General features: G+C 70.2%; 51 protein-coding genes and 1 riboswitch. Of the genes, 35 read left to right on the top strand and 16 right to left on the bottom strand.

The genetic code is table 11. The features are described 5' to 3' along the window. Positions 1-301 precede the first annotated feature (301 nt). Entirely contained in the window at positions 302-574 is a 273-nt protein-coding gene (locus Amac_RS33335; RefSeq protein WP_155351181.1) for a DUF3040 domain-containing protein, read from the top strand. A 262-nt stretch (positions 575-836) separates the two neighbouring features. On the opposite strand, the gene Amac_RS33330 is transcribed toward Amac_RS33335, so the two are convergent. After that, a complete protein-coding gene (locus tag Amac_RS33330; protein ID WP_155358399.1) occupies positions 837-2,447 on the bottom strand; it encodes a penicillin-binding transpeptidase domain-containing protein in 1,611 nt (536 codons plus the stop codon). Between the two features lie 562 nt (positions 2,448-3,009). After that, positions 3,010-3,672, bottom strand: a complete 663-nt coding sequence (locus Amac_RS33325; RefSeq protein WP_155358398.1) for a lysophospholipid acyltransferase family protein — start codon at positions 3,670-3,672, stop codon at positions 3,010-3,012. Positions 3,673-4,193: 521 nt separating this feature from the next. On the opposite strand from Amac_RS33325, the gene Amac_RS33320 reads away from it, so the two are divergent. Both Amac_RS33320 and Amac_RS33315 read left to right on the top strand, forming a co-directional pair. Beyond that, positions 4,194-4,475 (top strand): hypothetical protein, encoded by a 282-nt coding sequence (locus Amac_RS33320; protein ID WP_155358397.1) that lies wholly within the window; start codon positions 4,194-4,196, stop codon positions 4,473-4,475. A 106-nt stretch (positions 4,476-4,581) separates the two neighbouring features. After that, on the top strand, positions 4,582-5,109 hold the full coding sequence (locus tag Amac_RS33315) for a GNAT family N-acetyltransferase (protein WP_155358396.1): 528 nt from the start codon (positions 4,582-4,584) through the stop codon (positions 5,107-5,109). Positions 5,110-5,277: 168 nt separating this feature from the next. Here Amac_RS33315 and Amac_RS33310 read toward each other — a convergent pair whose 3' ends face one another. After that, positions 5,278-6,375 carry a winged helix DNA-binding domain-containing protein gene (locus Amac_RS33310; protein ID WP_155358395.1) on the bottom strand — a complete coding sequence of 366 codons (1,098 nt, stop codon included), beginning with the start codon at positions 6,373-6,375 and terminating at the stop codon, positions 5,278-5,280. 149 nt (positions 6,376-6,524) lie between these two features. Here Amac_RS33310 and Amac_RS33305 point away from each other — a divergent pair, with 149 nt between their 5' ends. Then, a complete protein-coding gene (locus Amac_RS33305) occupies positions 6,525-7,649 on the top strand; it encodes a winged helix DNA-binding domain-containing protein (protein ID WP_155358394.1) in 1,125 nt (374 codons plus the stop codon). A gap of 102 nt (positions 7,650-7,751) precedes the next feature. Here the strand turns inward: Amac_RS33305 and Amac_RS33300 are convergent, their stop codons facing one another. Both Amac_RS33300 and Amac_RS33295 read right to left on the bottom strand, forming a co-directional pair. After that, entirely contained in the window at positions 7,752-8,501 is a 750-nt protein-coding gene (locus tag Amac_RS33300; RefSeq protein ID WP_155358393.1) for an ABC transporter permease, read from the bottom strand. 320 nt (positions 8,502-8,821) lie between these two features. After that, on the bottom strand, positions 8,822-9,844 hold the full coding sequence (locus Amac_RS33295; protein ID WP_155358392.1) for an ATP-binding cassette domain-containing protein: 1,023 nt from the start codon (positions 9,842-9,844) through the stop codon (positions 8,822-8,824). Between the two features lie 425 nt (positions 9,845-10,269). Between Amac_RS33295 and Amac_RS33290 the strand changes: the two genes are divergently transcribed. Next, positions 10,270-11,061: an MBL fold metallo-hydrolase gene (locus Amac_RS33290; RefSeq protein ID WP_155358391.1), complete on the top strand. Its 792-nt coding sequence runs from the start codon at positions 10,270-10,272 to the stop codon at positions 11,059-11,061. Here Amac_RS33290 and Amac_RS33285 read toward each other — a convergent pair. Then, positions 11,019-12,104 (bottom strand): TetR/AcrR family transcriptional regulator, encoded by a 1,086-nt coding sequence (locus Amac_RS33285; RefSeq protein WP_155358390.1) that lies wholly within the window; start codon positions 12,102-12,104, stop codon positions 11,019-11,021. The genes Amac_RS33290 and Amac_RS33285 overlap by 43 nt on opposite strands. 104 nt (positions 12,105-12,208) lie before the next feature. Here Amac_RS33285 and clpX point away from each other — a divergent pair, with 104 nt between their 5' ends. The 5 genes from clpX to Amac_RS33260 all read left to right on the top strand — a co-directional run bounded on the left by clpX (position 12,209) and on the right by Amac_RS33260 (position 16,882). After that, the gene (gene clpX, locus Amac_RS33280; RefSeq protein WP_155358389.1) at positions 12,209-13,468 is read left to right on the top strand and encodes an ATP-dependent Clp protease ATP-binding subunit ClpX; all 1,260 of its coding nucleotides are present in this window, start codon (positions 12,209-12,211) and stop codon (positions 13,466-13,468) included. A gap of 9 nt (positions 13,469-13,477) precedes the next feature. Beyond that, positions 13,478-14,716, top strand: a complete 1,239-nt coding sequence (locus Amac_RS33275; protein WP_218041440.1) for an RNA polymerase sigma factor — start codon at positions 13,478-13,480, stop codon at positions 14,714-14,716. Between the two features lie 56 nt (positions 14,717-14,772). After that, positions 14,773-14,859, top strand: a riboswitch (ZMP/ZTP riboswitch). A gap of 30 nt (positions 14,860-14,889) precedes the next feature. Next, positions 14,890-15,750: a bifunctional 5,10-methylenetetrahydrofolate dehydrogenase/5,10-methenyltetrahydrofolate cyclohydrolase gene (locus Amac_RS33270; protein WP_281356373.1), complete on the top strand. Its 861-nt coding sequence runs from the start codon at positions 14,890-14,892 to the stop codon at positions 15,748-15,750. Positions 15,751-15,796: 46 nt separating this feature from the next. Next, positions 15,797-15,940 (top strand): hypothetical protein, encoded by a 144-nt coding sequence (locus Amac_RS33265; RefSeq protein ID WP_155358387.1) that lies wholly within the window; start codon positions 15,797-15,799, stop codon positions 15,938-15,940. A gap of 33 nt (positions 15,941-15,973) precedes the next feature. Further along, complete coding sequence (locus Amac_RS33260) at positions 15,974-16,882, top strand: helix-turn-helix domain-containing protein (RefSeq protein WP_155358386.1); 909 nt, start codon at positions 15,974-15,976, stop codon at positions 16,880-16,882. A 7-nt stretch (positions 16,883-16,889) separates the two neighbouring features. On the opposite strand, the gene Amac_RS33255 is transcribed toward Amac_RS33260, so the two are convergent. Next, entirely contained in the window at positions 16,890-17,513 is a 624-nt protein-coding gene (locus tag Amac_RS33255) for a mycothiol-dependent nitroreductase Rv2466c family protein (protein ID WP_170322787.1), read from the bottom strand. A gap of 85 nt (positions 17,514-17,598) precedes the next feature. Here Amac_RS33255 and pdxR point away from each other — a divergent pair, with 85 nt between their 5' ends. After that, positions 17,599-19,062 (top strand): MocR-like pyridoxine biosynthesis transcription factor PdxR, encoded by a 1,464-nt coding sequence (pdxR, locus tag Amac_RS33250; protein WP_246268873.1) that lies wholly within the window; start codon positions 17,599-17,601, stop codon positions 19,060-19,062. Here the strand turns inward: pdxR and Amac_RS33245 are convergent. Then, entirely contained in the window at positions 19,059-19,685 is a 627-nt protein-coding gene (locus Amac_RS33245; RefSeq protein ID WP_246268872.1) for a TetR/AcrR family transcriptional regulator, read from the bottom strand. The two genes, pdxR and Amac_RS33245, sit on opposite strands and share 4 nt — an antisense overlap. A gap of 49 nt (positions 19,686-19,734) precedes the next feature. On the opposite strand from Amac_RS33245, the gene Amac_RS33240 reads away from it, so the two are divergent. After that, on the top strand, positions 19,735-20,685 hold the full coding sequence (locus Amac_RS33240; RefSeq protein ID WP_155358384.1) for an NADP-dependent oxidoreductase: 951 nt from the start codon (positions 19,735-19,737) through the stop codon (positions 20,683-20,685). A 52-nt stretch (positions 20,686-20,737) separates the two neighbouring features. Here Amac_RS33240 and Amac_RS33235 read toward each other — a convergent pair whose 3' ends face one another. Beyond that, entirely contained in the window at positions 20,738-21,463 is a 726-nt protein-coding gene (locus Amac_RS33235; RefSeq protein ID WP_155358383.1) for an alpha/beta fold hydrolase, read from the bottom strand. 130 nt (positions 21,464-21,593) lie between these two features. On the opposite strand from Amac_RS33235, the gene Amac_RS33230 reads away from it, so the two are divergent. Together Amac_RS33230 and Amac_RS33225 are read left to right on the top strand one after the other, a co-directional pair. Beyond that, a complete protein-coding gene (locus Amac_RS33230) occupies positions 21,594-22,472 on the top strand; it encodes a helix-turn-helix domain-containing protein (protein WP_155358382.1) in 879 nt (292 codons plus the stop codon). A 10-nt stretch (positions 22,473-22,482) separates the two neighbouring features. Next, entirely contained in the window at positions 22,483-23,448 is a 966-nt protein-coding gene (locus tag Amac_RS33225) for a tyrosine-type recombinase/integrase (protein WP_170322786.1), read from the top strand. Positions 23,449-23,551: 103 nt separating this feature from the next. On the opposite strand, the gene Amac_RS33220 is transcribed toward Amac_RS33225, so the two are convergent. Continuing rightward, positions 23,552-24,559 carry an ArsR/SmtB family transcription factor gene (locus Amac_RS33220; protein ID WP_155358380.1) on the bottom strand — a complete coding sequence of 336 codons (1,008 nt, stop codon included), beginning with the start codon at positions 24,557-24,559 and terminating at the stop codon, positions 23,552-23,554. A 60-nt stretch (positions 24,560-24,619) separates the two neighbouring features. Here Amac_RS33220 and Amac_RS33215 point away from each other — a divergent pair, with 60 nt between their 5' ends. Further along, a complete protein-coding gene (locus Amac_RS33215) occupies positions 24,620-25,807 on the top strand; it encodes an MFS transporter (RefSeq protein WP_155358379.1) in 1,188 nt (395 codons plus the stop codon). Here Amac_RS33215 and Amac_RS33210 read toward each other — a convergent pair. Next, entirely contained in the window at positions 25,791-27,422 is a 1,632-nt protein-coding gene (locus tag Amac_RS33210) for a peroxidase family protein (RefSeq protein ID WP_155358378.1), read from the bottom strand. The two genes, Amac_RS33215 and Amac_RS33210, sit on opposite strands and share 17 nt — an antisense overlap. A 132-nt stretch (positions 27,423-27,554) precedes the next feature. Continuing rightward, the gene (locus tag Amac_RS33205; RefSeq protein WP_155358377.1) at positions 27,555-30,203 is read right to left on the bottom strand and encodes a CHAT domain-containing protein; all 2,649 of its coding nucleotides are present in this window, start codon (positions 30,201-30,203) and stop codon (positions 27,555-27,557) included. Between the two features lie 102 nt (positions 30,204-30,305). Here Amac_RS33205 and Amac_RS33200 point away from each other — a divergent pair, with 102 nt between their 5' ends. The 18 genes from Amac_RS33200 (at position 30,306) to Amac_RS33115 (ending at position 51,758) form a co-directional block, all read left to right on the top strand. Further along, entirely contained in the window at positions 30,306-31,601 is a 1,296-nt protein-coding gene (locus Amac_RS33200; protein ID WP_170322785.1) for a S8 family serine peptidase, read from the top strand. A gap of 29 nt (positions 31,602-31,630) precedes the next feature. Next, complete coding sequence (locus Amac_RS33195; protein ID WP_155358375.1) at positions 31,631-32,227, top strand: RNA polymerase sigma factor; 597 nt, start codon at positions 31,631-31,633, stop codon at positions 32,225-32,227. Next, a complete protein-coding gene (locus Amac_RS33190) occupies positions 32,220-32,672 on the top strand; it encodes a hypothetical protein (protein ID WP_155358374.1) in 453 nt (150 codons plus the stop codon). The genes Amac_RS33195 and Amac_RS33190 overlap by 8 nt, the downstream gene beginning before the upstream one ends. A 286-nt stretch (positions 32,673-32,958) precedes the next feature. Further along, entirely contained in the window at positions 32,959-34,425 is a 1,467-nt protein-coding gene (locus Amac_RS33185; RefSeq protein ID WP_155358373.1) for an MmgE/PrpD family protein, read from the top strand. Between the two features lie 76 nt (positions 34,426-34,501). Beyond that, positions 34,502-35,647 (top strand): Bug family tripartite tricarboxylate transporter substrate binding protein, encoded by a 1,146-nt coding sequence (locus Amac_RS33180; protein ID WP_155358372.1) that lies wholly within the window; start codon positions 34,502-34,504, stop codon positions 35,645-35,647. Positions 35,648-35,711: 64 nt separating this feature from the next. Continuing rightward, positions 35,712-37,211 carry a tripartite tricarboxylate transporter permease gene (locus Amac_RS33175; RefSeq protein ID WP_155358371.1) on the top strand — a complete coding sequence of 500 codons (1,500 nt, stop codon included), beginning with the start codon at positions 35,712-35,714 and terminating at the stop codon, positions 37,209-37,211. Beyond that, positions 37,208-37,666 carry a hypothetical protein gene (locus Amac_RS33170; protein WP_155358370.1) on the top strand — a complete coding sequence of 153 codons (459 nt, stop codon included), beginning with the start codon at positions 37,208-37,210 and terminating at the stop codon, positions 37,664-37,666. Before Amac_RS33175 ends, Amac_RS33170 begins: the two co-directional genes overlap by 4 nt. A gap of 14 nt (positions 37,667-37,680) precedes the next feature. Continuing rightward, a complete protein-coding gene (locus Amac_RS33165) occupies positions 37,681-39,093 on the top strand; it encodes an MmgE/PrpD family protein (RefSeq protein ID WP_155358369.1) in 1,413 nt (470 codons plus the stop codon). Next, positions 39,080-40,450, top strand: coding sequence for an MmgE/PrpD family protein (locus Amac_RS33160; RefSeq protein ID WP_155358368.1), 1,371 nt, complete (start codon positions 39,080-39,082; stop codon positions 40,448-40,450). Before Amac_RS33165 ends, Amac_RS33160 begins: the two co-directional genes overlap by 14 nt. A gap of 92 nt (positions 40,451-40,542) precedes the next feature. Then, on the top strand, positions 40,543-41,814 hold the full coding sequence (locus Amac_RS33155) for an MmgE/PrpD family protein (RefSeq protein ID WP_170322784.1): 1,272 nt from the start codon (positions 40,543-40,545) through the stop codon (positions 41,812-41,814). A gap of 39 nt (positions 41,815-41,853) precedes the next feature. Further along, entirely contained in the window at positions 41,854-42,630 is a 777-nt protein-coding gene (locus Amac_RS33150) for an enoyl-CoA hydratase/isomerase family protein (RefSeq protein WP_155358366.1), read from the top strand. Positions 42,631-42,642: 12 nt separating this feature from the next. After that, complete coding sequence (locus Amac_RS33145) at positions 42,643-43,776, top strand: thiolase family protein (protein ID WP_155358365.1); 1,134 nt, start codon at positions 42,643-42,645, stop codon at positions 43,774-43,776. 1 nt (position 43,777) lies between these two features. After that, the gene (locus tag Amac_RS33140; protein ID WP_155358364.1) at positions 43,778-44,185 is read left to right on the top strand and encodes a Zn-ribbon domain-containing OB-fold protein; all 408 of its coding nucleotides are present in this window, start codon (positions 43,778-43,780) and stop codon (positions 44,183-44,185) included. Then, positions 44,182-46,476, top strand: a complete 2,295-nt coding sequence (locus Amac_RS33135; protein ID WP_155358363.1) for a CaiB/BaiF CoA transferase family protein — start codon at positions 44,182-44,184, stop codon at positions 46,474-46,476. The genes Amac_RS33140 and Amac_RS33135 overlap by 4 nt, the downstream gene beginning before the upstream one ends. A gap of 24 nt (positions 46,477-46,500) precedes the next feature. After that, on the top strand, positions 46,501-47,988 hold the full coding sequence (tcuA, locus tag Amac_RS33130; protein ID WP_155358362.1) for an FAD-dependent tricarballylate dehydrogenase TcuA: 1,488 nt from the start codon (positions 46,501-46,503) through the stop codon (positions 47,986-47,988). Next, positions 47,988-49,316 carry an MmgE/PrpD family protein gene (locus Amac_RS33125; RefSeq protein WP_155358361.1) on the top strand — a complete coding sequence of 443 codons (1,329 nt, stop codon included), beginning with the start codon at positions 47,988-47,990 and terminating at the stop codon, positions 49,314-49,316. The genes tcuA and Amac_RS33125 overlap by 1 nt, the downstream gene beginning before the upstream one ends. Beyond that, positions 49,313-50,464 carry an MFS transporter gene (locus tag Amac_RS33120; RefSeq protein WP_155358360.1) on the top strand — a complete coding sequence of 384 codons (1,152 nt, stop codon included), beginning with the start codon at positions 49,313-49,315 and terminating at the stop codon, positions 50,462-50,464. The genes Amac_RS33125 and Amac_RS33120 overlap by 4 nt, the downstream gene beginning before the upstream one ends. Positions 50,465-50,522: 58 nt before the next feature. After that, positions 50,523-51,758: a citrate synthase gene (locus tag Amac_RS33115; protein WP_155358359.1), complete on the top strand. Its 1,236-nt coding sequence runs from the start codon at positions 50,523-50,525 to the stop codon at positions 51,756-51,758. Positions 51,759-51,763: 5 nt separating this feature from the next. On the opposite strand, the gene Amac_RS33110 is transcribed toward Amac_RS33115, so the two are convergent. Continuing rightward, positions 51,764-52,081, bottom strand: a complete 318-nt coding sequence (locus Amac_RS33110) for a hypothetical protein (protein ID WP_155358358.1) — start codon at positions 52,079-52,081, stop codon at positions 51,764-51,766. Positions 52,082-52,245: 164 nt separating this feature from the next. Next, positions 52,246-53,586: a glutamate decarboxylase gene (gene gad / locus Amac_RS33105; protein ID WP_155358357.1), complete on the bottom strand. Its 1,341-nt coding sequence runs from the start codon at positions 53,584-53,586 to the stop codon at positions 52,246-52,248. Between the two features lie 169 nt (positions 53,587-53,755). On the opposite strand from gad, the gene Amac_RS33100 reads away from it, so the two are divergent. Continuing rightward, positions 53,756-54,907: an MFS transporter gene (locus Amac_RS33100; RefSeq protein WP_170322783.1), complete on the top strand. Its 1,152-nt coding sequence runs from the start codon at positions 53,756-53,758 to the stop codon at positions 54,905-54,907. 45 nt (positions 54,908-54,952) lie between these two features. Then, positions 54,953-55,447: an FBP domain-containing protein gene (locus Amac_RS33095; protein WP_155358355.1), complete on the top strand. Its 495-nt coding sequence runs from the start codon at positions 54,953-54,955 to the stop codon at positions 55,445-55,447. Here Amac_RS33095 and Amac_RS33090 read toward each other — a convergent pair. Both Amac_RS33090 and Amac_RS33085 read right to left on the bottom strand, forming a co-directional pair. Further along, complete coding sequence (locus tag Amac_RS33090; protein WP_155358354.1) at positions 55,440-56,210, bottom strand: putative protein N(5)-glutamine methyltransferase; 771 nt, start codon at positions 56,208-56,210, stop codon at positions 55,440-55,442. The genes Amac_RS33095 and Amac_RS33090 overlap by 8 nt on opposite strands. A 374-nt stretch (positions 56,211-56,584) precedes the next feature. Beyond that, the gene (locus Amac_RS33085) at positions 56,585-57,313 is read right to left on the bottom strand and encodes a polysaccharide lyase family 8 super-sandwich domain-containing protein (protein ID WP_246268875.1); all 729 of its coding nucleotides are present in this window, start codon (positions 57,311-57,313) and stop codon (positions 56,585-56,587) included. Between the last annotated feature and the right edge of the window lie 60 nt (positions 57,314-57,373).

The following is a 57,373-nucleotide window of genomic DNA, read 5'->3' as shown; positions in this document are numbered from 1 at the left end:
CGTAATGCCCCCGAGATCGACAACTGTTTCCCCCAGTCGTGTGCGGACCCTTCTTCCCTAGGACGGCGGGACCGCCCCAGTTGTTGATGTGATGTGGGTCACATTGATCCCCTGATCAGCGGATTTATCGGCCTGTCGAGTGGTTCGCGGGGAATATTGGCTGTTCAAGGCTTCAGCGGGGGTTCGTGGGGAGTTGCCGGTGCTGGCCAACGGCTGGTAAATACCCGGCCAGCAAACGGCTAACGATCTTCATGGTTGGGCAGAACGTCGGCACACACCTTGCATCCCGGGGAGGTGCGCCATGGCCTGGTCGCAGGACGAGGAGCGGATGCTGGCGATGATCGAGCGGCACCTCAGCGATGAGGATCCGCGGCTCGCCGCCCGCCTGGAGTCGTTCAATGAGCGCGTGGAGCGCGGGGAACACGGTCGGCGCCGGGGTGATCGTCGAAGGCGCAGGCGGCCGCGGCGTTCGACGGTGGTGATCGCGGTGAGCTGGCTGCTGATCGCGACGTTGATCGCCACATTGCTGGTCATGGCGTTCCGGCATGACGCGGCGGCGGCGCTGGTCTTCTAACCGGCCGCTATTCGCTGGAGGCGGCCGAGCAGGCGCGGTATTCGCCGGTAGGCGAGGTGTGCTGGGCGCCGTTCGCTCTGATGGTACGGGTGAGGGTCTGGACCTGCGATGGCTATGGAAACGCGCATGTTGTGCGTCTTCGCCCTTCCGGGGAGTGCTTGAATTCCGTTCCACTTTGGGGAATTAACGGCAGAATTCTGGCGCGCTATAGCCGAATGATTGAAATCGCGCGTGCTGATTGGTATCAGCCCGCGCCGCTGGGTCAGAGGGCGTTGAGGAAGCGGGCCGCCACGGGTGCGGCGATCTTGCCGCCGCCTCCGCCGCCTTCGACGACGACCGCGAAGGCGAGGTCGCCGAGGTAGCCGTGGAACCAGGCGTGGGATTCGAGTACGGGTCCGCTGCCGAATTCGGCGGTGCCGGTCTTGCCGTACGTGCCGGAGGGGAGGCCCGCGGCCTGGGCGGTGCCCTTGGTGACGACGGCGCGCATCATGGGGCGGATCTGGTCCGCGACGCCGTCGGGGAGCGGCTGTTCCGTGGCCTTCTGTTTGAGGTTGGGGATCAGGGTGGGCGGGCGCCAGGAGCCGTCGGCGATGGCGGCGGCGACGGAGGCCATGACGAGCGGGCTGGCGGTGATCTTGGCCTGGCCGAAGGATTCGGCGGCGAGTTCGGCGTCGCTGGTGGCGCGGGGGAAGCTGGCTTTGGTGGCGGGGACGCCGATGTTGAGGGGCTGGTTGAAGCCGAGCGCGGTGGCGGTGTCGTACAGGGCTTTGGCGCTGAGGTGTTGCTTGGTGAGGGGCGCGAACGTGGTGTTGCAGGAGTGGGCGTAGGCGTCGAGGAAGCTGAGGGTCCCGTAGGCGGCATGGTCGCTGTTGCGGATCTTGAGGCCGCCGACGTTGACGTTCTTGGGGCAGGTGACCTGGTCGGCCGTGGTCACCCCGGCGGTGAGGAGTCCCACGGCGGTGACGGTTTTGAAGGTCGAGCCGGGGGCGTAGCGGCCGTCGAGGGCGCGGTTGAAGCCGCCCTGGTTGTTGACGACGGCGAGGATCTCGCCGGTGGAGGGTCGGATGGCCACCATGGAGGTGGGCTTTTCCATGTCGCGTACGGCGTTGGCGGCGGCTTGCTGGATCCTCATGTCGAGCGTGGTGGCCAGGGGTTTGCCGTCGGTGCCCTCGATGGTGGTCAGGCTGTCGTCGCCGGCCATGACCTCGGTGGTAGGCGTTCCGGCGAGACGTTTCTGGAAGGTCTCCTGGAGCCCGCCACGGCCGACGGCCTGCCCCGCGCGGTAGGCCGGGCCGAGCTTCTTGACGTCCTTGTCGGTGGCCTTGTCGAGGAAGCCGACGAGTTGCTGGACGGATCCGCCGACGTCGGTGCCGTCGATGCGAGCGCCCGCGGCGTCGGTGACGGCGGCTCGGCTGGGCCAGGTGGTTTTGAGCTTGAGGTGGTTGGTGCCGTTAAGGGAGGGATGTACGGCGGCTGGGCTCCAGTCGACCTTCCATTGGCGGTCGGCGACGGTGAGGTCGAGGCTGCCGGTGTAGGTCCAGTCGCCGATGTTCTTGAGAGCGGCGGTGGCCGTGTAGGCGGCGGTCGCCTTGTCGTCACCCGTCTCGGTGACCTGGCCGAGCTTGACCGTGACCCCTGTGGCGTTCAGGTTCTTGGTCAGTTCGGCATAGGCGGCGTCGAACTCGCCGGTCGCCGGTGCGGCGAGTTCGGCCTTCAGAGCGGTCATATCGCCTTTCGTCCACGCGGCGGCGAAGCGTTGGGCGGTCTCCTGGGGTGTGCCGCGAGTGTGCAGCAGGTAGTACGCGCCCCCACCGGCACCCCCAGCGACCACAACTACCGCCACCGACGTGATCGCTATCGTCCGTCCACGCACCTTATGCCCCCTTTTAAAGCTCGCCTGAGATCTTAGCGCGCCCGATTCGTTACCTTTCTGGCTTTTGGCAGACCGGAAGCCTACGGGTCAAGGACGGGCGCAAGACAGATCCACTCCGAAAGACTCCATCGTCCGCCACCCGAACCCGGGCTCAGCGCACGCACACGCGGAGCGAATCCCCCAAGGCCACCGCGAAGCGAGATCGCAGGAGAACCGGCACGAACCGGGATCGCCAAGGTGCTTGCGCAGACGTCAGCGACCACGCCGGCGAACGCGTGGTTTGCGCCAGGCATCGGTGGTTGCGGCGCGAACCCGTGGTTTGCGCCAGGCATCGGTGGTTGCGGTGCGAACGCGTGGTTTGCGCGAGACGCCAGCGCCTGGGCCGCGAACGCGAAGCCGGATTGGCGTGCGGCTCGCGCGAAGCCGGATGCTGGCGTGAGTCGCGCGAACGCGAAGCGGATTGGCGTGCGGCTCGCGCGAAGCGGGATGCTGGCGTGAGTCGCGTGAACGCGAAGCGGGATTTGGGTGCGCGAAGCGGGATCGGGGCGGAGGCGCAACACGATCAAGGGTGGGTGGGTGGGGCATCCACTCCTGGACGCTTCGCGTACGAAGGCACGTACTCCTGGCCGGAGAGCCGCTGAATGGCCGCCATGACCTCGTCGGTGACCTGCCGCCGGTCGCGGGCCCGGCCAGGGTCGCCGGTGAACGTCATGGGTTCACCGATCCGTACCCCGATCCGGTGGATTCGCGGCACCGACGCACCCAGCGGCAGGACCCGATCGGTCCCCAGCATCGCCACCGGCAGCACCGGCGCCCCCGTCGTCAACGTCAGCCACGCCACCCCGATCTTGCCCTTGTACAACCGCCCGTCCGGCGACCGCGTCCCCTCCGGGTAGATGCCGAACAGCTCGCCCGCCTTCAGAACCCCCGCCGCCGCGTCGAGCATCTCCTGCGCCGCCCCCGCACTGTCCCGGTCTATGGCCAGATTCCCCTGCATGATCATGCGCATGATCGGATTCCCCGACGTGAAGTACTCGTTCTTGGCCACGAACGTCACCCGCCGCGACAGCAACGCGGGAAGAAAGAACGAATCGAGCACAGAAAGGTGATTCGACGCCAGAATCGCCGGCCCCTGCTCGGGCACATGCCCCCGCCCCTCGACCCTCGGCCGCCACACCAGATGAACCGCGGGAACGCTGAGAAACTTGGCGACACGGTAGAACACAGATACTCCTCCGCTAGGCGACCAGATCAAGCGTAGTTCCCCACACGTTGATCCTCACCGAGGCAGGCTGAGCCACCAGGATGATCCCCTGACCCGAAAGCAAAAGATCGTCGTTGCCGCATCGCCATCCCCAGCAGATGACATCCTGCGCGACTGCTCAGGCCCCACCTGAGTAACCGCGTTACTGACGAGCCATCAAGGCTCGACGGCGACCACATCGGGCTGCTCAGGCCCTTGTGGCCGATGGAGCCTGCGCCGATCCGGGTTTGGCCGACGCTTCCGCTGGCCGGGTTTCTCACCCTGTGGTCCAGGTGGATGGGCGGGTTGAGCAGGCTGGGGGTTAAATGCAGAATGCCCCGCCCGAGGGCGAGGCACTCCAACGTTCAGGCCGGTGTGGTGGTCGCCTCCTCGGCGAGATGCACAACACGGCTCCAGCCGAACGGTATTCCGTGAAGGCGGTAAATGCGGCCCGGGGGACACATCCACACCGGCATATGTAGTTAACCACACGGTCCGACCCCTTGTTCCCGCACGACATCCCGGTAGCGGTGTTTCGCGCCCCCGGTCTAGCCGCGAGAGGGCTGCCCGGCTCCGGCCAGGATCTCCCGCGCACCTTCACATCCACTGTCCCGCACATCCACTGCCCCTCCACGGCCATGAAGCTGCTGGCCGAATCAGCTCCGCGACACGTCGACGAGAACACCATCGGCGTGGTGGCCATTCTCGGCGTCACCTACACCTGCGACTACGAGTACACCTGCGACTACGAGCCGGTCGCCGCCCTCGCCGCCGAGCGGCCGTAACGGAACAGTCGTCGTCACCAACGATTTGGAGTCCGTTTTCTGGTTAGTAATCCCTTTTGTGGTTATCTCAAATGACACAGGGGCCGTGGTGAACGACAATGGGCTCATGGTCTTTTCGACTGAACGGCTGATCCTGCGGCGCTGGCGGGACGTTGATCGTGAGCCGTTCGCCGCGCTGAACGCCGATCCTCAGGTCATGGAGCATTTCCCCGCCAGATTGACCCGCGAGGAGAGCGACCTGCTGGTGGACAGGATCGAAGCCGGATTCGAGGCGCGCGGGTTCGGCCTCTGGGCGGTGGAGATCGCCGCCACCGGCGAGTTCATCGGCTTCACCGGCCTGGCCGTCCCCGGCTTCCGCCCCGGTGTGGAGATCGGCTGGCGACTGGCCCGCTCCGCGTGGGGGTACGGCTACGCGAGCGAGGCGGCCCGCGCCGTCCTGGCGGAAGGCTTCGAGCGGCACGACCTACGGGAGATCATCTCCTTCACGGCCGCGGAGAACATCCGCTCTCGCGCGGTCATGCGCCGCATCGGCATGACCCACGACCCCGCCGACGACTTCGACCACCCGGCACTGCCCGACAACAGCCCCCAACGCAGACACGTCCTCTACCGAATCCACGCCCCAGCGAATTAGCACACCGACCAGAACGAGCCAGCCAGCGGGTAGCCCCCCGTTATCCGGCGCCGTTCACGCTGGCGGTGATCCTCGCCACACCTGCGCCAAGAGGGAGGCGAGAAGAGAACTGCCGGAATCAACATCATCCGCCTCGCCGACTGCGACACCCCTGTGTGCCTGGACCGGTCAGTGGGGGAGCCACTGGATGTCGTGGGTGGTGGTGCGGGGTTCGGTGAAGGCCAGGAGGCGGGCGCCCTCCTCTTCGATCGCCGCCACGTCGGCGGGGGCGAGTGGGGCGAAGGGTTTGATGTGGAGGGTGGCGGTGCGGCGCTGCCGGGTGATTCGCCAGTGGGCGCCGGTGAAACCGTCGATCAGGATGATGCTGGGCATCGGGCCGTTGTCGGTGAATCCCTGGCGGAAGTATTCGGGGGTGATGAAGCGGGTGCGGTCGGCGTGGGACAGCAGCAGGTTGTCGTAGTCGTAGAGGAAACGGATCGGGGCCGGGGTGTCGGCGGGCGGGCGTGGGGCGTCGGGGAGGTCGAACAACTCCTGGCCCTGTTCGTCGCGGAATCGGATGAGGCGGTCGCCGAGCCGGGTGGTCACCTCGGCGAGGCGAGTCAGGCCGCACCAGGTCTGGATGTCCTTCACCGAGGCCGGGCCGAACGCGGCCAGGTAACGCAGGACGAGTTCGTCGGGTGTGGCGTCGGTGGCCAAGGGGCGGCCGAGCCAGGCGTCGGTGGTGGTGTGGGAGGTCGCGCCGCTGCGGCCCCAGACGCCGCGCGGCGGCACCTGCACGAGCGGCAGCCACATCCGGATCGCCTGATAGAGCGCCGCCGGATCCCGCCCCGGCCACCGCTCCGCCAGCAACTTGCCCAGCTCGGACGGAGTGCGCGGAGCACTCTCCACTAACTCCCGCCCGTCCTTCGTCAAGGCCTCCCGATCGATGTCCTTGAGATGCTTGCCGAACGCACCGTTGGTGCTGCGCTCGATGACCACCTGCACCAGAGGCCGCAACCACACCGCGTCGCGCGCGGTCACGAAATGGATCGTGGAACGCATGACGGCGATCCGCACCGCATCCCTGCCAAGCAGCAGATCCGCGGCCTGCTCCGCCCGGAACCCGGCCAGCCGCGACCACAGCCCGACATACCAGGAGTGCGGCGTCTGCGCCTGCAACCCAACCAGATGTTCCAACGCCGCCACGACACCCATGTCCGACCGGCGCAGCAGCAACTGCCGGGCGAGCGTGGCCCGATTGAGTTCCCGGAGCGTGAGCACGGCCATAGACCAAACGTAGACGCGCCCACCGACATAATCGCCGCCCACTGACCCGGGCCCTAGAGCACCCAACAGGATGAGCAGGTGGCCGGGTTACTCTCCGCGGTCCGGCACAGGGTGCTGGTTCTGTCGGTGGGGCGGCCTATTCTGCGCGGGTGAGTGTGAGGGTGATGGATGAGCGGGCGTTGAATCGGGCGCTGTTGGCCAGGCAGGGGCTGCTCGATCGGCTGGCGGGGCCGGTTGGTGCGGTGGTGGCGGCGGTGGGGGCGTTGCAGATGCAGTACTGGCCCGCGTTGCGGCCCGCTTTGTGGAGCCGGATGGAGGGGTGTCATCCGGAGGGGCCGTTTCTGGCGCATGACGTGGGGGAGTTGCTGACGGGGACGTTGCTGCGGGGGACCATTCATACCGTTACGGCGGGGGAGTATGCGGCTTATGCGGCCGTCGCGGCGGCGTCGAACGCGGGGAAATGGTGGGCGGGGCCTGATCCCGGGCCGGGGGTGGGGGAGTTGACGGCCGAGTTGAAGGCGCATGGTGTGACGGCGCGGCCGGCGTCGGAGTTGGTGGAGTTCGTTGAGGCGTGGGTGGCGGGGAACCCGGGTGGGGTGAGCGCGGAGGAGGCCGTGCGGCAGCGGGAGTACAAGTGGTTGGCGGTCATGATGCGGGCGCGGTTCGTGCGGGTGCCCGCCGACGGGACCTGGGGAGCCAGGACGCCCGCGCATTTCGTGACCGCGCCCGGGGCCGAGGAGACGGATGTCGCGGCGGCCCTGAACAGCGTGATCCGCTGCCATTTGCGGGCGTTCGGTCCGGCCGCGGCTGAGGATGTGGCCAGCTGGATCGCCTGGAACATCACTCCGGTGCGGGTCGCGCTCGAGCGCATGGACGGGCTCGTCAGGTTCGCCGATGAGACCGGGCGGATCCTCTACGATCTGCCCGAGGCTCCCCGGCCCGATCCGGACGTCCCCGCTCCGGTGCGGCTGCTCCCATGGTTCGACAGCACCTTGCTGGCGTACGCCCCGAAGCGGCGCACCCGCATTCTTCCCGAGCAGTTCAGAGACATCGTGTACGTCAAGGCGAACGGCCAGCTCAAGCCGACGTTCCTGGTCGACGGGATGGTCGCCGGGATGTGGTCGATCGAGTTAACAAAAGGAGCGGCCACGCTCACCTTGAAACCACTCCAGCAACTCTCCGCCTCGGTCCGCAAGGAACTCATCACCGAAGCGGAGAACATGCTGGTCTTCTGCCAGCCTGGCGCGCGCTCTCATCACGTCGAACTGGCCTGAAAGCCGTCGAGAACCGACATCGTCTACGTCACCGAAGGCTGGACCAGCCGGGAGGCCCACAGCCTGCGGTCGGTTGGGCTCGACCAGGTAGCTGAGGGGCGGTCAGATGCCGCGGCGCATCGCGCGGGTGCCCAGGGTTAGGCCGAGGGTGGCGACTGCGGTGGCGGCGAGTAGGCCGTGGAGGAGGGAGATGTCGGTGAAGGAGCCGGCGAAGAGGGCGCGTTCGGCGTTGACGACGTAGGTGACGGGGTTGAGGGCGGCGGCTGTCTGGAGCCAGCCGGGGCCGGCGTTGACGGGGAGCAGGACGCCGGAGAGCAGGAGTAGGGGGAACATGACGAGTTGGGTGATGCCGTAGAAGAGTTCGCCGCCGGGGGCTGAGGCGATGGCCAGGACGAAGGAGAGCGCGCCTAGGCCGATGCCGAATACGATCAGCAGGGCCAGCCCGGCCAGGACTCCTGCGGCGTTGGGCTGGAATCCCAGCGGGATGGACAGGCCGATGATCAGCGCGGACTGGGCGAGTAGGACGACGAACTCTTTGAGGGTGCGGCCGATCAGCATCGCGGTACGGTTGAGCGGGGTGACCAGCATGCGCTCCATGGAGCCGCCGATCAGCTCGACGAGGAGCATGTATCCGGCCATCATCGGGCCGGACAGGCACATCATGATCAGGATGCCGGGGACGAACCACTGCCAGGGCGCGTCGCCGAGGTCGGTGTTGCCCGACAGCAGCGGGCCGAACAGGAACAGGAACAGCAGGGGCTGCATCATCGTGAAGAGCAGCCCCAGCGGGTCGCGGAAGGTAGGCGCGATCTCCCGCTGGAAAACGGTCACGGTGTCACGGACGAATGGCATGGTCATCCCTTCAATGGGGGGGTTTCGGCTGATCGGGGATTCCGGAATCGCGCCAAGTCTGAGATTCCGGGAAGCGCGCCAGGGTGAGGGATCCCCGGCCGGATCCAGCGGGCAACGCGCGGTCCTGGCGGGTTAGAGCGGCTCGCACGGTTCTGACGACTGAAGGCGGCTCGCGCGGTCCTGGCGGGTTAGGCATCTCGGGCGGTTCTGACGACTGAAGGCCGCTCGCGCGGTTCTGGCGGGTTAAGGCAGCTCGCGCGATTCTGGTGAATGAAGGCGGCGTCGCGCGGTTCTGGCGGGTTAGGCCGCTCGCGGGGGTTCTAGACCGGTGTGGGAGTGGTGGTGCTCTTGTCCTTGGCAGGATCGGTGGGGTCGGCTGAGGTGGGGTTGGTGGTTTCGGATTCGCGGAGGCTGCGGCCGGTGAGGGCGAGGAAGACGTCGTCCAGGGTGGGGCGGGAGGTTTCCGCGGCGGTGGCTTTTGTTCCGGCTGATTCCAGGGCGCGGAGGTATTCCGGCAGTGCGGCGCCGGCATGGGGCACGCGGAGCTGGACGACGTCGCCGGTGACGGTGGGCGCGGAGCCGGTCATGCGTTCGGCAATGGCGGCCGCGCGGGCGGTGTCGGATTCGGTGGCGAGGGCGACGGTGATGCGGTCGCCGGCGAGGTCGCTTTTGAGCTGAGCGGCGGTGCCGTCGGCGATGATGCGGCCGTGATCGATGATGATCACGCGTTCGGCCATGCTGTCGGCCTCTTCCAAGTAGTGGGTGGTCAGGAAGAGGGTGGTGCCGTGGTCGGCGCGCAGGCGGAGGATGTGCTCCCAGATGTTGGCGCGGCTCTGCGGGTCCAGGCCGGTGGAGGGTTCGTCCAGGAACAGCAGCCCGGGCCGGTGCACCAGGCCGAGTGCGATGTCCAGGCGGCGGCGCTGCCCCCCGGAGAGCGTGCCGGGTTTCCGGACGGCCAGCGCTTCCAGGTCCAGCTGGGCGAGGACCTCGTCGGCGCGGGCCCGGGCCTCGGTTCGGGTGAGGCCGTAGCAGCGGCCCTGGGTGACGAGCTCGTCGCGGACGCGGAAGTTCTCCCCGGCGCCGTTCTTCTGCCCGATGTATCCGATCCGGGCCCGTACGGCGCCGGGGTTCTTCACGATGTCGTGACCGGCCACGGTGGCGGTCCCGGACGTCGGCGGCAGCAGCGAGGTGAGCATGCGCAGGCTGGTGGACTTGCCCGCCCCGTTCGGGCCGAGAAACGCCACCAGCTGTCCGGCTTCGACGTCGATGTCGATGCCGCGCACCGCTTCGACGGCGCCGCCCTTGATCTTGAAGCTGCGGGTCAGTCCGCGGGCATGGATCATCGCCCCTCCTCGGGGGTGAAAAGTGTGGGCATGGCGAAGAAAGCCCTGGTCGGGGCTGTTTGGTGGAGTTAATCCATCCTTGACCAGTCAAAGCCGCTTTGGCAAACGTGTAACATACATTCACGTTTTGCCTGACCTGCGGAAACACGCTTTCCTCAGCAGTGGCGTGATCGGCGACACCAACCGGAATCGGACCGTTGACCTGCGCATTCGCGGCCAATCCAAAAAAATCCGGAGAAATTCCGCCAGCCACCCGCCAGCCGCCGTGCCGCACGCCCGCCCGGGCCGCCGCAGACCTATACCGAGCTGGTAAATCGTGGTCTATGCCCGTGTCTGAGCTGTTGGCTTGACCAACAAGTACCGTCGGCTGTGTGGCGGCCCCGCGCCGCCCGTACCAGCTGGATCCTCCAAGGGGAGAGCCGCGCATGAGCGAGGTCCGCATCACCCACATCGGCGGCCCGACGGCCCTGATCGAGGTAGGGGAGTGGCGGCTGCTGACCGACCCGACGTTCGACCCGCCCGGGCGGCGCTATTTCTTCGGTCTGGGGACGAGCTCGCACAAGGTGGCCGGTCCGGCGCTCCCGGCCTCGGAGCTGCCGCCGATCGACGCGGTCCTGCTCAGCCACGACCATCACGGCGACAACCTGGACGAGGCCGGGCGCGGGCTGCTGCCGTCGGCGCGGGTGGTGATCACGACGGTGTCGGGGGCGCGGCGGCTGGGCGGCCGGGCGCGCGGGCTGAAGCCGTGGGCGGCGACGCGCCTGGAGGCGCCGGGCCAGCCGACGCTGGAGATCACCGCCACCCCGGCCCGGCACGGCCCGCCACTCAGCCGCCCCCTCACCGGCGAGGTGATCGGTTTCGCGCTGACCTGGAAGGGCCAGCGCCACGGCGCGCTGTGGATCTCCGGCGACACCGTGCTCTACGACGGGGTGCGGCAGGTCGCCGGCCGTTTCCAGGTCGGCACCGCCTTACTGCACCTGGGCGGCGTGCGCTTCCCGATCACCGGCCCGATCCGCTACACGATGACCGCCCGCGACGCCGTCGAACTCTGCGGCCTGATCCGCCCGATGACCGCGATCCCGATCCACTACGAGGGCTGGCGCCACTTCCAGCAGGGCCGCGACGCGATGGAACGCGAGTTCGCCCGCGCCCCGGAGGACATCCGCAGCCGCATTCACTGGCTCCCGGTGGGCGTGACGACGGCCGTCACCGCCTGATCGTCCTGGGCGGAGGCGGCGACATGGCAGGCGCCCCGGCCCTCGGCGCGCAGCACGACCCTGCCCCCGCCGATCCGCAGCGCGAGCTCGGTGTCGTCGCTCGGCTCGGCCAGGCCAACGGCCGCGGCGAGCTCGCCCTGATCGACCACGATCCGCACGTCCGGCCAGGCCGCCGGGGGAAAGGCCTCGCGCAGGCAGGCGCTCAGCTCGGCCACGACCAGCCGGGCCAGCGGCGCGAGCTCGTCGGGATCGCCGGTGACGAGGATCGCGGTGACCGGCGACCCGGCGCGCACCGCCTCCTCGACGGCTTCGAGCCGGTTCAGGCCGAGCACCGCGATCACCCCGTCCCGGTCCAGCCGCGCGGGCCCGCCGCTCAGCAGATCCTTCGCGTACGGCGCCGCCCACGCCTCGTCCACGGCCCGTACGGCGGGAATCCAGGGCAGCACGGGCCACCAGTCGCCGAGATCGAGCCCGGCCAGCCGCTCGCACACCCCGACCACGTCGAACGGCTCGACGAAGCCGGGCGCGGCGGCCGACAGCTGGCGGGCGCCGTGCAGGGCCGCCAGGACGGTCCCGGCCAGCCGGACCCGCCGGCCGGACGTACCCTCCAGGCGTTCGAGGGCGAGGCCGAGCAGGATGGCGTCGAGTTTCAGCAACTGCGCGTACGGCCGGCGGGTGCGCTCCTCGGCGAGGATCTCGGGATGCAGGTCGCGGGTGAGCCGGGCCGATTCGGGTTCATCGGGCAGGGGAAGGCGGGCCAGCCAGGCCCTGGCCAGCGCCGCGAGCGCCTCCCGCCCGTCGCGGACGGCCTCCGGCGGCGGCACCCGGGGGCCCTGTTCGGCGAGGTCGGCCAGGACGGCGAAGTAGAGGGCGCGCTTGCCGGGAAAGTTGGAGTAGACCGCGCCGCGGGTGAATCCGGCCCGGTCGGCGATGAGGTCGATCTTGGCGCCGCGGAAGCCGCGCTCGGCGAACTCCTGGCGGGCGGCGGTGAGGACCTTGTCCCGGTTGCGTGCCTGAAGTTGCGCCCGGCTGAGCCGACCCAATCGTCCTCCTTGCCGGATTGTCCCGGTTTTTCGTGCCGCGTTGCCGTACCCTCGTATCCAAGATACCGTCGCCATCTGGATGATGGGATCATTTGAGGAGACTCGTGGCGCGCATGGGTGAGGGCGGCGACCTGCTGAAGTGCACGTTCTGCGGGAAGAGCCAGAAGCAGGTCAAGAAGCTCATCGCCGGGCCTGGCCGGATCTGCATCTGCGACGAGTGCGTGGAGCTGTGCAACGAGCTCATCGAGGAGGAGCGGCAGGAGTCGGCCGGGTCCGAGCGGCCCGAGCTGCCCAAGCCGCGCGAGATCTTCGACTTCCTGGCGCAGTACGTGATAGGTCAGGATCGCGCGAAGATGGCCCTGTCGGTGGCCGTCTACAACCATTACAAGCGGGTCCAGGCCGGGAAGCCCGGGGACGAGGTCGAGCTCGGCAAGTCCAACATCCTGCTGATCGGGCCGACCGGCAGCGGCAAGACGTACCTGGCGCAGACGCTGGCGCGGATGCTGAACGTGCCGTTCGCCATCGCCGACGCCACCGCGCTGACCGAGGCCGGATATGTCGGCGAGGATGTGGAGAACATCCTGCTCAGGCTGCTGCAGGCGGCCGACTTCGACGTGAAGCGGGCCGAGACCGGGATCATCTACATCGACGAGATCGACAAGATCTCGCGCAAGAGCGAGAACCCGTCGATCACGCGGGACGTGTCCGGGGAGGGCGTGCAGCAGGCGCTGCTGAAGATGCTGGAGGGCACCACGGCGAGCGTGCCGCCGCAGGGCGGGCGCAAGCATCCGCACCAGGAGTTCATCCAGATCGACACCGCCAACGTGCTGTTCATCGTCGGGGGCGCGTTCGCGGGCCTGGAGAAGATCATCGAGCAGCGGGCCGGGCGTAAGGGCGCGGGGTTCGGGACGACACTGCGCACCCGGGAGAAGAAGGACGGCCTCGCCGACGTGATGCCCCAGGATCTGGTGAAATTCGGGCTCATCCCGGAGTTCGTCGGGCGGCTTCCCGTCATCTCCACCTTCCAGCCGCTGGACCGCACCGCGCTGGCCCGCATCCTCACCGAGCCGCGCAACGCGCTCATCAAGCAGTACCAGCGGCTGTTCGAGATGGACGGCGTGGAACTCGAGTTCGCCGAGGACGCCGTCGCCGCCATCGCCGAGCAGGCCCTGCTGCGCCGCACCGGCGCCCGCGCCACCCGCGCCATCCTGGAAGAGGTCCTGCTCAACGTCATGTACGAGGTGCCCAGCCGCGACGACGTGGCCCGCGTGGTGGTCACCCGCGACACGGTGCTGGACAACGTCAACCCCACCCTCATCCCCCGCGACCACCGCGCCTCCGGCCACCGGGAGAAATCCGCCTGAGGCCCTACGATCGGCAGGGTGAAAAGCGCCCCCGTGGTCGAGGAGCTGCTGCGCGAGCTCGCGCCGCAGGTGCTGGGCGTGCTCATCCGCCGGTACGGCCGCTTCGACGCCTGCGAGGACGCCGTCCAGGAGGCGATGCTGGCGGCGGCCGTGCAGTGGCCCGGCGAGGGCGTGCCCGACAGCCCGAAGGGCTGGCTGATCACGGTCGCGGTGCGCCGCCTGACCGACCAGTGGCGGAGCGAGGAGGCACGCGCCCGCCGGGAGCAGACCCTCGCCGCGATGACCCCCATCGAAACCGACATTTCCGAAATGTCCGGCCAGGATGACACGCTGACCCTGCTGTTCCTGTGCTGCCACCCGGCCCTCTCGGCGCCGTCGCAGATCGCGCTCACCCTGCGCGCCGTCGGCGGCCTGACCACGGCCCAGATCGCGCACGCCTTCTTCGTCCCGGAGGCCACCATGGCGCAGCGCATCAGCCGCGCCAAGCAGCGCATCAAGGCCACCGGCAGCGAGTTCCGGCTCCCGCCCGAGGGCGAACGCGAGGAACGGCTGCGCGTGGTCCTGCACGTGCTCTACCTGATCTTCAACGAGGGCTACACGGCCACCTCGGGCCCCGAGCTGGCCAGCGCCGAGCTGACCGGGGAGGCGATCCGGCTGACCCGGGCCGTGCACCGGCTGCTGCCTGAGGACGGGGAGGTGACCGGCCTGCTGGCGCTGATGCTGCTCACCGACGCCCGCCGTCCCGCCCGCACCACCGCGGACGGCGGCCTGATCCCGCTGGCCGACCAGGACCGCGGGCTGTGGGACCGGGCCGCCATCGCGGCCGGGGTCGAGCTGCTCACCTCGACGCTGAGCCGCTCCCCGCTCGGGCCCTACCAGCTGCAGGCCGCCGTCGCGGCCGTGCACGACGAGGCCCCGCGCGCCGAGGACACCGACTGGCCGCAGATCCTCGGCCTGTACGACCTGCTCGCCCGCCTGTCACCCGGCCCCATGGTGACCCTCAACCAGGCGATCGCCGTGGCCATGGTGCACGGGCCCGCCGCCGGCCTGGCCATGCTGGAATCCCTGGACGGCGACACGCGGGTGAGCGGCCACCACCGGCTTGAGGCGGTTCGCGCGCACCTGCTGGAGATGTCCGGCGACCTGCCCGCCGCCCGCGCCCGCTACCGCGAGGCCGCCCGCCGCACCACCAGCCTGCCCGAGCGGCGCTACCTTCAGGCGCGGGCCGCCCGGCTGGCCGGCGACTGAACCGCTGACGCGGGCCCGGCGGATTGTGCTCGCCGGGGCGGGCTCCACTACTGTGAGGCGTAGGCCGTGACTGGCGCTGAGGTGGAGCACCACCGGGGAGCGGCCGCCGTTCTCGGGAAGTGCCGTGCGCCTGGGCCACAAGCAGCAGCACGCAGCCATGTCCAGGAGAACTCGTGACGCAGACCGCCCGTTTGATGGATGGCGCCGGACTCGCCGGCCGGATCGTCGAGGAGTGCACGTCGAGAGCGGCCGCCCTCACCGAAAGCACCGGCCAGGCGCCGTGCCTGGCGACCGTGCTGGTCGGCGAGGATCCGGCCTCGGTGACGTACGTGCGGATGAAGCGCTCCCGCAGCGCGAAGGCCGGCATCCTGTCCCGGCACGTGGAACTTCCCGCCACGACCACGACCAAGGAGCTGGTCGGCGCCATCACCGCGCTCTCGGAGGATCCGGCGGTGCACGGCATCCTGCTGCAGCATCCGGTCGGGGAGCACATCGACGAGCGGGCCGCGTTCGAGGCCATCGCCCCGGAGAAGGACGTCGACGGCGTCACCATGCACTCCTTCGCCGCGATGAGCTTCGGGCTGCCGGGCTTCCAGTCCTGCACGCCGGGCGGCATCATGCGGCTGCTGGACGCCTACGACGTCGACCTCACCGGCAAGCACGCCGTCGTGGTGGGCCGCAGCGCGATCCTCGGCAAGCCTGCCGGGATGCTGCTGCTGGACCGCAACGCCACCGTCACCTACTGCCACTCCCGCACCAGAGACCTGAGCTCGATCGTCAAGGAGGCCGACGTGCTGGTGGCCGCGGTGGGCCGGGCGCGTTTCATCCACGGCGATGACATCAAGCCGGGGGCCGTGGTCATCGACGCCGGATACAACGCCGGGAACGTCGGTGACGTCGACTTCGACAGCGCGAAGACCCGCGCGAGCCTCATCACCCCGGTTCCTGGCGGGGTCGGCCCCATGACCATCGCCGTGCTGCTGGCCCAGACGGTCGACGCCGCGGAACGGCAGCTGGGCGTGGCCGAGCGTTGACCCGATCATGACGTGGTGATGGGACTCACCGGTCGATTGTGGAGGTATGGGGACGCATGAACTCGGTGATTGTCTGCGGGTGGTGAACGAGGAGATCACCGCCCGGCTCGGCGAGGACGTCGATCGGGGGTGGCGGCTGAAGTTGCAGACCGCGCAGGAGGTGCTCGAAGACCTCATGAAAAACGGTTGAGTCTCCAGCAGGTGGAGGGTTGAGGCTGGATCCGTGAGCGAACGTACCGAGCTGTTCACCATTGGGCAGCTCGCTCGTAGCACCGGGCTGTCGGTGCGTACCATCCGGTTCTGGTCCGATCAAGGTGTGCTGCCGGAGACGCGGCGGTCGGCCGGGGGATACCGGCTGTACGACGTGGCCGCGGTGGCGCGGCTGGAGCTGGTGCGCACGCTTCGGGAGCTGGGGCTGGATCTGGGCACCGTGGTCCGAGTGGTGCGGCGGCAGGAGAGCGTGGCGGAGATCGCCGGCGCGCACGCCGACGCGCTGGACGCCGAGATCCGGGCCCTGCGGCTGAAGCGCGCGGTGCTGCGGTCGATCGCTCGACGAGGAAGCGACGCCGAGGAGATGAGACTGATGCACAAGATGGCCCGGTTGTCCGCGCGCGAGCGGCAGCACCTGATCGACGGATTCGTGGACCGCGCCTTCGCGGGGCTGGATCCGGCCGCGCCCGGGGCGCGGATCGCGGAGGCGATGCGCCGGATGCCGGCCGAACTGCCGGATGAGCCGACCGACGAGCAGGTGGACGCCTGGGTTGAGCTGGCCGAACTGGTTGGTGACGAGGGGTTCCAGCGGCGCGTGCGGGAGATGGCCGAGGCGGGCACGCGGCCGGGCGGGACCTCGGCTGCCGTCGACAGTGAGGCGGTCCTTGAGCACGCGGGGGCCGCGCTCGGCGCGGGGACGGACCCGGGCTCGCCGCAGGCGCAGCAGGTGGTCGGCCTGATCCTCGATCCCGGGCTGGCGGTCGCCGAGCGGCGGGCGCTGGCCGATCAGCTGGCGACCTTCACCGACGTGCGGGTGGAGCGGTACTGGCGGCTGATGGGCGTCCTCAACGGCCACCCGCCGTTCCCGCCGGCCGCGGCCGCGTACGAATGGCTGATCGCGGCCCTGCGGGCGGAACGCTGATCAATGCTCAGTGGAACTCCGGTGATCGGGTTCTGGTCCGCTTCAGCTCGAAGAAGCCGTCGGTGCCCGCCACCAGCAGGACGCCGTCCCAGAGGCGTCCGGCGGCCTCGCCGCGCGGGATCGGGGTGACGACCGGGCCGAAGAAGGCGATCAGCTCGCCGTCCGGGCCGGGGACGTGGATCACCGGAGTGCCGACCTCGTAGCCGACCGGTTCCATGCCGGTGTGGTGGCTGGCCCGCAGCTGCTCGTCGAAGGCGTCGCTGTCCGCGGCGTCGGCGAGGTCCTCCGGGAGGCCTAGTTCGGCGAGCACGGCCGCGTACAGGTCGGGGCCGACGGGGATCTTGTCGTGGTGGATGCGGGTGCCGAAGGCGGTGTAGAGGTCGCGCAGGATGTCGCCGCCGTATTTCTGCTCGGCCGCGATGGCGATCCGGACCGGGCCCCAGGCGGTGGTCATGAACTCGCGGTAGCGCTCCGGGAGCTCGTCGCGGCCCTCGTTGAGGACCGCCAGGCTCATCACGTGGAACCGGATCCGCACGTCACGGACCTGCTCGACCTCCAGCAGCCACCGGGAGGTGATCCACGCCCATGGGCAAACCGGGTCAAACCACATGTCCGCTGTAGTTTCTGGCATATTTCCTCCTGTTGGTGGTGAAATCGGGAGTAATGATCACTTTAATGGGGGTATTGGCTGAGTGTAAGGTCCAATATTGGGAGAAATGATTGGGCCAATGGAGGGGGCGGGCGTGGAGTTCGACGTCGGGCTCAACGGGCGCGGGGACCTGGCCGCGCGGATCTACCGCCAGTTGCTGGACGCGATCCTGGACGGGCGGCTGCGGCCGGGGGAGCGGCTGCCGCCCACCCGGGAGATGGCCACCCGGCTGGGTGTGTCCAGGAACACGGTGACCGTCGCGTACGACCGGCTCACCGCCGAGGGCTTCCTGGTCGGCAAGACCGGCGCGGGCACGTACGTCTGCCCGCGCCACCACATCCACCAGCGCCCCCGGGCCGCGCCCCCCGGCCGGGGCCTGCGGCCGCGGCCGCTGTGGGAGACGCTGGTCCGCGAGGCCGTACCCGCCCCCGCCGGGAAGATCCCCACCAGGTACGACTTCCGCTTCGGCATCCCCGATCCCGCCCTGTTCCCGCTGGAGACCTGGCGCCGGATGGTCGCCCGCGAGCTGCGCCGGGCCAACGTCGGCGCCCCCGGATACGCCGACCCCGCCGGGCACCCGGGCCTGCGCGCCGCCATCGCCCGCTACGTGGGCGTCTCCCGGTCGGTACGCGCCGGCGCCGACGACGTCCTGATCACCCAGGGCGCCCAGCAGGCCCTGGACCTCATCGGCCGCGTCCTGATCGAGCCCGGCGACCTGGTCGCCATCGAGGAACCCGGCTACCGCGCCGCTCGCCTGCTCTTCCACTCTCTCGGCGCCCGCGTCGCCGCCGTCCCCGTCGACGAGGAGGGCCTGGACGTCGCCGCCCTCCCCGACGGCGCCCGGCTGATCTACGTCACGCCCTCCCACCAGTTCCCCCTCGGCACCCCCATGTCCGTCTCCCGCCGCGCCGCCCTCCTCACCTGGGCGGCCCGCCACGACGCCGTCATCGTCGAGGACGACTACGACAGCGAGTACCGCTTCGAGGGCCGCCCCCTGGAACCCCTGCAGAGCCTCGACGCCTGCGGCCGCGTCATCTACGTCGGCTCCTTCTCCAAGACCCTCCTCCCCACGCTCCGCCTCGGCTTCCTGATCGCCCCCGCCTCCCTCCAGCCCGCCCTCCGCACCGCCAGGCAACTCACCGACTGGCACGGCGACCCCACCACCCAGGGCGCCCTCGCCACCTTCATCGACGAAGGCCTCCTCTCCCGCCACATCCGCAAAGCCACCCAGGAGTACGCCGCCCGCCGCGCCGCCATCCTCACCACCCTGCACACCCGCTTCGCCGGCACTCTCACCCCGATCCCCTCAGCCGCCGGCCTCCACCTGTGCGCCCTCCCGGCCCCCGGCTCCACGGTGGACTTCGACACCGTCGTCTCCCGCGCCCGCGACTCCGGCCTGGCGATCGACAGCATCGCCCCCTTCTACACCGATCACCCCCAACCCGGCCTGATCCTCGGCTACGGCCTGATCCACCCCGACAACATCGACAAAGGCCTAGCCCTCCTCGCGGACAGTTTCCCCCCGTACTAGCGGGCGGAGAGCGGCAGCCGGACGGCCGGCGGAAGCGGCGTCGGGACGGGGTTCGCCCGGAATGATTGGATCATCAGGGCGGCAAGGCGGCGCGAGGCCGCCACTTTCAGCTCGGATGATTCGGCGCGGATGCCCTCGGTCGCCATCATGGCCAGGACGATGTCCTCCAGGACGAAATCCGCCCGCAGGTCGCCCGCCTCCTTCGCGCGCCGGATGAGCTGGAGCAGCAGGCGCAGCGTGCGGTCGCGGTCCGCGGTGAAGTAGTCGACCGCCGGGGGAAGCCGCGAGGTGAACGCGCGGGAGAAGCCCCGGTCGAGGGCGTGCACCGTCATGAGCTTCTCGATCACCAGACTGAATCCGCGCCACGGGTCGGCCGCCGCCATACCTTCCGCGACGATCGCCGAGCAGGTGGCCATCGGCTCGGCGAAGGCTTCGGTGAACAGTGCTTCCTTGGTCGGGAAGTGCCGGTAGACGGTCGCGGCACCCACCTGCGCGCGCCGGGCGATCTCCCGGATCGGCACGTCGAGGCCCTCGGCGGCGAAGGCCGCGCGGGCGACCGCGAGGATGCGCAGGCGGTTGTCGCGGGCGTCCGAGCGCAGCTTTTGCGTCACTTCTGCCGTCACCACTCTCACTTTAGTCAACCGGACGGGGTGTTCCGTTACGGTGCGGCGCATGAGAGCAGTTCAATTCACTGAGTACGGCCCGCCCGGCGTGGTGCACGTCGCCGAGGTCGAGGAGCCACACGCCGGACCGGGGAAGATCCGCATCGCCGTACGGGCGTCCGGGCTCTCGGCAGGAGAGACGTACGTCCGCTCCGGGACGCTGCGTGACGTGGTGCCCGTGACGTTCCCGTACCGGACCGGGTTCGACGCCGCGGGCGTGGTGGACGAGGTCGGCGACGGCGTGACGGGCGTCGGCGTCGGCGACGAGGTGTTCGGCATGACCACCACGGCCGCGCGCGGCGCCAACGCCGATTACGTGGTCCTGGCCGCCTGGGCGCCCAAGCCGGCCGCGTGGAGCTGGGAGGAAGCCGGCGGCGCCGCGGGCAACGTCGAGACGGCCACCCGGGTCCTGGACCGGCTCGCGGTCGGTGCCGGGCACACCGTGCTGGTGCAGGGCGCGGCCGGTGGGGTGGGCACCGTCGCCGTCCAGCTGGCGGTCGCCCGCGGCGCCACCGTCATCGGTACGGCCAGCGAGCACAACCACGACTTCCTGCGTTCTCTCGGCGCGGAGCCTGCGATGTACGGGACAGGGCTCGTCGAACGGATCCGCGCGCTGGCACCCGCCGGAGTGGACGCGGTGTTCGACTGCGCCGGAGGGGCGCTGCCCGACCTCATCGCCATTGCCGGCGATCCAGCGCGCGTGGTGACGATCGCCGACTTCACCGCGGCGGCCCACGGCGTGCACATGTCGCACGGAGCACCGGCCGACGACACGGCCGCGGCCGTCGGAGCCGCCGCCGACCCGATGGCACTGCACGGCCTCGGCATCGCGGTCGCGCTTGCCGAGCAGGGCCGGCTGCGGGCGCCGGTCGCGGCGGCGTTCCCGCTGGCCGAGGCCGCGGCCGCGCACGAGCTGAGCGAGAGCCGCCACGCCCGCGGAAAAATCGTGCTGGTGAATTGATCGGGCGCCCGTGGCCGGTCACGACGACCGGCCACGGCTCCGACGCGCCGGGTCAGCCGAGCTTGAGCAGGAGCTCGGCGAGCTCGACCGGCATGGTGATCATGCAGTCGTGGCCGGTCGCCAATTCCCACACCTGTGCTGGGGTGCCGTTGGGCTGTATCGCGGGGATTGGTCGCCGGGCAATGCCCTCCGGCACGCCGGCAACGCAGTGGATGTGCGTCCGCGGGATCGTGTTCACGGCCGGGTTGTCCAGCCGGACCGGTTGCTGGAGGCTGCGCACCGACTGATCCGACAGCATCGTGCGCAGCCAGGCGACGTCCGCCGGATCGGTGACCCCGAACAGACCCGAGGGCGGCGGCATCTCGGGGAGCGGCGGAACCCGCCAGTCAATGCCGGACGTCGCGGCGCGGTCGATCAGGACCTGGGTCACGGGCTGGACATCGGCCGCGCTCTCGCCGTCCTCCGGGACCATCGCGTCGAGGTAGACCAAATGTGCGATCCGATCCGGGATCTGGTTGGCCGCCGACGAGATGACCAGCCCGGCGTAGCTGTGTCCCACGAGTACCACCTCGGTGAGGTCTTCCTCGATGATCAGCCTGACGATGTCATCGACGTGCGTGTCCAGCCCTACCTCGCGGCTGAGCAGATGCGCCTTGTCGCCGTGGCCGGTCAGCGACGGCGCGGCCACCCGATGTCCGGCCGACGCCAGCAACGGGACCACCCGCTCCCAGCACTGTCCGCTATGCCAGGCACCGTGTACCAGCAGATATGTTGACATGGTTTCGCTCCTTACTGTCGTTGAGCCGCTGACCAGGCTGCCGTCCAGGTTTTGACCGAGCCAGGGCTCTCGCGCTCCTGGGGGTGACAGGACCAGGCACGCGCGCAGTCGCGCGAAATACAGTGAGGAGATGAGCGGCGAACCGAACCTGCTGGGCGATTACGTGCGCGCCCGCCGTGAGCTCGTCACCCCTGAACAGGCCGGTATTCCCGCCTGGGGGGTACGGCGCGTGCCGGGCCTGCGCCGGGAAGAGGTCGCGATGCTCGCCGGCATCAGCGCCGACTACTACCTGCGCCTGGAACAGGGCCGCGACCGCAACCCCTCCGTGCAGGTCCTCGAGTCCCTCGCCCGCGTGCTGCGGCTCGACGACGACGCGACGGCATACCTCCTCCGCCTTGGCGCCGGCAAACCCCGACGGCGCCGGCGCCGGAAGGAGACCGTCCCTCCGGGCGTCGCCAAGCTCGTCGCCACGCTCCCGCTACCCGCGTACGTCGAGGGCCGCTACTTCGACGTCCTCGCCGCCAACGCCTTGGCGACCGCGCTGTCACCGCGCCTCGCGGCGGGAGCCAACCGCCTGCGGGACGTGTTCCTCGACCCCGCCGAGCAGGCCCTCTACGCGGACTGGGAGAACGCCGCCGCGGGCATGGTCGCCGGCTTCCGCGAGTCCGTCGGCACCGACACGGACGACCCGCGATTCATCGAGCTCGTCGGCGAGCTCTCCCTCGCCAGCCCCCGCTTCAGCCGGCTCTGGGCCCGCCACGACGTAGAGGCGTGCGAAGGCGCGCCCAAGCACATCGACCACCCCCAGGTCGGTGGCCTGCGGCTGAACCGGGAGAGGCTGGGCATCGGCGGCACGGCAGGCCAGACGCTCGTCGTCTACCACCCGGACCCCGGCACCGACAACGCCGACAAACTCGCGCTCCTCGCCTCCGCGATGCGGACACCGGCTGCGCCTCAAGGCACAACAGGCACGAGCGGATTCCTGAGCGGCCGGGGTGCTGATCAGTAGAATGCGCGGGGTGACGACGGTTCCTGAGCGCATCATCGACGGCACGATCGCGGCTGCCGGCGACCTGCCGCCGCTGCTGGATCGCCTGAAGAAAGCGTGGCTGGTCTCGTTCACCTCGCCGCACACCCGGGCCGCGTACGGCACCGACCTGGACCAGTGGTTCGCCTTCTGCGCCGCCCACGACCTCAACCCGCTCCAGGCGGCCCGCGTGCACGGGGACGCCTTCGCCCGCTGGCTCGACGCGGGGCCCGCCCCGACCGCCCCCCGCACCCTCGCCCGCAAACTCTCCGCGATCTCCAGCTGGTACGGCTACGCCACCGAGGAAGGCGTGCTCCCCGCCAACCCGTTCGCCAGAGTCCGCCGCCCCAAGGTCGAACGATTCCAATCAGAAACCGTCGGCCTCACCGAGGACGAGGCCCGCGCCATGGTCGCCGCCGCCGACGCCGTCCCGGGCCCGACCGGCCCGCGCACGGCCGCGTTCATCCGCCTCATGATCGAACTAGGGCCCCGCGTGTCGGAGGCCCTCGCCGCCACGATCGCCGACCTCGGCCACCAGCGCGGCCACCGCACCCTCCGCATCGTCGGCAAGGGCCAGAAAACCCGGGTGCGCAACCTGCCTCCCGCCACCGCGGCCGCCGTCGACGCCTACCTGGAGTCCCGCGCCGCCGCCGCCGGGATCCCCGTCGCCCAGCTCACCGGCCCCCTGTTCGCGACCGCCTCCGGCCGGGCGCTCGACCGTACCGACGCCTACCGCCTGGTGATCCGCGTCGCCAAAGCCGCCGGTCTGGAGGCCAAGGTCACCCCGCACTCCCTCCGGCACACCTTCGCCACCGTGGCCAGCGACCGCGGCGCCTCGGTCAAGCAGCTCCAGCACGCCTTGGGCCACGCCAGCTCCGCCACCACCGACATCTACATCCACGCCCGCGACCAGCTGGAACGCGACCCCTCCCAGCTCGTCGCCGCCGTCATCGGCTGAAAGACAGGGGTCCACAACGGGGAGATTCCGGTGCGGGAGTGGACCTGTGCGTTGACAGGGAAACACGGTTGCATAGCGCGTGGGAGAACACCCGGCGCGGTGCTCAGGTGGACGGCCTGGGCATCGCGCCACACAACGCCCCCTGACCAGCTGACGATTGAACGAGGACCGCGCCCGCGTCCGTACGGAAATACAGGACAGATCGCCCCGATCGGCGGCGCTGGATCAGCCCGGCGTCCAGCAAGATCTTGAGGTGGCGGCCGACGGAACCCAGACCCTGGCCGGTCAGCGCCACCAGATGCGAGGTGCTCTTCGGCGTGTCCAGCAGCGTCAGCACGTGCGCCCGCCCCGCGCCGATCAGCCGCGCCAGGGCGTCCGGGGGCCGCGCCGGTTCGGGTTCGGCGAGCGGGCCCGAACAGGGATAGACGACGCAGAAGCGCCGCCCGCTGTCCCAGGACACCCACCCCGAGCGCGGCGTCACCGGAACGAACATCAGCCGGGCGTCCGTCACGTCTCGCGGCGGATAGTCATGGGTGTTGATCTGCAGGCGGTTGTCGCCCAGCCAGCGCATGCCCGGAGACATGTCGTCCAGCGCCGCCGCCCACCCGCCCTGCCCGAGATGCCTGGTACGCGCGACGATATCGGCCTCAAGAATGCGCCGCCGCCTCGGCCAGTACGGCAGCACGGTCTCCGCCCACACCCATTCCAGCAGGTCGGCCGCCCGGTCGGCGAGATCGTCACGCCGGAGCGCCGCCGGCAGGGGGCGGCGCAGGCACACCTCCAGGTCGGCGTGGACGACCTCGGGCGGCGTGCGCCGTACCCGGCCGATCTCGTCGAGAAAGGCAGGGGCGCCGTCACCCGGCGGGGTCGGGGTGAGGAAGTCGGCGATCCAGTTGCGTCCCCGGGCCGCCCGCAGCAGCAGCGCGGTGATCGGGTCGCCGGCCAGCCGGGCCCGGTAGGCGGGGGAGTGGGCGTCCAGCCACGCGCGGTCGCCCGGGTGCGTGGCCATGCCCTTCTCCAGGGCGAACATGCACGCGGTGGTTTCGGCCGCCGCCGAGACCACGAACCGGCTGCCCGCCATCGTGTCCGCGTTGACCTGCCACAACCCCATTGTTTCGCCTCCCCGCGAAACAATAACGCCCGCGCGCGGGCCCCCCGGAGACTTCCCGTCATGCGCACCTATGGGGATCTTTTCCGCGTCCCCGAATTCAAGGCCCTCTTCTCCGTCGTATCCCTGCAGATCGCCGCCTCCACCATCAGCGGCCTGGCCCTCGGCGTGCTCGTCTACACCGCCACCAGTTCGCCGTTGTTATCCGCCCTGAGCATGTTCGGCCCGTCCTTCGCGCAGATGATCGGCGCGCTCGCCCTGCTCTCCGCGGCCGACCGCCTGCCGCCCCGCGCCGCCATGATCGCCCTCGCCCTCACCTTCGCCCTCGGCACGGCCGCCGTGGCCATCCCGGGCCTGCCCGTCTGGGCCATCTTCGCGATCATCTTCCTGCTCGGCCTGGCCGCCTCCATCGGCGGCGGCGTACGTTTCGGCCTCCTCAACGAGATCCTCCCCAAGGACGGCTACCTGCTCGGCCGCTCCACGATCAACATGTCCGTCGGCATCCAGCAGATCGTCGGATACGCCATCGGCGGCCTGCTCGTCACCTTCCTGGCCCCCGCCCTCACCCTCCTCACCGGCGCGTCCCTCTACCTGCTCGCCGCCGCCACCGCCCGCCTCGGCCTGACCGCCAGGCCGCCCCGCGCCACCGGCCGACCTTCGATCCCCGAAACCTGGCGCACCAACCGCGTCCTCTGGTCGTCCGGGTCGCACCGGTCCCTCTACCTCGCGTTATGGGTTCCCAACGGCTTGATTGTCGGCTGCGAGTCCCTCTTCGTCGCCTTCGATCCCGCCCACGCGGGCGTGCTGTTCGCCTTCGCCGCCTTCGGCATGCTCCTCGGCGACATCGCCGCGGGCCGCTTCCTCCCACCTCACTGGCGCGTACGGCTAGGCGCCCCCCTCCGCCTCCTGCTCGCCATCCCCTACCTGATCTTCTTCCTGCACCCGTCCTTGCCCTTCGCCGTGGCCGCCGTCGCCCTCGCCTCCATCGGCTTCTCCGCCAGCCTGCTCCTCCAGGAACGCCTGCTGGCCCTCACCCCCGAGTCCATCTCCGGCCAGGCCCTCGGCCTGCAATCCGCCGGCCTGACCACCATGCAGGGCGTCGGCGCCGCCCTGGCCGGAACGATCGCCCAGCTCACCACCCCGGCCACCGCGATGGGCGTCATGGCCTGCGCCTCCGTCATCGTCACCCTGCTCCTGGCCGCCGGCCTGCGTTCGGCCTACCGCGAGGTGGCGGTCACCCAACCCGGTTGAGCAGCTCACTCCGATTCTCGAACGCGTAGATCAGGAGATGCGGCATGCCGAATGTCCCCGGCTCCAGGCCGAGGGTCGGCCGCCATGAGGGCTCGCGCACGATCGAGTGGCGGCTGCCCTCCATGGCCCGGTGGAACACCTCGGCGACGATCCGGCCGCCGACACCGGTGAGGCGCCCGCCGTTGATCTCCGCCTCCCGCAGGATGTAGAACCACAGCGGCGTGTTCGCGAGCAGCGCCTGCTGATCCTCTCCGGGGAGACCGGTGAGGTCGGCGCCGCCGGACCCGACCAGGATCTCCGCGTCGGTCAGCGCCTTCACGCCGAGGAGCGCGGCCGTCCGCTGGCCGCTCGCCAGATCGACCGTGGTCGCCCGCATGAGATTGCGGAAGGCGAGGTTGCGCTCCCGGGCGCTGACGCTCACGCCGGCGGTCGCGCCGAAGGTGGCCGGTGGGAGCCTGCGGAGGAAATCGACCACCAGCGTGTCGATGCGCTTGGCGAAGTTGAACTCGGTGGCGGAGCGGTGGAACGCGGCGTCGGCGCCGGGCACCGTGGTCAGGTCGAACAGCCGGCAGTAGTCGGCGATCCAGTCCGAGGGAACCGAGACCTCGAAGGTCCGGTCGCCGCCCGTGCCGGAGAATTTGAAGAGCAGTTCCAGAGTCGCCTGGGCCCGATGTCTCGGAGCTGCCGGGTCGCTGTTGAAGACGCTGTTCCATTCGTACCGGTCCCGGACCATGCTGTGCCCGAAACGGAACGCGGCCATGGAGAACTCGACCGGCATCGTGGGGGTGTCGCCGGGCTGGGTGGCCGAGGTCTCGAAGAACCTCCGGCCGTAGCCGAAGACCTCGTCGACGATCGCGGGGTCGACGATCCTCGGCAGGTAGTCGTGCCGGATCAGCCACTGGTAGTGCTTCACCACCAGTTCGCGCGCCGTCTCGAAGAGCGTCACGCTGGGCGTGCCGGCCTCCGCGAGATCGGCCACCACCTTGTTGTGGAACCGGATGAAGGCCAGGTGGATCTGCGCCACCGCGAGGTTCTCGTCGTTGCGGTGGTCGGGGATCAGCGCGGTGCCCCGGCCCGCGACGGGAACCTCGCGCCGCGGCAGGTCGAAGCCATCCAGCCGGGGCATGTCGCCCCCGGCGATGTTCTTCCCCATGAGCAGCCGGACGCCGTCGGGGGCGTAGAACCCGGCACTGTCCGGGTGCGCCGGGCCCAGCCCGTAGAGCGAGTCCAGGTCCAGCGCGGGCGACCGCCCCTGAAGGAGCTCGTCCACTGTGATCTTCGAGTTGAGGGACCCGGACGTGAGGTCCATGGTGAGGTCATGGTCGATCTTCTGCCCCAGATAGGTGTATCCGGCGGGGATGGCGCTGTCGGGCTGGCTGTCGATCTCGGCCTGATCCTGTACGGTCATCGCGTCGGCCAGCCGCCCCAGCAGCTCCTCGGACAGGGCGGGACCGGTCGCGTCCGCGCCGGAGAGATCGGGTGCCAGCAGGCGGGAGAAGCGGAAGCGCCGTATCTCGTCTCTTGTCGAAGGGGGCACGCACGAGGGCACTCCTCGCTCGCTGCGGTACACACCCTCGTTCACCACGTAGTACTCGTCGCGCTGATGACGTTCCATTTCCCGGTTCCCTGCTTTCGTGAGGTGGAGCCGGAGAATTCATCGGAACCCGGCTCTTTTCGTGTCGAATCCGCTCGCACTAGACACAGAGCCGGGTAGTCCGCCATCTGATACACGCCCGTGGTGACCGGGTTACGGCGTTACGGCGCGGTCGGCTCCGATGCAGACGAACGCGGCCGCCAGCGCACCGGCTTGGGGGTCCTCTCCCGCGATCTGCCGCTGGGTCTGCGCGAGCGCGGACGCGACGGAATGCCCGGCGGCCAGCAGCTTGTGCAGAGCGATCATGAGCGTGGTGGTCTCGGCGTCGAGGACCGACAGGACCGGCGCCACGATCGCGCGCGTGCCGAGCGCGAGGAAGGTCGCGCTCAGCCCCAGCAGCTCATCTCCCGCGCGGACGACGAAACGCCCGCTGTCGCAGGCGGCCAGCACGAGCACCTGCGGCGGGCGGCGCAGGCGTTCCAGGTCGTAGATGGTCAGCGGGCCGTCCGCCAGGCGCAGGGAGGAGAACAAGGGGTTCGTCGCGTGCAGGCGGCCGTGGGCGGCCAGATGGGCCAGCCCGGCGCCGTCCAGCGCGGCCAGCACCGCCTCCGTGCTCGCCGCCTCGCCCACCAGCGGCGGCACGGCGTGGATCGAGGCGACCGCCTCGACCTCGGCGCGGGCCCCCGGCAGGTCAGGTCCCGCGGCCGCGATCGTCGGCCCGTCCACCGGCCGCCCCCTGGCGCTGGCGTGCCACAGGGTCGCCGACGGTGACAGGGTGACCGTACGCCCGGCGCAGGAGGGCAGGATCGACCAGGGCATCGCCTGGAGCGGACCGCTCGGGATCAGCACCACGGGCCGGTCGCGGATCTCGGCCTCCAGCGGGCGCAGCAGGGCCGCGTCCAACCGGGTGGCGGCGTGTTCCAGGAGCATCGCGGCGGCGGAGCGGCCGGCGGAGCTGGTGCGGTGCCGGGCCAGCCGCCGCAGCGCGAACGGCACGCGATCGATGATCTCGCGGATCGGCGGCAAGGGCCCCAGCCGGTGGAGCCGGACCCGGCCGCCGGCCACGGTGACCGCGTACAGCAGGTCGTCGAGGTGGACATACTCGACCAGCGCGGCGTCATCGAGATCGGCCGACAGCTCGCCGGGCCGTACCGGACTGGCCCGCACTTGGGGAGATTCGCCGGCCTGCCGGCGGCTGTGGTCGCGGATCTCCCGTTCGAGCGCGAGCTGCCGCTTGGCCAGGCCACCGGGGCCGTGCCCGGCGGCACGTGCTTCACCGATCTCGGTGACGACGACCCTCAGCTGCGCCATGGCCTCGGCCAGGCCGGGATCATCCGGCGGCCGCGCGGGCCGCATGAGCAGGTGCCTGGCCCTGCCCTGCTCCGCCCAGGTCAGGACCTGGGCGGGGTCGCCGTCCTGCAGGGCCAGCCGGAGCCCGGCCTCCGCCACTTCCACCCGGAATCCGGAGGCGTGCGCGCGCAGGTCGGTGGCCCGCAGGGTCGCCCCGTGCTCGTCGTGCACGCGCAGCGCCGTGCGGATCGCGCTCCTGGCCCCACGCCGGTCGCCCCGGGCCAGCCGGAGCAGAGCCTCCGCGTGCCAGGCACGGATCCGCAGCAGGGCCGGGCCGCGATGGCGCCGCCGGGCGGCCGGCTCCAGCTGCTCGCGGGCGCGCCCGGCCTGGCCCCGCTCCGTGGCGAGGCCGGCCGCGAGCATCCGCGCCTCCACGCCGGTCAGCGCCCAGCCCGAGCTTTCCAGCGCCGCCGCGCACCGCTCGATCTGCGCCACGGTCACGCCCTTGCCGCCGGTTCCGGCGATCGACGCCCGCACCGCCACGAAGCGGGCCATCGCCACCCAGTCCGGGCGGCGCTGCCGGGCGAAATCGCGGGCCGCCCGGCGCGCCACCTCCGCCGAGGCGGCATGCTCGCCGCTCAGATAGGCCGTACGGGCCAGGACCAGGCGTGCCTCCGGCAGGCCGATGGCGCGCCGCCTGAGCTCGAACTCGGCGACCGCCTCCTGGGCGGCCTCGGCCGCCTCGGCGATCAGGCCGGCCGAGAGCAGCAGCTCGGCTCGGTCGACGAGAGTCCAGCACAGCTGGTGGGTGCCCAGGGCGCGGAACCGGCGCTCGGCGAAATCCAGCCGCAGCAGCGCGGCGGGGACATCCCCGCGCATCGCGCTGACCCAGCCACGATTCTGCTGCACGATGGCCATGGAGAGGTCGAGGTCCAGCCGTTCGCACTGCGCCTCGGCTTCGGCCAGATCCGTCTCCGCGGCCGCGAACTCGTGCCGGTAGCCATGAATGATCCCGCGGTTGGACAGCACCCGCTGCAGCCAGAGGCGGTCCCCGTCCCGCCGCAGGACCGGGACCGCGGTGCGGTAGCAGGCCAGCGCCTCCTCCGGTCGCTTGAGGAAGTTGAAGATCACGCCTCGCTGCGCCTCCGCGCGGGCCCGGCCGGATCCCCGCAGATCGCTCATCGCCGTGTCGATCTCCGTCATGGCCTGCTGGATGTGCCCGCGTACGCAGCAGACGAACGCCAGCCGTAACCGGGCCTCCGCCGCCAGCTCAGGCGCCCGCGCCCGGGCGGCCAGCTGAATCGCGGCCCTGAGGTGGCGGGCCGCGACGTCGAGGCTCGTGACGTGGAAGGCGGCGACGCCCATGGCCCGGGTCGCGACCGAGGCGAGCGCGAAGTCGCCGCCCGCCTTGGCCCGGCCGGCGACGCCGGACGCCACGACCATCAGCCGCGCCGGATCATCCTCCGCCTGCCGCAGCATTTCGGCCGCCAGCTCCACAGCGCTGATGTCCATCCCAGCAGTTTGTCGCGGAGTCCCGCCGCTGTGATGTATCAGCCGGGCGACAAACCCTCTCTATATCGGGAGACGCCGCACTCGCAAAGAAGGGACAGTCGCGTGGCAGCCGAGATATCCCGGATCGCACGTCGGGCGACCGAGTCGTTCCATGTCGATCAGCTCGTGGTGGACCTGAAAGAGCAGGGCATTGTGGAGGACGCGCTGCGCGATCTGAAAATCACCGTGCCGACCCTGCCGGAACGCAACGAGGCGCTCGGGCTCACGAGATTCGAACTGGACGGGCTTGACCAGGCCATGGCGAACCTGCCGGCCAGGGCGGACCTCAAGGCGAGGATGGTGAAGGCGGGGGGAGCGACGTACGCCGGAGTCGCGATCACGCCGCTGGACGAGCTGTTGTTCCACCTCCGCGAGAAATTCGCCGAAAAGCATTTCGGCTGGTACCCGGCGATGGCGAAGAACCGGATGTGCGAAAGCATTAAGGCCGCGCCATACCACGGCGGCAGCTTCGGCCATCCGAAAAAAGCTGCCGCCTTCAGGCTGCCGCCTCAAACGCCGCAGCGGGATCGCCGGATACGCATTGGCGTGTTCGATACCCGGCTGTTTCCCCATCCCGGCCTGGACGGGCGGTACGAATCGGCACTGGATGTTCTCATCGAGCAAGAACGGGGGACAAGGCTGTCCTCGTTCGCCGGGCACTGCCTCCTGGTCTGCTCGATCGCCGCCGAGCGGGCGCCGGACGCGGAATTCGTCATCAAGCCGGTGCTCGACGAGCGAACCCTCCTCACCACGGTGTGGGAGGTGGCCAAGGCCATGGTCGAGGCATTGAAGGACGACCTCGACATGTTCGTCCTGGCCCTGGGCGGCACCTCGGCCGACGGGCAGGAACCCCTGGTGTTGCAGCGCGCCTGCGAACGGACCGTCGGTGTGGTGAAAGTGGCGGCTCTTGGCAACCACGGTGACCAGCCATCATCAAGTCCGTTCAAGCCTCCGGCCGCGACACCCATGTGGCCGGCCGCCAGCTCCACCGTGATCGCGGTTGGCGCGGACGACGAATCTGGTCGGGAGGCATTCTTCTCTCCCACCCTGGACCAGGCGGTCTGGGCCGATGTCATGGCGCGGGGAACGGACAGACGCGGCCTGTTCCTGCCCGGCGAAGTGCAACTGGTGACCGTGGACGACGCCCGGGGCCGAATGGTCGACCTGCCCGAGATCGAGGACTTCGGCGAAGGCTACGCGACGTGGGAGGGAAGCTCTTTCGCCACCGCGGACGTGGCGGGCTTCATCGCGGGAGAGGCCGCATCGCGGGGTGCCACCGTCGCCGAGGTGGCGAACGAACTGCTCACCTCACCGCAACTGGCGTTCAGCCAGCAGGACATCAGGGTGGTTCGGAGATAACGAGCCGACGGTGCCGAAAGGAGAGCACGATGCCCGCGCAGTCGCTGGTCGAAGCTCTCGTCGTCCAGGCCAGGGCCGGTGACCAGAACGCGTGGGACGAGCTGGTCAAGCGCTACTCGCCCATGGTGTGGTCGATCTGCCGGGGATACCTGGCCAGCCGCCAGGACATCGATGACGCGGCCCAGCGCGTGTGGATGCTCGCCGTCGAGCACCTGTCCGGGTTACGCCAGGCGGATCGTTTCGGCGCGTGGCTCGCCACCACCACCAAACACGAATGCTTCCGCACTCTCAGGGCACGACGTGAACATCTGAACGTCGAGCTCCCTCCGGACATCACCATGTATCCCGATGACAGATCCCTCAGCATCGATCAGGTGCTGGAAGCCGCGGAACGGGATGCGGCGTTACGCGCCGCCTTCGCACGGCTGTCCCCGGCGTGCCGGCGCATCGTCTCGCTCCTCATCCAGGACGTCTCCTACACGGAGATCAGCGCGCGCCTCGGGATACCGATCGGGAGCATCGGCCCGACCCGGGCACGCTGCCTGGCCAAGCTACGCGGCGATCCGGAGCTCGCCGCGCTGATGGACGCCGGGACACCGGCGCCGGGCGGTGACCGACGTGGCTGAGCGATGGGACGACGACGAACTCCTCGGCCGCCTGGCCGCCGCGCTGAGAGCCGCCGACGCCGTCCCGCGTGACTTCGTCGAGGCCGCCAAGACCGCGTACGCCTGGCACGGCATCGACGCCGAACTCGCCGTCCTCGCCTACGACTCGGCCCAGCATGAGGAAGACCTTGCCCTGACCCGCGCCGACACCGCCCATCTCCATTCCCTGACCTTCCGGTCAGCCGAACTGACCATCGAGATCGAGGTCACGGAGCGAACACTGGTCGGCCAGCTGGTGCCACCACGGCCCGGGACGGTCCGGATCTGGGCCGAATCCGGCTGGGGGCCCGAGATGCCGGTGGACGAGGTGGGCGGGTTCACCATCACCAAGCCGGTCGACCGATTCCGGCTGTGGTGCCGCTGCCCCGGCATCGCGGACGTGATAACGACCTGGGCGACGGTGTGACCCGATCGGACCGGTACCCGCCGTAACGTCGCACCGAGCCTCAAGTTGGCGCGGATCTCATTCGTCGGCCGCGCCGTCAGGTGCCCAAAGCCGCAGGCGGGCCCACCTCCCTAGGTGGGCCCGTCTTCTTGTTTTCGCAGGTAGATGGTTGGGATAGTCCGATACCTGCCTTTTTGCGATGCACCATTGACGAGGTGCATCAACGTGTCTATGTTTACTTTTTACATCAGCGTAATCAATGTGTACCTGGTTGATCAGGTTCGCTAGGTAGGCGAGGGAGTTCGCCGTGGCCGACCAATTCGTACTGAGTGTTCTGGGCCGGTGGGTGGCCGGTGCGCGGCTTGAGGATGTGCCGGAGCGGGCGCGGGCGACCGCGCTGCGGAGCGTGCTGGATCTGGTGGGGGTCACGCTGGCGGGGCGGGGGGAGCCGCTGGCCGAGGTGGTCGGCGCGTATCTCGATCACGGTGGGCCGGGGGCGGCGACCGTGCTGGGGATGGGGCGGCGGAGTACGGCTGAGCTGGCCGCCTTCGCCAACGGGGCGGTGGGGCACGCGCTCGACTTCGACGATGTGAGTCACACCATGGGGGGACATCCGACGGTTGCCGTGTTTCCGGCCGCGTTCGCGGTGGCGGAGCAGGAAGGGCGGTCGGGGCGGGAGCTGCTGGCGGCCTACTGCGCGGGGGTGGAGGTGGCCACCTCCATCGCGCGTGGGGTGAACTTCCTGCACTACGACAAAGGGTGGCATCCGACATCGACGCTGGGGACGTTCGGGGCGGCCGCGGCGGCCGCGAAGCTACTGGGATGTACGGCCGGGCAGGTGACGGCCGCGCTGGCGCTGGCCACGGCGGCCGCGGCCGGGATCAAGTCGAGTTTCGGGGCGATGGCCAAGCCGCTGCAGGTCGGGCGGGCGGCGCAGGCGGGGGTGGCCTGCGCGCTGCTGGCCCGGGCGGGGGCGACGGCCAACCCGGGCGCCATGGAGGACAAGCAGGGGTTCGGGGCGGTCTTCAACGGGCCTGGGCTGTTCGACCCGGCGGCCATGGTGGCGAGCCTGGGGAACCCGTGGGATCTGGAGGATCCCGGGCTGGCGATCAAGCTTCATCCGTGCTGCGGCGGGACACACGCGGCCATCGACGCCGCGATCAAGCTCCGGGCCGAGATAGCGGGCACGACCAATATCGCAGGTCCGGACGGCGCGGGTCTGACCAACGCGGGTCCGAGTGGCTTCGCGGGTCAGGCCAACTTCGCAGGCTCGATCGATGAGGTTGAGGCGTTCATCCATCCGCGCAGGTTCGCGCACCTGGACCGGCCGGAGGTGGACGGGCCGCTGAGCGCGAAGTTCAGCCTGCAGCATGTGGTCGCCCTGGCCCTGTTAGACGGATATATCGCCATCGAGCACTTCACCCCGGAGGCGATCAACCGGCCCGACGTCGTCGCGATGCGCGCGAAAGTGCGGGCCCGCCCGCTGCCGGAGGACCGCCAGGGGCCGGAGCATTTCGCCGCGGAGGTGACGGTGAAGGCGGGCGGCCGGACGTACACCGCCCGGATGGAACGCCCGCGCGGGCGCACGCCCGAGACCGCGCTCACCGACGGCGACATCGAGGGCAAGTTCGCGCGGTGCTCGGGCCTCGACGAACCGGACCGCGTCATCGACCTGATCAAGAACCTGGCCGGCATGCCTGACCTCGGGGAACTTTCCAGGCTGCTGATCGGATCCCGCGCGCGCCACGGCACGGGGATCCCGGAAGAGAGGTGACGAAGAGAGGTGACGACGACCGTGGCCCCGCGTAAGTGAGCACGACAGCTAGCAGGCCCCAGGAGGCGTGGCTGCAATGACCCGAACCGACCACCACCGGCAGCGTTTAACGACCATTCGGCTGGGAGCCGCCGCCGTCGCGTGCGCGCTGCTGGCCGCCTGCGGCGGGACCGCCGCCACCGACGGAGCCCAGCAGGGCGCCGAGCAGCAGGCGCCGTACTACGAAGGCAAGAAGATCAAGCTGCTGGTGCCGTTCGCGCCGGGCGGCGGGGCCGACACGACGGCGCGGCTGCTGGCGCCGCTGCTGCAGAAGGCCATCCCGGGCAATCCCAGCATCTTCATCGAGAACCGGGGTGGTGGCGGCAGCATCACCGGCACCAACCATTTCATGGAGCGTGAGCCGCACGACGGCACCACGATCCTGGTCTCCTCCGGCTCCACCCACTCCGCCTACGTGCTGCAGGACCCCAACGTGAAGTTCGACTTCGTCGACATGAAGCCCATCGTGGGCTTCCCGTTCGGCGGCGCGCTCTACGTGTGGGCCAGCACCGGCATCAAGAAGCCCGAGGACATCGCGGGCAAGACGGCGGAGCCGCTGCGGTTCGCCGGGGAGAACCCGTCCGGCGGCGACCTGCGCCGGCTGCTCGCGCTCGACCTGCTGGGCGTGAAATACCAGGCGATCTTCGGGTACGAGGGCGCCGGTGACAGCCGGATCGCCTTCGAGCGCGGCGAGAGCAACATCTCCACCGACAGCGCCCTGCCGTACCTGCGGGAGATCAAGCCGAAGGTGGACAGCGGCGAGATCGTGCCGATCATGAGCACCGGCCTGGTGGTCAACGGGAAGCTGGAGCGGGTGCCGTCGCTGCCCGACCTGATGACCCCCGCCGAGCTGTACGAGAAGATCACCGGCAAGCCCGCGGCCGGCCCCGAATGGGAGGCCAACAACCTGCTGGTGGCCAGTGGCGACTCGCTCAGCAAGGCGCTGTGGCTGCACGGCGACGCGCCGGCGGCGGCCGTGGACGCCTTCAACCAGGGCATCGAGAAGATGCTCACCGATCCGGCCATGCGCAAGACGCTGGACGAGGAGCTGCAGGGCAACGAACCGCTGCGCGGCGCGGCGCTGCAGTCGGCCATCGACGCGATGGTCAAGCCCAGCCCCGAGGCCCGCAAGTGGCTGCAGGACTACCTGACCAGGCGCTGGGACTACAAGTTCCCGTCCTGACGATCAAACCGGGCGGGCGGGGTCGCCCCGCCCGCCCGGAGCCCCCTTTCGATCGAGGATTCGCATGCTGGATATCGCATTAGAGGCGCTGGCCGGGCTGTTCACCCCGGAGCGCCTGGGCTGGCTGCTGCTGGGCGTGCTGGTCGGTCTCGTGGTCGGCCTGATTCCGGGCCTGGGCGGCGTGGCCGGAATGTCGCTGCTGCTGCCGTTCGTGTACGGGATGGACCCGCATTCGGCGATGGCGCTGATGATCGGCATCATGGCGGCCAACCACACCTCCGACACCTTCCCCGCCGTGCTGGTCGGGGTGCCCGGCTCGGCCGGCGCGGGCGCGACCGTGATGGACGGCTATCCCCTCGCCAAACAAGGGCAGGCCGGGCGGGCGCTGGGCGCCTCGTTCACCGCGTCCATGCTGGGCGGCATCTTCGGCGCGGCCGTGCTGTTCGCGGTGCTGCCGCTGTTCCGGCCGCTGATCCTGGCGTTCGGGTCGCCCGAGCTGTTCATGCTGACCATGCTCGGCATCAGCACGGTCGCCATCCTGGCCCGGGGCGCGGTCGCCAAAGGGCTGCTGGCGGCCCTGTTCGGCATGCTGCTGAGCACGGTGGGGTCCGCGCCCGCCTCGCCGGACTACCGCTACACCTTCGGCTCGCCGTACCTGACGGACGGGCTGCCGATCGCGATGGTGGCGATGGCGATCTTCGCGATCCCCGAGTTCGTCGACCTGCTGCGCCGCAACAAGCCGATCAGCGACGTCACCGCGCGGATCACGGCCGGGCGGCTGGAGGGGGCGCGGGACACGCTCCGCCATCCCGGGCTCGTGCTGCGCAGCTCCGGCCTCGGCGCCCTGCTCGGCGCGATCCCGGGCGTGGGCGGCAGCGCCATCAACTGGATCGTGTACGGCCTGACCGCCCGCCTGTCCAAAGACCGCAGCCGCTTCGGCAAGGGCGACATCCGCGGCGTGATCGCGCCCGAGGCCGCCAACAACTCGATGGAGGGCGGCCAGCTCATCCCGGCGCTCATGTTCGGCATCCCGGGCAGCGGCGTGACGGCGGTGCTGCTCGGCGGCCTGATCCTGGTCGGCATCCAGCCGGGCCCCGAGCTGGTGTCGGACGCCAACCTGCCGGTGGTGCTGACGATCGTGTGGAGCCTGGTGGTGGCCAACATCCTGGCCACCGCGATCTGCTTCTCGCTGCGCAACTTCGTGGCGAAGCTGTGCCTGATCCCGGGGCGGCGGCTGGTGCCGTTCCTGTTCGTGGCGGTCGCGCTGGCCGTCTACCAGACCACGCAGACCTGGGCGGACATCGCGATGCTCCTGATCCTCGGCCTGTTCGGCTGGTTCGCGGTGCATTCGGGCTGGTCGCGGGCCGCGTTCGTGGTCGGCTTCGTGCTCGGGCCGCCCGCGGAACGCTATCTGTGGATCTCGATGGCCCGCTACGACCTGAGCTGGCTGGTGCGGCCCGGGGTGATCCTCATCGCGGTCGCGATTCTCGGCGTGCTGCTGGCCGGGAGCCTGCGCAAGGAACGCCCGCCGGTGCGGGACGAGGTTCTGGTGAGCGCCCGATGAAGACGGCTCAGGCGAGGCTCAGCCTCGCGGTCGCGGCGCTCACGCTGGTCGTGATGGTCTACGCCGGATATGAGGCGCGCGGCTTCCGGGACGCCTCGATGTGGTTCCCCACGCTGGTCGCGATCCTCGGCACGATCACCGCGCTGGTGATCATCGTCATGGACCTGCGGACATTGCGCCGTGACCACCCCGAAGAGGACGGCGAGGAGCGGGTTGACGCGGGCACCCTCCGGGCGTTCGCGCTGTGGATGGGCTGGTTCGCCGGGTTGCTCGTGCTGCTGGTCGCGCTGGGCGGGGTCATCGGCGTGCCGATCTGGCTGTTCGCCTTCCTGCGCTTCGGCAGCCGGTTGAGCCTGTCCTTCTCGCTGGGCGGCGCGGTCGTGACCACGGCGCTGTTGCTGCTGCTGAGCGCCACGCTCGACTTCCACCTTCCCCCAGGCCCCTTCGGTCTGTGAACGGAGCCATCGTTATGCCGGAAATTCAGCGCCAGCTGGCCGCCTTCATCGAGGGATCGGCCACGGCGGACCTGCCCGACGACGTGCTCGACCAGGCCAAACGCAGCCTCGCCGACACGGCGGCCGTCGCCGTCGCGGGCACCAGGAGCGATCTGGCCACCCCGATCGCGCGCTATCTGAGCGGCACGTCGGGCGCGTACGCGGTGCTCGGCACCCAGATCAGGACCAGCGCGGACCGGGCGGCCCTGGCCAACGGCGCGCTGGCGCACGCGCTGGACTTCGACGACACCGTCTCCGCCATGCCTGGCCATCCCGGCGGGGTCATCCTGCCCGCGCTGCTGGCCGCGCTCGGCCAGGAGCCGCGCAGCGGGAACGAGCTGCTGCGGGCGTTCGTGACCGGATACGAGGTCGCGACCAAGTTCGGGGCCGCGATCGGGTCCGGGCACTACAACCGCGGCTGGCATTCCACCGGGACGATCGGCGTGTTCGGGGCGTGCGCGGCGGTGGCGGCGCTGCTGCGGCTGGACCGCGAGCAGATCGCCGCCGCGCTCGGCATCGCCGCGTCGATGGCGAGCGGGCTGCGGGTCAACTTCGGCACGATGACCAAACCCCTGCACAGCGGGTGGGCGGCCAGCGCCGGGCTCACCGCGGCCACGCTGGCCGCCAGCGGTTACACCGGCCTTGCGGCCGCGCTGGACGGCAAGGGCGGCTTCTTCGACGTGTACGGCACCGCCGAATCGACGCCGGAGAGTTTCATCGAGTCGCTGGGCGCGCCGTACACGCTGGCCTCGCCGGGGATCTCGATCAAGAAGTATCCGTGCTGCTTCGCCATGCACCGCACGATCGACGCGCTGGAGCGCATGCGGGCGGCGGGCATCCTGGGCGACCCGGAGCGGGTCAGGTCGGCCGGCGTGCACGTGCCGCCGGGGACCTTGAAGCCGTTGCCGTACACGCGGCCGGTGACGGGGCTGCAGGGCAAGTTCAGCATGGAGTACGCGCTGGCCGTCGGCGTGCACGACGGCGACTTCGGGTTGAGCGCCTTCACCGACGAGGCGGTGCGGCGGCCGGAGATCAAGGAGGTGATCGAGCGCACCTTCGTGGTCGAGGATCCGGAGTGTTCCCCCGGGGATCCGGACGGGCGGCGGGCCAGCGCGGGCACGCGCGGCTTCGTCGACGTGCGGATCGAGCTCACCAACGGGGAACGCCACCGCCTCCAGGTCAGGCACGCGCCGGGGTCCCCGGCGCGCCCGCTGTCGTGGGCGTCGCTGCGAGAGAAGTTCTTCGCCTGCACCGAGTACGGCCGGCTGCCCGCCGAGCACGCCCGGGCCGCGCTCGACCTGATCGAAGGCCTGACCGAGGTGGCGGACGTGAGCCGGCTCGTGACCCACCTCGCGCCCGTCGCGGAGGTCGCCGATGCCGTCGCCTAGCGTCGCGGAGCGGATCGCCGCGTTCGTGGCGGGCACGCCCGAGGTTCCGGCCGCCGACCTGGACGCGATCGAACGGTCCTTCCTGGACACGGTCGGCACCATGCTGGCCGGGCGCACGTCCGAACACGGCCGCATCATGGAGGCGCACGCCGCTCGCGAAGGCGGCGCGGGACCCTGCACGATCATCGGCACCGGGCTCAGGACGGGCGCGCCCACGGCGGCGATGGTCAACGGCACCTTCGGGCACAGCGACGACTTCGACGACATGGGCGGCTACGGGCATCCCAGCGTGGCGTTGGTCCCGGCGATCCTGGCCGCGGCCGAATACGCGCGCCGCCCCATCCCCGGCTCGGCTCTGCTGCTCGCCTACGCGACCGGGTTCGAGCTCGGCGTCGGGCTGTGCCAGACCGGCGCGTACGACCAGTACGACCGGTGTTTCCACAGTACGCCCGTCTTCGGCGCCCTCGCCGCGACCTGTGCCGCCGCCAAGGTCCTGGACCTCGACGAGACGCGGACCGCGAACGCGCTGACGCTGGCCGCCTCAGCCGCCGCCGGGCTGGGACGAAGCAGCGGAAGCATGGTCAAACCCCTGCACGCCGGGCACGCGGCCAAGGCCGGGGTGCTGGCCGTGCTGGCCGCGCGGCGCGGCGGCGCGGGATCGGCGCGGGCCTTCGAGGCGCGCGGGGGATTCCTGGAGGCGTTCTTCGGGCATCGCCTGGTGCCGATCGACCGGATCATCGGGGAACTCGGGAACCCGTACCGGGCGGCGAAGACGATTTTCCTCAAGCGGTATCCGTGTTGCGGCTCCAACCACAGCGCGCTGGCCGGGCTGGCGGGGCTGCTGGAGAAGCACGGGCTCGCCGCGGACGACATCGAGCGGGTGATCGTGCACGAGATGGCCGAGACCTCGCCCGTGCTGCGCTTTCCCGAGCCCGCCAGCGGATGCGAGGCCAAGTTCAGCGTGCACCGCATGCTCGGCACGCTCATGGTGCGCGGCCGGGTGAGCGTGGACGACTTCACCGCCGAGGCACTCGCCGATCCCGCCGTCGCCGCGGCCGCGCGGAAGGTGCGAGCCGAGGTGCTGTCCCGGTGGGACGCCGCCGGAGCCGACAAACGGAAAGGCAACCCGGTGACGATCCACGACCACAAAGGCCGGATATATCGCCATTTTGTGCCTCGGAAGGAGTTGCCGGGCGGGCCTTTCGCGCCGCTGAGCGAGGTCGACCTGGCCGCCAAGTTCGAGGGCAACGCGCGCCGGTCGCTGGCACCGGAGCAGGCGGTGACGGCCGGGGAGCGGTGGCGGGCATTGCGGGAGTGTCCAGACGTGGCCGAGCTGATCGCGCTGGTGTCTCGGTGAACGCGACCTCAGGTGCCAGCGGAATTGATCGCGTCGGGTGTCCTGGTGAGCGCGATCCAGGTGTTCACGGAATTGGTCGTGCTGGTGTCCCGGTGAGCGCGACCCGGGTGCTGGCGGAATTCGTCGCCGGAGCCGCTGCCGGCCAGGACGCCACGGTGTCGCTGCTGGACACGCTGTGCGCGGCCATAGCCGGACAGGCCACCCCGTTCGGGGCGGTCGTCTCCGCGCTGGTCGAAGAGGACCTCGGTGCGGGTCCGGTGCCGGTGATCGGCCTGGACGCCACCGTTCCCGCCGCGTGGGCGGCGTGGGCGTCGGCCGGGCTGGCGCATGCCTCCGGCATGGACGACACGGCCTGCTACGGCGCGGCGGGCGCGCCGGTGTGGAGCGCGCTGCTGGCCACCGCGCATCGCGAAGGACGGCTGGAGGCCGCCCCGATGATGGACGCGTTCGGGGTGGGCGTGCGGGCCGCGTCGGCGTTGTGGCGGGCGGGGCGCTACCGGCAGGCCGACCGTGGCTTCGACGGCACGTCGGTTTTCGGGGGTATCGCCGCCGCCGCGGCTTGCGCCCGGCTGCTCGGCCTGTCCGCGGAGGCCTGCGCGGGTGCGCTGTCGATCGCGGCCTCGCACGCGGGCGGGCTGGTCGCGAACGTGACCGGCGGCGCGCGGGCCGCGCACGCCGCGTCGGCCGCGCACGCCGGAGTGCTGGCGGCCTCGCTGGCCGCCGACGGCTACGCGGGCGCGAAGGACGTCTTCGAAGCACGTCAAGGCTTCGGCGAGGCGTTCTTCGGCCGGGCCGGGCTGGAACGGCTGGCGGACGAGCTCGACCGGCCCGCTGTGGTGAAGGCGGGTTCGGTGCCCGGCCACGCCGACCACCAGCCGGTGGTCCGCGCGGTCCGGTCCCTGCTGGCCCGCGCGGGCGCGGACGTACCGCAGGCCGGGGACACGTTCGCCGCGAACCTCGTGTCGGCCGGCGCGGACGTGCTCCTGGTGGAGGTGACCGGCGTCCCGGCCACGTCGGAGGGCCTCTCGGTCGACATCCCCGTCACCCCGGAGCAGGAGCTGGTCAGCCTCCGGCACACCCTCACCCGGCTGGTGACCTCCCGGCCGGAGATCGTCATCGGCGTGAACTCCCGCTGGCACGACTCGGAAACCCTCGTCCGCCTCCGGTTGTCGACCGGCGAGGAGCTGACTGCCACGGTCGGTGAAGAAGGCGCGACCCCGGACGAGGTCCTGGCCAAATGGCGGCTCGCCGAAGCCGACCCCGCGCTGCCGCCAGCGGTCCGCTCGCGCATCGGTCTGGTCCTCGACCACTGGACAGAACGCCCTTTGCGCGTCAACGACCTGTTCTCCGCTACGTTGGGCTGATAACATGATTTATATGGATCAATGTAGTCGAGTCAATCAATGTCAGTTGATCTGAGGCTGGACGGGCCGATCGCGACGATCACCCTCAACCGGCCCGAGAAGCTCAACTCCATCGATCTCGCCATGCGCGTCGAGCTCCAGGACGTCTGGCGCGAGCTCGCCACCGACTCCCGTATCCGCGTCGCCGTCCTGACCGGCGCGGGGGAGCGGGCCTTCTGCACCGGCACCGACCTGAAGGGCGTTCCCCCGCCCGCGGACGCGTTCGCCACCCAGGCGTTCGGCTCGCCCGGCGGCGACCACCTGCTGGCCGGTCTGGACACCGACGTCCCGCTGATCGCGGCCGTCAACGGCTACGCGTTCGGCGGCGGCTTCGAGATCGCGCTGGCCTGCGACATCCGGCTCGCCGCCGAGAACGCCGAGTTCGCGCTGACCGAGGCGCGGGTCGGCAGCATCCCCGGGGCGGGCGGCACCCAGCGGCTGCCCCGGATCATCGGCCAGTCCCTGGCCATGCAGCTGCTGCTCACCGGCGACCGCCTCGCCGCGCCGGACGCGCTGCGGTGCGGGCTGGTCAGTGAGGTGCTCCCGGCCGGCGAACTGCTGCCCAGAGCCCAGGCGCTGGCCGAGCGGATCGCCCGCAACGCCCCGCTTTCCGTACGCGCGATCAAACGGCTGGTCCGGATCGGCCTGCAGGCCCCGCTGCCCGCCGCCATGGAGCTGGAACGCATGGCGTTCGGCCTGATCAGAGACACCGACGACCGCGCGGAAGGCCGCCGCGCCTTCGCCGAGAAGCGCGACCCCGACTTCCACGGCCGCTAGGAGGAAACCGAAATGACGGACATAGCGATCGTGGGGGTGGGTGCCACCCCGCAGGGGAAGCTGCCCGGCTCGACCTCGCTGTCGCTGGCCGTGGACGCGTTCATCGACGCGCTCGCGGACTCCGGGCTGGCCAAGGACGACATCGACGGGCTGCTCACCTTTCCCGGCACGACCGCGCCGGAACAAGGGCTCAACTACCTCCGCCTGGGTGAGGAACTCGGGATGAACCCGCTTTTGACCGGCAGTCTGTCGATGGGCGGGGCGAGCGCGGGGTCGCTGGTCCAGATGGCCGCCGCCGCCATCCAGGCCGGGCTGGCGACCACGGTCGCGTGCGTGTTCGGCGACGCCGCCCGCACTGGCGGCAGCCGCTTCGGGCGCGCCTCAGGCTGGGGGGATTCCTGGGGCATCTGGGGCATGTTCGGCGCCGCCGCCAACAGCGCCCTGGTGGCTTCCCGCCACATGGCCCTGTACGGCACCACCGGCGAGCAACTCGCCGAGGTCGCCGTGGCCTGCCGCTACCACGCCTCGCTGAACCCGGCCGCGGTCATGCGGACCCCGATCACCGTGGCCGACCACCAGGCCTCGCGCTGGATCGTCGAACCCCTGCGCCTGCTGGACTGCTGCCTGATCTCCGACGGCGGCGTATGCGTGATCGTCACCTCGATGGATCGCGCCAGAGACCTGAGGCAGCCGCCCGTGCGCATCGCCGGGATGGGACAGGCCCACACGAACCAGACACTGGGCAGCAAGGACTGGCTCGCCGTGCCGCACCAGCGCACCGCCGTGCACGACGCCTACCGGACGGCCGGGGTCGGGCCCGGCGACATCGACGTCGCCCAGCTGTACGACAACTTCACCATCAGCGTCCTGCTCTGGCTGGAGCATGCCGGATTCTGCGCGCCGGGAGAGGGCGGGTCCTTCGTGGAAGGCGGGCGGATCCGGCTCGGAGGTGAGCTGCCCGTCAACACGGCGGGGGGCAACCTGTCGGAGTCGTACATGGAGGGGTGGCTGCACATCGTCGAAGGTGTCCGGCAGATACGCGGGCAGGCAGGGGTCCGCCAGGTGCCCGATGCCGAAGTGTGCCTGGTCACCGGGCGTGGCATGTCCCTGAACTGCGCGAACGCCATGATCCTCACGGGAGCGTGAAATGTCGGAAATATCGCGACCTGTGCCGGTGGTGACGGAGGAGAACCGGCCGTTCTGGGAAGGGCTGGCGGAGGGGAGGCTGCTGCTTCAGCGGTGTTCGGGGTGCGGGCATCCGCGCTACCCGATCGCGCTGGTGTGCCCGCGCTGCCTGAGCAAGGAGCACGGGTGGGAGGCCATGTCGGGGCGGGGGACGGTGTTCTCGTCGGTGGTGTTCCACCAGGTCTACCATCCGGCGTTCGCGGATCGGGTGCCGTACAACGTGGCCATGGTCGAGCTCGACGAAGGCCCACTGATCATGACGAACGTGGTCGGAACCGACCAGGTCACCGTGGGAATGCCGGTTCAGGTGATCTTCACCGCCATTGAGGGCGCCGTGATCCACCAGTTCGTCCCCCGGGATCCGGAGTGAACGCGCTGGCAGGGCTCCGGGTGCTGGAGGTGGCCGGGCCGTTCGGCGGGTACTGCGGCAAGCTCCTCGCCGACCTCGGCGCCGACGTCGTGCTGGTGGAACCCCCGGGCGGTACGGCCCTGCGCCGCCAGCCCCCGATGGCCGACGGGATGAGCCTGCGGTTCGCCTACCAGAACGCCAACAAGCGGGGGATCTGCCTGGATCTGACCGACCCCGGCGACCGGGGCGCGCTGATGAAGCTGGCGGCGGGGGCCGACGTGCTGCTGCAGAGCGGGCATCCACGCCGGTTGCGGGAACGCGGTCTCGCCCCGGAACGCCTGCTGGCCGAACATCCCGAACTCGTGGTCACGAGCATCACGCCGTTCGGGTGGACCGGGCCCTACACGGGGTTCGAGGCGACCGACATCGTCTGCCTGGCGCTGGGCGGGCTGATGTCGCTGGGCGGGTACGCCGACGGCCCGCCGGTGCAGGTCTGCCAGGAGCAGTCGCACGTGATGGCCTCGCTGTTCGCCGCCGTCGGCACCCTGCTGGCCCTGCGCGCCGGGCGGGGCCAGCACGTGGACGTGTCGGCGCAGGAATCGGTGTCCTGCGCGCTGGAGAACGCCCCCCAGTTCTTCGACCTGGAAGGCGTGGTCCGCGGGCCCGCGGCCGGGATGCAACGGCACGCCGGAACCGGCCTCTATCCCTGCGCCGATGGATATGTCTACCTTTACGTGGGCGGGATCGCCTCCAGCAGGTTCTGGGTGCGGCTGACCGACTGGCTCCTCGACGAAGGGTTCGACGAGGCGGCCGAGCTGGCCGGACCGCGCTGGCGAGACCGGGCGCACCTCGAACGGGAGGACGCCAAAGAGCGGTTCGCGGAGATCTTCGGAGCGTTCGCGCGGGATCGCGGCCGCGCCGAGCTCTACCGGCAGGCGCAGGCGCGCGGCATCCCGCTGAGCCCGGTCAACACCGCCGCCGACATCGTGGCCAGCCCGCAGCTCCGGCATCGGGACTACTTCCGCCCGCTCACGCTGCCCTCAGGCCGCCGGGTGGACGCGCCTGGGCCGCCGTACGTCCTGAGCGGGACGCCGTGGCGGCAGGACCTGCCGGTGCCCGCGCCCGGCGAGCATCAGGGAATCACCTGGCCGCCCCGCGATCCCGTGGCTCCCCGCCAGGGGCGGATCCGGGTGCTGGACTTCACCTGGGTCGGGGCCGGGTCGTACACCACCAAACTCCTCGCCGACCACGGCGCGGACGTGATCAAAGTCGAGAGCGCGGCGCATCTGGACAGCCTGCGCACCGGGCCGCCGTTCGCCGGGGGAGTGCCGGGGATCAACCGCAGCGGCTACTTCGCCGAGCGGAACACCAGCAAACGCGGCATCACGCTGGACCTGAAAACGCCCGAAGGCCGCGAAATCGCCCAGCGGCTGGCCGCCACCGCGGACGTCGTGGCCAACAACTTCCGGCCCGGCGTGATGGAGAGCCTCGGCCTCGGCTACCAGGAACTGCGGGCGAACAATCCCGGGCTGGTCTACCTGTCCATGTCCATGCAGGGCGGTTCCGGGCCGGAACGCGACTACCTCGGATACGGCCTGACCATCGGCGCGCTCGTCGGCCTCACCCACCTGACCGGACTGCCCGGCCGCTACCCGGCCGGAACCGGGACCAACTACCCCGACCACGTGCCCAACCCGGGCCACGCCGCCGTCGCCGTGCTGGCCGCGCTCCGGCACCGCGACCGCACCGGCCAGGGCCAGCACATCGACATCGCCCAGACGGAACCCACCATCGCCGCCATCGGCCCGGCGATCATGGAGTGGACGGCGAACGGAACCGACCCCGGGCCGATGGGGAACGCTCATCCGGTCTGGTCCCCGCACGGCGTCTACCGCTGCCGCGACTCCTGGATCGCCCTGGCCGTCCGCTCGGAAACCGAATGGCAGGCCCTCCGGACGACTCTGGACATCGAGGCTCCGGGCGAAATTTCCGGAAAAATCGCTGCTTGGGATGCTGAGAAGCTGATGAACGCCCTCCAGGACCAGGGCGTTCCGGCCGGCGTCGTCCGGGACGCGCCGGGCGTGATCACCGACCCCCAGCTCGTCCACCGCGGCCACTGGCAGCGCCTCACTCACCCCGAAATGGGACCCAGCCTCTATGGCATGCCGCCTTTCCGCCTCTCCGCCACCCCCGGCGACCTCCACTCTCCCGCCCCCCTGCTCGGCCAGCACACCCGCGAAGTCCTCACCGGCGTGCTCGCCCTGACCGACGCCGAGATCGACCGCCTCACCCGCGACAACGTCCTGCGCTGAACCCCGAAGGAAAAGGACACCGCAATGCACGAGGAACACCACCACTACGACGTCGTCATCGTGGGCGGCGGCAACGCCGGGCTCTGCGCCGCCCAGGCCGCCCTCGACCTGGGCGTCTCCGTCGCCGTGCTGGAGAAGGCGCCCCGCGAGGAGCGTGGCGGCAACAGCGCGCTGACCGGCCACATGCGCTTCACCTACGACAGCGTCGACGACCTGGCCCCGCTCATCGACGACCCGGACCCCGCCCAGCTGGCCGCCATCCACGACAAGCTGCCCAGCCGCACCAAGGACGTGCTGTGGGACGAGGTCATGCGGACCACAGCCGGGCTCGCCGACCCCGACCTGCTCAAGGTGCACGTGGAGCGGGCCTACCCGACGATCCTGTGGCTGCGCGGGAAGGGCCACTCGTGGACGCCCAACCTCGCGCCGACGGCCGGGAACACCATGCAGATGGACGGGCGCGGCTACCGGCTGCAGGAACGGCACTTCACCAGCGTGGAGAAGTCGGGCGGGCAGGTGTTCTACGACACCGCGATGAGCGAGCTGCTGCAAGGGCGTGACGGCGAGGTCGTGGGCGTGCGGGCGCTCACCCCTGAGGGCGGGGTGACATTCCACGCCAAGGCCGTGGTGCTGGCCTGCGGAGGGTTCGAGTCGAATCCGGAGATGCGGGCCAAATACCTGGGGCCTGGCTGGGACACGGTGAAGATGCGCGGCGTGCCGTACAACACGGGGGACGGGCTCAACGCGGCGCTGGCCATCGGCGCGCTGCCGCACGGGAGCTGGAGCAGCTGCCACGCCTCGCCGCAGGACATCGCGCGGCCCGCGTTCACGCTGCCGTCCTCGGTGCCGAAGGGCGGGCTGCGGACCAGCAGGTACGCCTACCCGTACAGCATCATGGTCAACACCGACGGGTACCGGTTCGTGGACGAGGCCAGCGATGTGCGCGGGCGGACGTACGCCAAGATGGGGCGGGCGGTGCTGGCGCAGCCGGGGGGCGTGGCGTACCAGATCTTCGGGGCGAACGCGCGGCGGCAGGGGCTGCTGGAGGATTACGACCGGAACAACGCGACCGGCGTGACGGGCGACACGCTCGACGACATCGCCGCGCAGCTGGGGATCAACGCGGAGAATCTGCGGGAGACGGTCGCGGCCTACAACCAGGCGATCCAGCCGGGTCCGGCCAATCCGAATCCGTTCACGCTGGACGGGAAGCGGACGCGGGGGCTCACGCCCGACAAGAGCAACTACTCCATCGACATCGTGGAAGGGCCTTTCGAGGCGTACGGGGTGTGTTGCGGGATCACGTTCACCTTTGGCGGGCTCAAGGTGAATCCGGAGACCGCGCGCGTGCAGCACACCTCAGGTCGTGAAATTTCCGGCCTTTATACGGCGGGGGAGATGCTGGGCGGGTTGTGGCACTGGAACTATCCGTCCGGCTCGGGGATGATGGCCGGCGCGATCTTCGGGCGGATCGCGGGGACCAGCGCCGCCCGCGCCGCGCTGGCGAACTGATGGCGCGAGGAACCGGGCAGCTGGTCGAGTTCGCGGCGGGCGCCCGCTACGAGCAGCTGCCCGCCGCGGTCGTCGAAGCGGCCAAAGTGGTCATCCTTGACGGCTTCGCGAACATGATCGCGGGGTCTCGGCAGCCGGTGTCCGGATATATCCGGACCTATTTCACTGCGCAGGGTGGGAACCCGGAGGCGACCGTGGCCGGGGCTCGGCTGCCCGCGAGCAGTGCCGCGTTCGTCAACGGGGTGGCGCTGCACTGCCTCGACTACGAGGTGCAGGGATACCCGTCCGCGCACGGCACCTCCTCCATCCTGCCCGCCGTCCTCGCGCTGGCCGAACGCGCCGGCGCCTCCGGCGCGGACGTGATCACCGCCTTCGCGGTCGGCTGGGACGTGCAGCAGCGGCTGCGCACGGCCGGGGAGAAGGCGCCCCCGCGCGGCTTCCACCCGCCCGGCGTGGTCGGCCCGATGGGCGCGGTCGCCGCCGCCGCCAACCTGCTCCGCCTGCCCGAGGCCGCCACCGCCGCCGCGTTCGGCCTGGCCGCCTCCCGGGCCGGCGGCCTGTTCGCCAACAACGGCACGATGGCCAAGGCCCTGCACCCCGGCGGCGCGGCCAGGGCCGGAGTCGAGTGCGCCGGCCTGGCCGCCTGCGGGGTCACCGCCAACCCGGCCATCCTGGAAGATCACCGCGGCTACGTGGCGGCTTTCTTCGGCGAGGCGTACGACGAGAAGGCCCTGGGCACGGCCCACCACCTGGTCGATCCGGGCTTCGCGATCAAACGGTTTCCCGCCGAGATCTTCATGCAATGGCCGATGGAGGCCATGCGGACCCTGCGCGAGGAGGAAGGGCTCGATCCGGGCGAGGTGGCGGAGATCGTCGTCGAGCCGCCGGTGTTCCGGGCGGATCTGTCCCGGCCGTCGCCGGAGAGCGGGCTGGACGGCAAGTTCAGCTACGAGTACTGCGTCGCCGTCGCGCTCACCCAGCCCGAGGTCAGGATCGGGTCGTTCGCGGATGCGGTGCTGCGTTCGGAGGTGATGCAGGAGACGCTGCCGAAGATCCGGCTTGTCCACAATCCCGATATTCCCCGGGACAAGGCGCATACCTGGGCGCGGGTGACCGTACACACCCATGACGGGCGCACGTTGGCGCGGACGTGCCGTCGCTATCTCGGTGCGATCGGGCGGCCGATGGACCGGGAGACCCGGCTGCGCAAGGTCGCCGACTGCCTGTCGGAGGCGTCCCGCTCGTGGGAGCCGCTCGTGGACGTGGTCGAACGGCTGGAAACCCTGCCCGATCTGAGCGAGCTCGTCCAGCTCATCGCGGACGAATGAGCCGCCTGGGCGGCCTGGCGCCGATCATGGGGTTCTCGGTGATCTACTACACCCAGCTCCACATGACCAAGCCGTTCGTTCCCCTGTACGCCGCCAGCGCGGGCGCCGGGCTGGCCGGAGTGGGGGTGGTCGCCGCCGCCGGAGCGTTGCTGCCGATCTTCATCGCGTTGCCGGTGGGGATCCTGGCGGACCGGCGCGGAACGCGTACCGTCCTGGTCGCCGGGTCGGCGCTCAGCCTGGCCGCGCTGCTGCTCCTGGCCACCGGACCCGGCCTGGCCCTGATCCTGGTGGCCCAGCTGCTGGCCGGAGCCGGGCAGCTGATGACCCTGGTCGCCTCCCAGTCCCGGGTCGCCGGGCTCTCCTCCGGCCGCGGCGCGGAACGCAGTTTCAGCGTCTACACCATGGTCGCCTCGGTCGGCCAGATCCTCGGCCCGCTCGGCGGCGGCTTCCTGGTCACCCGGGCCGGCTACCCCGGCATGTTCCTGTTCGCGGCCGGTCTCGCCCTGCTGGCCCTGACCGCCGCCCTGATCTTCCCGAAGATCTCCGGCACCCACGCGCCCCCGCCCCGGCAGGAGGCCAGCCGCGCCCGCATCCTGTGGTACCTGCGCGACCCGCCGACCCGGATCGCCATCCTGATGAGCTGCCTGATCGCCGCCCCCGACACGCTGCGCACCTCGCTGCTGCCCGTCTACCTGGAGACCGCCGCCCAGCTCACCGTCCAGCAGGTCGGATACGTGCTGAGCCTGTTCTCCATCACCGGCCTGTTCGCCCGCCTGCTCATGCCGCTCCTGGCCGACCGGCTGGGGCCGCTCACCCTGATGGCCGCCATCGGCGTCGTCGTGGCGGTCGTGCTGGCCGCGATCCCGTTCACGGCGTCGGTGGCGGTGCTCGCCGTCCTGGTCGCGCTCCTCGGCCTGGCCTTCGGCATGGGCAAGCCGCTCAGCATGGCGCTGGTGGTGAACGAGGCCCAGGCCGACGAGCTCGGCCTGGTGGTGGCGCTCCGCGTCACCGGCAACCGGGTCACCGACTTCGTCGCGCCGCTGTGCTTCGGATTCGCCGCCGCCGCGGCCGGGGTGGGCGCCGGATTCGGGCTGGGTGCGGCCCTGATCGGGCTCGGCACCATCCCGCTGTGGTGGCGTCGTCGTTGACTGCGTCTCTGGTAAATTGATCCATGAAATCAACCTCTCATGCTGGCAGGGAAACGGGTTGCGCGCTCAGGGGCAGTTCAGCGAGGACATGAGCCGGTGGCTGACCGCCGAAGAGGTCGCCGACCGCCTGAAGATCAAGCGCGAAACCGTGTACGCGTACGTGAGCCGGGGGCGGCTGCGCAGCAGGCGGGCCGACGACGGGCGCGGCAGCGTCTTCAACCCCGCCGACGTGGAACGGCTGTCGGCCAAGGTCAAGGGAGCCCGGCGGCGGCAGCCGGACGTGCTCGAATCCGAGATCACGCTGATCGCCGCCGACGACATCTACTACCGCGGGCACAGCGCCAGGGAACTCGCGCTGACGGCCACCTTCGAGCAGGTCGCCTGCCTGCTGTGGGGGAGCACCAAGGCCACGGCCGTCTGGGTGCCCTCGGAGAGCACGCGGCGGTTCTGCCGCAAGGTGATCGCGGAACTGCCGTCCAGCGTGCTCCCGGTCGACCTGATCAAGGTCGTCGCCGCCTGCGTCGCGACCGTGGAGCCGCCGGACTGGGACTTCACCCCCGACGTCATCGCCACCACCGCGCAGCGGGTGCTCGCCACCCTGCTCGCCTCGCTGCCCGAGCAGTCCCCGCCCGCCGACGCCGCCGCCTTCGCCGGACCGGCCTCCCCGATGGCCGCCCTGCTCTGGTCCCGGCTGTGCGATCGCCCGCCCGCCGAGGCCGAGGTGAAGCTCCTCAACGCCACGATGATCATCCTCGCCGACCACGACCTGGCCTCGGCGACCTTCGTGGCCCGCACGGCCGCCCGCGCCGGGGTCGAGCCCAGCGGCATCGTCCGGCTCGGCATCGACGTCGGCAGCGGCCCGGTCAAGGGCGCGGCCTCGCTCGCCATCGAGACCCTGCTGCACAACCTCAACTCCCGCGACGGCGTCGAAGCCGCCCTGACCCGGCGGTTGCGGCAGGGCGACCCCATTCCGGGATTCGGGCATCCGGTCTATCCCGAAGGGGACACCCGGGCCTCGTTCATCCTCGACGAACTGCGCAAATCGCATGCGGGGAACGAGCGGCTGGCCACCGTGGAGGAGGTCATCCAGATCCAGCTCCGGCGCGGCCTGCCGCCGCCCAACGCGGGATTCGCCCTGGCGGCGCTGACGTACGTGCTGGGCATGGTGCCCGGGGCGGGGGAGGCCATCTTCGTGCTGTCCCGAGCGGCCGGGTGGATCGCCCACGCCATCGAGGAGTACAACAGCGAACCCCTCGAACGCCTGCAATCGGTGTACGTGGGCCCGCCGGTCTGAGGCTTTCAGCCGGTCGGTACGGCCGTCCGGCCGGTCAGCATGATCGGTAACGCGGCCATGGCCGGGGCCAGGGCGAACAGGATGACGGCCAGGACCGGGTCGCCGTTGTTGTCGATCGCGGCGAAGGCCGCCGCCAGGGCGTACGCCAGGACCGACGAGGCCAGCAGCGGCGGGGCGGCTTTCCAGCGGGTCCAGGTCGCCGCGAAGGCGAGCAGGAGCAGGAGCTGGGCCGCGAGCATGGCCAGCATGGAGCGGTAGGTGGCGTCGGGGGCGTCGTCGGTCAGGTTCTGGATGGACACCAGAAACCAGGGGGCGACTGTCACCAGTCCCAGTAAGGAACACCAACGACGAGGCATGGGCACCATCCAAGGCGGGGCGGATTCGCCACCATTGGGTGAGTATTACCTACCCAAGGCGGTAAATCGAGTGCCTGTCGGGACAGGGGTGGGACAAATCCTATTTTGGGACTTTCCCAATGGCGCTGCGCCTAATGATGGAAGCCGACTTGTCGGCGCTTGGGGGAGACGCCGGTCAGTTCCTTGATGCCGCGGCGGATGTCCTGCGCGAGCAGGGAGACGACGTCGCGGCTGATCCCATGACGGACGAGGACGCGTTGCACGACCGTTTCCTGGCGGTTGGCGGGCAGCGGGTATGAGGGGACCTGCCAGCCTTTGATCCGTAGCTGGGTGGAAAGGTCGTAGAGGGAGAAGCCCGCGTCCTCGGTCGTGGTGTAGCAGACGGCGGGGAGGGCGCCGTCGCCGCCGTACAAAAGGGTGAAAGGGCCCATGCGCTCGATCTGTCCCGCGAGGTGGGCGGCGGTGTCCAGGCAGACGCGCTGGATCGCCGTGTAGCCTGCGCGGCCGAGGCGCAGGAAGTTGTAGTACTGGGCGACGATCTCCCCGGCGGGGCGGCTGAAGTTGAGGGCGAACGTCGGCATCTCGCCGCCCAGGTAGTCGACGCGGAAGACGAGTTCCTCCGGGAGCAGGTCGGCGGTGCGCCAGACCACCCAGCCGACGCCGAGCGGGGCGAGGCCGTACTTGTGGCCGGAGGAGTTGATCGAGGCCACGCGGGGGATGCGGAAGTCCCATTCCAGCTCGGGCTGCACGAAGGGCGCGATGAATCCGCCGCTGGCGGCGTCGACGTGGAGGGGGATGTCGAGGCCGGTGTCGGCCTGGATGGCGTCCAGTTCGGCGGCGAGGGCGGCGACCGGCTCGTAGTCGCAGGTGTAGGTGACGCCGAGAATGGCCACCACGCCGATGGTGTTCTCGTCGACGTGGTCGCGGAGCTGATTCGGCCGCAGGCCGGTCGCGCCGGGCTCCAGCGGGACCTGCCGGAGTTCGACGTCGAAATAGCGGGCGAACTTCTCCCAGCAGACCTGGACCGGGCCGCACACCAGGTTGGGCCGCCCGGCGCCGCGCCAGCGCCATTTCAGCGCGAGCCCGGCCAGCATGGCGGCCTCGCTCGATCCCGTCGTCGAGCAGCCGATCGTACGCGCGCCGCTCGGGCTGTTCCACAGGTTGGCCAGGATGTGCACGCACCGGGACTCGATCTCCGCGGTCTGCGGGTACTCATCCTTGTCGATCATGTTCTTGCCGAGGCAGTCGTCCATCAGGCGGTGGATTTCCGGTTCCGTCCAGGTCGTGCAGAAGGTGGCGAGATTCTGCGCGGAGTTGCCGTCGAGGGCGAGTTCATCCCGGATCAGGGCGTAAACCGTGCGAGGGTCGCTGGGCTCTCGGGGAATGACGAATTTGGGCAAGGTCCGCCCGCCAAGATGTCCGGAATAGATGTCCTGGTACTCATTCTCGGCGAAATCAGTGGCGTGGAGCATCCTCAGGTCCTGCCCGTTTCACCGGGCAGGACTGCTCGCATTAGCCGGGAAATATCCCTGTGCTGCCATATATTTGGATCTTGGCGAGCTCGCCTCACGTATGCCAGGCTCCCGGTGTCTGCAAAATCTATTTGGGGGACTTGTGAGAGTTCTGGGCGGTCCATTGCGGGTGCCTGTCGTGCTGGCGTACGCGGCGTTCGTGCTGGTCGGGTTGAGCGCCGGCGCCAACGGGGTGGTGCTGGCGGCGCAGATCGGCGATTACGAAGTCGACAAGGCGACGATCGGGATCACCTTCTTCACCTTCTCGGCCGGGTTCATGCTCGCCGGGGCCACCTCGGGGGCGCTGATCCACCGGCTGGGGACACGATACGCGCTGGCCGTGGGTGGAGGAGCGTTCCTGGCGGCGTCCCTGTACATGGCGATCCGGCCGTCTTTCGTGGGACTTGTCGCGGTTCAGGTGCTGGCGGGGTACGGCACGGGGTTGATGGAATCGGTGCTCAACGCGTACCTGACCGAGCTGCCGTCGGCCACGACGCTGCTCAACCATCTGCACGCGTTCTTCGGGGTGGGGGCGCTGCTGGGGCCGTTGCTGGCCGCCTGGCTGGTGGGATTCCTGCCGTGGACGGCGGTGGTGCTGGTGCTCGGGCTCATCACCGTGCCGCTGATCATCGGGTTCCTGGCCACCTACCCTCGCCGGGAAACCGCGACCGGCGAGGAAGCCGGGACCGGCGAAGCGCGGCCACGATTGCTGCCCGCCGTGCTGCGCACCCCGGTCGTGCTGCTGGCGTCGGTGTTCCTGGCGGTGTACGTCGGGCTGGAGATCGGCGTCGGCAACTGGGGATTCACGTTCCTCATCGAGGAGCACGCGCAGCCGGAGCTGGCCGCCGGATACACCGTCAGCGGATACTGGCTCGGGTTGACGCTGGGCCGGTTCCTGATCAGCCCGATCGCGGTCAGGTTTGGGATCGGTGCCGGCGCGATGACCTTCGGCTGCCTGGCCGGGGTGGCCGCGTCCGCGCTGCTGATCTGGGTGGCGCCGGTGTTCGCGGTGGCCGTAGCCGGGTTCGTGCTGCTCGGGTTCTTCCTCGGGCCGATCTTCCCGACCGCCATGGCGGTGGTGCCCAACCTGACCTCGGATCGGCTGGTGCCCACCGCCATCGGCGTGATCAACGGATTCTCGGTCGTCGGCGGCGCCGCGCTCCCGTGGCTGGCCGGGGCCGTCGCGCAGGGCGTCGGCGTGTGGACGCTGATGCCGTTCGCCGTCGTCCTCGCCCTGGTGCAGGTCGTGCTCTGGCGAATGATCGTCAGCCGCTGGCGCTGAGAAAACGGCTTGGGCGCGACCTGGGGCCGCCGGTACCTTCGGGGCATGCAAGCGGTAACTGAGCAGGAGATTCGCGGTTCGTTCGTCAACTGCTCCAAGGGTGAGGCCAAGCGCCTGGCCGTGCCGAGGGATCTCGCCGATCGGCCGTGGGAGGATCTGGACTTCCTGGGGTGGCTCGACCCCGCCGCGCCTGATCGCAGCTACCTCGTCACCGAATACGGGGACCAGCTGATCGGCGTGGCGTTGCGGTTTCCCGGGCAGGCGCGGGCCTTCCTGCAGCGGTCCATGTGCTCGTTGTGCCAGACCACGCATCCCGGGAACGGGGTGTCGCTGATGACCGCCAGGAAGGCGGGTCTGGCCGGACGAGAGAACAATTCCGTTGGTTTGTATATGTGCACCGACATGGCCTGCTCGCTCTACGTGCGCGGAAAGAAGGTCCCGGACGTGGGCGGGCGATTCGAGGAGTCGCTGACCGAGGCCGAGCTGATCGAGCGGACCCGGGGCCGGCTGACGGCGTTTCTGGGCAAGCTCTTCAGCTGATCGGGGCTCCGATCACGACGGTGGCGTCCAGGTCGTCGGAGCCGGTCACGCGGGGGAGCAGGCCGCCGCGGGCGACCGCTTCGGCGGTGCTGGCGGCCTGGCGGGCGCTGGTCTCGACCAGCAGGTGGCCGCCGGGGGCGAGCCATTCCGCGGCCCGGGCGGTCACCCGGCGGACGACGTCCAGGCCGTCCGCGCCACCGTCGAGGGCGATCATGGGCTCGTGCACGCGGGCTTCGGCGGGGAGCAGGCCGATCGCGCCGGTGGGGACATAAGGGGCGCTGGCCACCAGGATGTCGACGCGTCCGCGCAAGTCCCGCGGCAGCGGGTCGTAGAGGTCGCCCTGGTAGACCGCGGTGTCGAGGTTGCGCCTCGCGCACCGTACCGCGATCGGGTCGATGTCGACCGCGTGCAGCTCGACCTGGCCGAGGGCGGCGACCAGGGCCGCGCCCACCGCGCCCGAGCCGCAGCACAGGTCCACGATCACGGCCCCGCCGCCGGCCAGGGCCAGCGCCTGCTCGACCAGGAATTCGGTACGGCGCCGCGGCACGAACACCCCGGGATCCACGGCGATCCGCAGACCACAGAATTCCGCCCAGCCGAGGACATGTTCCAGCGGGAGCCCCGCGACGCGCCGGTCGACCATACCCGCGAGATCATCCGGGGTTCTGGCGGTGGAGACGAGCAGTTCCGCCTCGTCCTCGGCGAACACGCAGCCTGCGGCGCGCAGCCGGATGACGATGGCGGGCAAGGTGAGAAGCGACATAGAAGCCTTCCGGGGATGCCGAAGGGCGCTCTCGATGTCACCTAGAAACGGCCACGAGAGGAGAGCACCCGGCCTGATCTGGCGGTAATGGGTCTCACCTCCTTCGTACGTAGGGCCAGACTACCTGACGCGATGGCCCTCGCGCGGGCTTCTGGCCTGCGCATCCGCTTGACCAGGGGCACTCATGCGGGGTTGTGCGGAATGCCGATCACGCGTGATGCTTTGAAATATCCCCATGGCAGCGGGTATTTTTGCGGCAACCGAAATCCGGCCACAGCGTGCTGGGTCGGAGGTGGTTCCGGCTGTTGCGGCGGCGGTGGTGGGCCTGTGGGGGATCACCACCCCGTCGTTCTGGCGGGATGAATCGGTGCACGTTAGGCCGAGATCGTGACGGTGATCGACGTGCCGTGCTGGTGGGAGAGATCGCCGAAGGTGAGGGTGAGCTGCCGGCCGGGGGTGGCGTTGGTCACGAGAGGGTGGGATTGAAGGATCTTGGTGGTCGGGCGGTGCCAGGTCACGGTGAGTTCGGTGAGGTCGCGCCGGGGGTCCGACACGGACACGGTGGCGGTGCCGTCGGGGTTCTCCCTGGCGAGGACGGCGCAAGGGGCGGAGGCAGTCAGCGGGCCCGCGGTTCCTTCGTTCCAGAAGTTGGCGGCGGTGATCCCGAGGGAGGGGATCCGTACCGCTTGCTGCCGCGCCGTGTTGGCGAGGACGTCCACCCAGGCGAGGTCGGCGGCGCGGGCCTGCGTTTCTTCCGCACTCGCCCCCGGAAGAAGCATGTAGAAATATCCCGCTGAGGTGGGATCCACTCCATGATCTAGCCAGAGCGTGGCATAGCTCCGGCTCACCTGCCCATGCGTGCGTTTTTCCTGGAGCGTACGAACTTCCCCCGGCACGACATATCCGCCATGCCCCTCCAAATACGCCCAGTTCTCGCCGCGGGTAAGCGACGTTTCCGTCCTGCGGTTATCCACGATGGTTTCGACAGGCACGCCGTCCTCGCTGGCAATCCCCGCCCCTAAGCAGACAATCGCATCATCAAGGAAGAACCATGACTTGAATGCCTCCATCGTGCTTTCCAGCCCATTCAAGTGCTGACCCACCGTCGCGTACAGACCGTCGGTCGCGCCCCCCACCCACCGCCCCGGCGGACAGGTATCCCC

Source organism: Acrocarpospora macrocephala (assembly GCF_009687865.1).
Classification (GTDB): domain Bacteria; phylum Actinomycetota; class Actinomycetes; order Streptosporangiales; family Streptosporangiaceae; genus Acrocarpospora; species Acrocarpospora macrocephala.
The sequence above is the reverse complement of the archived record's forward strand: the minus strand, read 5'-3'. Positions and strand labels throughout refer to the sequence as shown.

What these genes read in the sequence shown, in the direction of transcription:
- Amac_RS33160 (WP_155358368.1), top strand. Translation starts at nt 39,080, where the DNA reads ATGCCGTCGCCTAGCGTCGCGGAGCGGATCGCCGCGTTCGTGGCGGGC.
- Amac_RS33310 (WP_155358395.1), bottom strand. Translation starts at nt 6,375, where the DNA reads ATGGCCGTGCTCACGCTCCGGGAACTCAATCGGGCCACGCTCGCCCGG.
- Amac_RS33315 (WP_155358396.1), top strand. Translation starts at nt 4,582, where the DNA reads ATGGTCTTTTCGACTGAACGGCTGATCCTGCGGCGCTGGCGGGACGTT.
- pdxR (WP_246268873.1), top strand. Translation starts at nt 17,599, where the DNA reads ATGATTGGGCCAATGGAGGGGGCGGGCGTGGAGTTCGACGTCGGGCTC.
- Amac_RS33215 (WP_155358379.1), top strand. Translation starts at nt 24,620, where the DNA reads ATGCGCACCTATGGGGATCTTTTCCGCGTCCCCGAATTCAAGGCCCTC.
- Amac_RS33180 (WP_155358372.1), top strand. Translation starts at nt 34,502, where the DNA reads ATGACCCGAACCGACCACCACCGGCAGCGTTTAACGACCATTCGGCTG.
- Amac_RS33230 (WP_155358382.1), top strand. Translation starts at nt 21,594, where the DNA reads ATGAGCGGCGAACCGAACCTGCTGGGCGATTACGTGCGCGCCCGCCGT.
- gad (WP_155358357.1), bottom strand. Translation starts at nt 53,586, where the DNA reads ATGCTCCACGCCACTGATTTCGCCGAGAATGAGTACCAGGACATCTAT.
- Amac_RS33140 (WP_155358364.1), top strand. Translation starts at nt 43,778, where the DNA reads ATGTCGGAAATATCGCGACCTGTGCCGGTGGTGACGGAGGAGAACCGG.
- tcuA (WP_155358362.1), top strand. Translation starts at nt 46,501, where the DNA reads ATGCACGAGGAACACCACCACTACGACGTCGTCATCGTGGGCGGCGGC.
- Amac_RS33195 (WP_155358375.1), top strand. Translation starts at nt 31,631, where the DNA reads ATGCCCGCGCAGTCGCTGGTCGAAGCTCTCGTCGTCCAGGCCAGGGCC.
- Amac_RS33265 (WP_155358387.1), top strand. Translation starts at nt 15,797, where the DNA reads ATGGGGACGCATGAACTCGGTGATTGTCTGCGGGTGGTGAACGAGGAG.
- Amac_RS33150 (WP_155358366.1), top strand. Translation starts at nt 41,854, where the DNA reads ATGTCAGTTGATCTGAGGCTGGACGGGCCGATCGCGACGATCACCCTC.
- Amac_RS33300 (WP_155358393.1), bottom strand. Translation starts at nt 8,501, where the DNA reads ATGCCATTCGTCCGTGACACCGTGACCGTTTTCCAGCGGGAGATCGCG.
- Amac_RS33145 (WP_155358365.1), top strand. Translation starts at nt 42,643, where the DNA reads ATGACGGACATAGCGATCGTGGGGGTGGGTGCCACCCCGCAGGGGAAG.
- Amac_RS33220 (WP_155358380.1), bottom strand. Translation starts at nt 24,559, where the DNA reads ATGGGGTTGTGGCAGGTCAACGCGGACACGATGGCGGGCAGCCGGTTC.
- Amac_RS33255 (WP_170322787.1), bottom strand. Translation starts at nt 17,513, where the DNA reads ATGCCAGAAACTACAGCGGACATGTGGTTTGACCCGGTTTGCCCATGG.
- Amac_RS33165 (WP_155358369.1), top strand. Translation starts at nt 37,681, where the DNA reads ATGCCGGAAATTCAGCGCCAGCTGGCCGCCTTCATCGAGGGATCGGCC.
- Amac_RS33235 (WP_155358383.1), bottom strand. Translation starts at nt 21,463, where the DNA reads ATGTCAACATATCTGCTGGTACACGGTGCCTGGCATAGCGGACAGTGC.
- Amac_RS33290 (WP_155358391.1), top strand. Translation starts at nt 10,270, where the DNA reads ATGAGCGAGGTCCGCATCACCCACATCGGCGGCCCGACGGCCCTGATC.
- Amac_RS33210 (WP_155358378.1), bottom strand. Translation starts at nt 27,422, where the DNA reads ATGGAACGTCATCAGCGCGACGAGTACTACGTGGTGAACGAGGGTGTG.
- Amac_RS33335 (WP_155351181.1), top strand. Translation starts at nt 302, where the DNA reads ATGGCCTGGTCGCAGGACGAGGAGCGGATGCTGGCGATGATCGAGCGG.
- Amac_RS33240 (WP_155358384.1), top strand. Translation starts at nt 19,735, where the DNA reads ATGAGAGCAGTTCAATTCACTGAGTACGGCCCGCCCGGCGTGGTGCAC.
- Amac_RS33170 (WP_155358370.1), top strand. Translation starts at nt 37,208, where the DNA reads ATGAAGACGGCTCAGGCGAGGCTCAGCCTCGCGGTCGCGGCGCTCACG.
- Amac_RS33090 (WP_155358354.1), bottom strand. Translation starts at nt 56,210, where the DNA reads ATGTCGCTTCTCACCTTGCCCGCCATCGTCATCCGGCTGCGCGCCGCA.
- Amac_RS33295 (WP_155358392.1), bottom strand. Translation starts at nt 9,844, where the DNA reads ATGATCCATGCCCGCGGACTGACCCGCAGCTTCAAGATCAAGGGCGGC.
- Amac_RS33095 (WP_155358355.1), top strand. Translation starts at nt 54,953, where the DNA reads ATGCAAGCGGTAACTGAGCAGGAGATTCGCGGTTCGTTCGTCAACTGC.
- Amac_RS33120 (WP_155358360.1), top strand. Translation starts at nt 49,313, where the DNA reads ATGAGCCGCCTGGGCGGCCTGGCGCCGATCATGGGGTTCTCGGTGATC.
- Amac_RS33125 (WP_155358361.1), top strand. Translation starts at nt 47,988, where the DNA reads ATGGCGCGAGGAACCGGGCAGCTGGTCGAGTTCGCGGCGGGCGCCCGC.
- Amac_RS33205 (WP_155358377.1), bottom strand. Translation starts at nt 30,203, where the DNA reads ATGGACATCAGCGCTGTGGAGCTGGCGGCCGAAATGCTGCGGCAGGCG.
- Amac_RS33175 (WP_155358371.1), top strand. Translation starts at nt 35,712, where the DNA reads ATGCTGGATATCGCATTAGAGGCGCTGGCCGGGCTGTTCACCCCGGAG.